The organism is Aeromicrobium sp. Leaf350, assembly GCF_916858655.1.
In the GTDB taxonomy this organism is placed as follows: Bacteria; Actinomycetota; Actinomycetes; order Propionibacteriales; family Nocardioidaceae; genus Aeromicrobium.
Genome location: NZ_CAKASL010000002.1, coordinates 617835 through 671689, shown reverse-complemented (window position 1 = coordinate 671689; position 53855 = coordinate 617835). Strand labels below are relative to the sequence as shown.

Here is a 53855-nt window from a genome sequence, read left to right as displayed (position 1 = left end):
AGAAGCGCCTGGAGGCGACGATGTCTGAGAACGTAACGATCGATTCTCTAGTTGCGGAGATTCTCGACGCCCACAGAATCGCCTTGAACAAGGGCGCCAACTTCGGAGTCACTGAGGGCTCGTCAGTCGTCCTCTACCGCGAAGTTTCTGTGAGCGACCCAGAGACGCTCGAGCAGCTCGGTGTGGTGAAGTTGGTGAAGCTACGTCTGCGAGTGGCCTCCGTGTACGAGAAAATGTCGGTTGCCGTCGTCTCTGATCGGTCCGAAGCAAGCGTCGGCGCGACAATCGGACTGTCCGTGACGGCAGAAAGCCGCACTCTGGTTACCATCAAGGACGCGTCCGAATGGGGCGCCTCGAAGAAGCCGGGCGTTGAGGTTCGCGTTGGTGAGCACGCGGAAATCCGACTGGCGGACCCGCTGGTCTGAGCACCGATTCGATCAGCGCATACCGTCCAGTCTCACGGAATACATCCACATGATGGGCAGGGGCCCGCTCGACTTAGAATTGTTGTATGGCCCTCGAATTGCTTACGCCTGATGCTGCACTTTTGAAGAAGCAGTGGGGCTACTTCTGATGGGAACCCTCCTTCGTCTGGCGACGGCCGGATCGGTCGACGACGGCAAGTCCACCCTCGTGGGTCGGCTGCTGTACGACTCCAAGTCCGTCCTCGCCGACCAGTTCGACGCCGTCGAGCGGGTCAGCCGTGACCGTGGACTCGAGCAGGCTGACCTCGCGCTGCTGACCGACGGTCTGCGCTCCGAGCGCGAGCAGGGCATCACGATCGACGTGGCCTACCGCTACTTCGCGACGGCCGAGCGGTCGTTCATCCTCGCCGACTGCCCCGGGCACGTGCAGTACACGCGCAACACCGTCACCGGCGCGAGCACCGCCGACGTGGTCGTGCTGCTCGTCGACGTGCGCAAGGGTCTCCAGGAGCAGACGCGGCGCCATCTCGCGGTGGCCTCGCTGCTGCGGGTCCCGCACGTCGTGGTCGTGGTCAACAAGATCGACCTGGTCGACTTCGACGGCGCCACGTACGACCGCGTCTCGGCCGAGGTCAACGCCTCGGCCACGGCCCTGGGACTCAGCGACGTCATCACGATCCCGGTCTCGGCCCTGGCCGGCGACAACGTCGTGAACCGCTCCGAGCGCACCCCCTGGTACGACGGCCCGAGCTTCCTCGAGGTCCTCGAGACGCTGTCGCCGGCCGGTGAGCCGCAGTCGGAGCCGCTGCGCTTCCCGGTGCAGCTCGTCATCCGTCCGCAGCAGGCCGCCGGCGAGCGCTTCCGCGACTACCGCGGCTACGCCGGTCAGATCGCGTCCGGTCTCGTCCGCGTCGGCGACCCGGTCACGGTGCTGCCGAGCGGCCGCACGAGTACCGTCGCGGGCATCGACACCGCCGACGGCGAGCTGCAGGAGGCCTACTCCCCGCAGTCCGTCACCCTGCGCCTGACCGACGACGTCGACGTCTCCCGCGGCGACCAGATCGTCACGTCGCGCAGCGTCCCTGCCGTCACGCAGGACGTCGAGGGCACCGTGGCGTGGCTGTCCGACCGCGAGCTGCGCGCCGGCACGAAAGTGCTGCTCAAGCACGGCACGTCGACGGTGCAGGCCATGGTCAAGCAGGTCGGCGGTCGACTCGACCTCGACGCGGCCGAGCTGCAGCCGGCCGACACCCTCGGCCTCAACGACATCGGGCACGTGACCCTGCGGCTGGCCGCGCCGATCGCGGCCGAGGAGTACCTGCACTCCCGGGCCACGGGTGCGTTCCTGCTGATCGACGCTCACGACGGCGCCACGCTCGCCGCCGGCATGGTCGGCGACGCGCTGCTCGCGACCGCCGCGGTCTGACGTGCCCTCCGGCAGCCTTCCCGTCACCGTGCGCCTGACCGGGCGACGAGTGCTGGTGGTCGGCGGCGGACACGTCGCGACCCGGCGCACGCACGCGCTGGTGGAGGCGGGAGCCGACGTCGTCGTCGTCTCGCCCGAGGCCAGCGCGCGCATCGGTGAGCTGGCCGACCTCGGGGTCGTCACGTGGCACCGTCGCGGCTACGAGACCGGTGACCTGACCGGCGCCTGGCTCGTGCAGACCGCCACCGACTCCCCCATCGACGACGTCGTCGCCCGGGACGCCGAGGAGCGTCAGGTCTGGTGCCTCAAGGGCGGCGACCCGGACGCGGCGACCGCCTGGTTCCCGGCGATCGCCGAGGTCGACGACATCACCATCGCGATCAGCGGAGGTGGCGACGCCCGTCGCGCGTCGCAGCTGCGTGACGCGGTGGCCGCGTCGCTCCAGGGCGGCGAGCTCCCGTTGCGGCACCGCACGCACCATCCGGGCGGGTCGGTCGCCCTCGTGGGCGGCGGGCCGGGCGACCCCGGCCTCCTCACGTCGCGTGGTCGCCGGCTGCTGGCCGAGGCGGACGTCGTCGTGGTCGACCGCCTCGGGCCGGTGTCGTTGCTCGACGAGCTGTCGCCCGAGGTCGAGGTCGTCGACGTCGGCAAGCGACCGGACCACCATCCGGTGCCGCAGGACGAGATCAACCGGATCCTGGTCGAGCACGCGCAGGCCGGCAAGGTCGTGGTCCGCCTCAAGGGTGGCGATCCCTACGTGCTCGGACGCGGTGGTGAGGAGCGACTCGCCTGCGAGGCCGCCGGCATCCCGGTCGAGGTCGTGCCGGGCGTCACCAGCGCGATCTCGGTCCCGGCCGCGGCCGGCATCCCCGTGACCCACCGCGGTGTGGCCACGGGGTTCACGGTGCTGACCGGTCACGAGGAGCTGGGTCAGCTGCCGGTCGGCGGCGACCACACGATCGTGATGCTGATGGGCGTGCGACGCCTGGCCACGACCGCCACCGAGCTCGTCGAGGCGGGACACGACCCGCAGACCCCGGTGGCCGTGATCGAGCGCGGCTGGACCGACGAGCAGCGCGTCACGGTCGGCACCCTCGCGACCATCGCGGAGGCGGCAGCGGCAGTCGGAGCGAGGGCACCGGCCGTGACGGTGATCGGCGACGTCGTGCGCCTCTCCCCCGACTGGCCCTGACCACCCACCCCAGCCACCAAGATGTGTGGACTTGCGCCCCGTTTTCTCTGACGAGCTGGGGCGCAAGTCCACACATCTGGCGGGGTGAGCCGTCAGTCACCCTTGACGTTCACCAGCTGCCGGAGGGTGTGCTGGACCTCGACGAGCTGCTCGGCATCGGCCATCACCTGGTCGATGTCCTTGTAGGCCGCCGGGATCTCGTCGACGAACGCCGCCGAGTCCCGGTACTCGATGTCGCCCATCGCGGCCCGCAGGTCGTCGACCGTGAACGTCTTCCGGGCCCGGGTCCGGCTGTACTCCCGGCCCGCACCGTGCGGTGCGGACGCGAGGGACGGCGCGAAGCCCTTGCCCGTCACGACGTAGGACGCCGTGCCCATCGAACCCGGGATGAGCCCCCGCCGCCCGACGTCGGCAGCGATGGCACCCTTCCGGGACACCCAGACCTTCCGGCCGTAGTGCTTCTCCTGGGAGGTGTAGTTGTGGTGGCAGTTGATCTCGTCGAGCCGCTCCAGCTCGTCGACACCCACCCACGCCGCGACGCAGGCCTGGACCCGGTCCATCATCTCGGCCCGGTTCTGCAGTGCGAACTCCTGCGCCCACCGCAGCTCCCGCACGTACGCCCAGAACTCGTCGGACCCCTGGACCAGGTAGGCGAGATCGGGGTCCTCGAGCTCGATCCACCACTGCTTGCAGAGCTTCTGCGCCACCGCGATGTGGTGCTGGGCGATCTTGTTGCCCACGCCCCGCGAACCGGAGTGCAGGAACATCCAGACCCGGTCCTGCTCGTCGAGGCTCAGCTCGATGAAGTGGTTGCCGGAGCCCAGCGTGCCGAGCTGCCGCTCCCAGGACCCGGTGTACCGAGCAGGATCGAAGCCGGCCTTCTCCGCTGCCGCCGCCAGCTCGTCGAGCCGCTCCCGGGTGTGGTCCCGCGTGACGGCATCGTTGTAGCCACCGGCCGAGACGGGGACGACTGCCTCGATCGCCTCCCGGACCGCGGACCGGTCCGACGGCAGGTCGTCGATGGTCAGGGGCGTGCGGACCGCCATCATCCCGCAGCCGATGTCCACCCCGACCGCTGCCGGGATCAGGGCACCGTCCGTGGGGATGACCGAGCCGACCGTCGCGCCCTTGCCCAGGTGGGCATCGGGCATGAGGGCCACGTGCGGGAACACGAACGGCATCCGTCCCGTCCGGGCGGCCTGCTGCTCCGTGTTCTCGTCGAGGATCGACGCCCAGCTGACGAGCGTGGGCGTGAGGTGCTTCATGAATCTTCCTTTCCGTGAGGGCCGGCGCGGGTGCGCCGACATGAAAAAAGCCCCGACCACAGGTGTGGTCGGGGCGTGTGACGAGGCGTCAGTGTGACGCCGGTCCACGACATGACCGACCGCTCCCGCTGCGGCGGGAGTACTCGGGGAACGACACGTGCTGCTTCGCAACCATGGGGCTGGACATGAACGGCGCTCCTCTCGGTCGGTCGAGTGCCGGGACAGCGAGGGACACTAGCGGATCTGTGCCGCTCCTGTCACCCCTCCCCTGTCAGCCCTGCCCCGACTCAGCGACGCTCAGGGGCGGGCCAGCCAGGCGTTCAGGGCGCGCTCGCCGCGGCGCATGACGCGGCGGTGGGCGGCGGCGAACACGGGACGCAGCACCGGCTCGGTCCAGCGCATCCAACGGCGGGTCGTGGCGACGGTCCAGTCGATCCGCACCTGGGTGGCACCCCCGACCTCGCTGAGCTCGACCCGCCCCGACCCGGACAGGTCCCCCACGGCGTCGAACGCGATGACGTGGAGCTCGAAGGTACGCAGGGAGTGCAGCCGGAAGCGCAGTCGGTAGCCGAGCGCGCTCCTGGTCTCGACGTCGATCAGGTCGGACCGGCGCCCACGGACCCGGAGGTCGTCCCACCACTCGAAGGGATCCGGCTGGTCGACGAAGCGCTCGAACACCGTCCAGACCGCGGACGGCGGCGCGTCGACGCGCCAGGTCGAGACCAGGACGTACGGCGCGCGGTCCACGAGTTCATCCCCCGGATCGGCGCCGCGTGTGGCGCACCCACCACAGTCCCACGAAGGGCAGCACCAGAGGCACGAAGCCGTAGCCGGCCCCGAAGTCGCTCCAGACCGTCGCGTCGGGGAAGAGCTCGCCGTCGACGAGGGTCAGCACGCCGACGCCGAGGACACCGGCGAGCTCGAACCCGATCGTCGCGACGGCGAGCTGCCGCCGATCGGTGGCCAGCGCGTACGTGGCGACGACGTAGACGATGCCGGCCACGGCCGACAGCGTGTACGCGACCGGGGCCTCGGACGCCTTCGCGGAGAGCTGGTAGATCGAGCGTGCCGCCGCCGCCAGGGCGAACACGGCGTACAGCGCGACCAACGCACGGCCGAAGCCGCTCGAGGTGGGGGTGCTGCGCGACGACTCAGACATACGCTCCCTGCCAGATACCGAGCACCCGGATGACCAGGACGGCCACCGTCAGCATCGCCACGACCACGACGCCTGAGCCCCAGCGTGACTTCTCGGCGACGCCCCAGAGGATCGCGGCGGGTGGGATGACGAGCGTCGTCACGAGGTAGGAGATGAAGAGCACGCCGTCGACGTCCCGCTCGGTGCCGGCGAGGGCGATCGAGCCGCCGACGAGCAGCGCGATCAGCAGCAGCTCCAGCACCGAGACGACGTAGAACAGGCCGTTCGAGAACGGCGCCTCCCGCCACAGGTGCCACCCGGCGTAGGCCGCGGCGACCAGGGCGTACGCCGTGACGGCGTAGGCGACGGGATCGTTCACACCGGTCCTCTCACGGGGCGCTGACGGTGCCGATCGGCACCGCCGGGCCGCTCACGCGAGGGCCCGGATCTCCGCCACGGAGTCTGTCACAAAGCCGTTCCAGGCCGACACACGGCGGAACATGAAGTGCCCGACACCGCGCAGCGAGGTCCACTCGACGCTCGTCGCCACGGAGCGAGCCCGCTCGGCCCACACCTTGCTCAACGGCGCCGACGTCCACCGGTCGCGCGTTCCGTGGATGATCCGCACGTCGCGGTCGGTCACGCCGGCGATCGGCTCGCCCTCCGGCAGCCACGGCGCCAGTCCCACGACGCCGATCACGCCCTTCTCGTCGGCCACGCGACACGCCGTCCGCCCACCCATCGAGTGCCCGACCAGCACGATCGGCACGCCCGGGTGGCTCTCCCGGATCTCGGCGAGCGCCTGGCGGGCGTCACCCACGGGCGACGGGGCCGCCGGGTCGTTCCAGCCCCGCGCACCGAACCGGATCAGGTACGTCACGACGGTGCCGTCGAAGCCTCCGACGCGCTTGGCCATCGCGTTCATGCGCCACCAGCTGGCGTGCTTCTTCTCGACGGGCTCGAGATTGTTCTGCTGTCCGCCGTGCAGAAACAGGACGACGCATCGCGCATCGGACGTATCGTGGAGTCGGTCGAGGACGTAGGGCACGCCCGACATCGTCACACGGTGGATCGACGTCCGCAGACCGATGATCGCGTGATCCACACCACCGAGAATCCGCGCCGGATCCGACCCATCCACCCTTGCTGCAGCAGCGAAATACCCATGAAGCGTCAAGAAAGGCCCTCCGATGCCCCCCACGTCCGTACCGTCGTCGCCCGACGACAAGCGCCACCTGTCGTCCGTCGACGACGCCCCGGCGCTGGACCTGGACGACCTCCTCGTGCGCACCGCACGCGGCGACGACCAGGCCTTCGCCGCGCTGTACGACGCGCTGGGCTCGTCGGTCCACGGTCTCACCCGCCGGTTGCTGCGCAACCCGGCGCGGGCCGAGGAGGTCACCCAGGAGGTCTTCCTCCAGGTGTGGCGGACGGCCACCCGCTTCGACCCGGAGCGTGGCCGTGCCAAGACGTGGGTGCTCGTGCTGGCCCACCGCCGTGCCGTCGACGCCATCCGCCACGACCAGGCCGCCTCGGACCGCGAGGACAACTACGACTGGGTCGGGGGGCCCGACCACGACGTCGTCAGTGAGGAAGTCATCGTGAACCTGGAGCACGAGCAGGTCCGGCGCTGCATGGACGGCCTCACCGAGCTTCAGCGGGAGTCCGTCAACCTCGCCTACTACGGCGGGTACACCTATCCCGAGGTCGCCGAGCTGCTCGACGCGAACCTCGCGACCGTCAAGACCCGAATGAGGGACGGCCTGATCCGTCTCCGCGACTGCATGGGGGTGACCGCATGACCATCGACCTCCACTCCCTCGTGGGCCCCTACGCCCTTGACGTCCTGGAGCCCGACGAGCGCACGGAGTTCGAGGCTCACCTCGACTCCTGCCCGACCTGCCGCGAGGAGGTCGACGGGTTCATCGCCACGGCCGTGCGCCTCGGCGAGGCCGTCGCCCAGGACCCGCCGGACGCCCTGCGCGCCCGCATCCTCTCGGCCGCCGCCACGACGCCCCAGGAGCGACCCACGGTCGTGCCGATGCGCCGCAAGCGGCCGCTGCGCTCGCGAGCCGTCGGTCTCGTGGCGGCCGCCGCCATGGCCGTGGCTGCCGTCGGTGTCACCGGGTACGTGCTCGAGCACCAGCAGCTGCAGGACTACCAGGCGCAGCAGTCCGACGTGGAGGCCGTCATGACGGCTGCGGACGCCCAGATCGCCGACACCGAGCTCAGCGGCGGTGGCACGATGCGCCTGGTGCACTCCTCGAAGCTGGACGCCGCCGTCGTCACCGTCAGCAGCCTGCCGACGCTGTCGGACCGCGTGTACCAGCTCTGGACGATGCGAGAGGGCGTGCCGACCTCGGCCGGACTGCTCGAGAACTCGGACATGACCTACGTCTCGGACGTCGACGGCGCTGACCAGATGGCGGTGACGGTCGAGCCTGCCGGTGGTTCGGCGAAGCCGACCTCGCTGCCGATCGGCACCGTCGCGCTCTGACAGGATGGGAGACGTGCAGTCCCCCATCGTCCTGATCAGTCCCGCGATGGCCATCGGGTCGCGCTACTACGCTCCCCTGGTCGACGCGTTCGAACGTCGCGGCTGGGACGCCCGGGCCCTGCCGCGGCGCGGCTTCGAGGACGACCTCCCGCGCGCCTCACGGCGCGCGGACTGGTCGTACGCCGACGAGATCGGTGACCTCACTGACGCGATCCGCGCCGCCCGCGGTGAGGTGGCCGACCGTCCCGTCATGGTGCTGGGGCACAGCCTCGGCGGCCAGATCGCTGCGGGTCAGGCGCTCGGCAGCGCCGACGCGGACGACCGCCCCGACCTGTTCGTGGGCATCGGCACGTCGACGCCGTACTTCCGCCGCTACCCGCACGCAGGCATCCCGGTGCTGGCCGCGGGAGCGATGGCGTGGCCGCTGACGGTGGCCTTCGGCTACCTGCCGAAGCCGGCATTCGGTGGCCCGGGCGCGCGCACGCTCATGCGCGAGTGGGGCGCGTGGGCCGTCACGGGTCGCCCGCCCTTCCGGGTCGACGGACGCTTCGACGTCCCGACCCTGATCATCAAGCTGCAGGCCGACCCGTACGCCGTCTCGGCCGCGACCGACGACTTCGTCGACCGCTTCTGCGACCCCGAGCTCACGACGCGCTGGACGTACACGGCCAAGGCCGCCGGGCCGAACGGCACGACCGACCACGTCCGCTGGGTGCGCAGCCCCGAGGTCGTGGTCGACCGCATCGTCGACTTCTGGGCTCAGGCCTCTGCGAAGGCCTCGATCGGCGGGCAGGTGCAGGCCAGGTTCCGGTCGCCGTAGGCCTGGTCGATCCGCGCGACCGGCGGCCAGTACTTGTCGTCGGTGGACCCGGACGGGAAGACGCCGTCGGACACGCTGTAGCCGTGCTTCCACTCCAGCAGCTCACGGGCCGTGTGGGGCGCGTTGACGAGCGGGTTGTCCTGCGCGTCCAGGTCACCACCGGCGACCTGGTCGATCTCCGCGCGGATGGCGAGCATCGCGTCGCAGAAGCGGTCGAGCTCGGCGAGGTCCTCGGACTCCGTCGGCTCGATCATGAGCGTGCCCGCGACAGGGAAGCTCATGGTCGGCGCGTGGAACCCGTAGTCGATGAGGCGCTTGGCGACGTCGTCGACCGTGAGGCCCGCAGCCTTCGTGAGCGGACGCAGGTCGAGGATGCACTCGTGCGCGACGAGGCCGTGGTCGCCGGAGTACAGCACCGGGTACGCCTCCTCGAGGCGCTTCGCCACGTAGTTGGCCGAGAGCACCGCCACCGACGTCGCCTGCGTGAGCCCCTCGGCCCCCATCAGCGCGATGTAGGCGAACGGGATCGGCAGGATGCCGGCCGAGCCGTACGGCGCGGCGCTGATCGGACCGAGTCCCTCGCGGCGCCCCGCGTCGGGGTGCAGCGGGTGCGTCGGCAGGAAGGGAGCGAGGTGCTCGCCCACCGCGACCGGACCGACGCCGGGGCCACCGCCGCCGTGCGGGATGCAGAACGTCTTGTGCAGGTTCAGGTGCGACACGTCGCCGCCGAACTCACCGGGGCGTGCGTGGCCGACCAGCGCGTTCAGGTTGGCGCCGTCGACGTACACCTGGCCGCCGTGCGCGTGCACGACGTCGCAGAGCTCGGTGATGCCGTGCTCGTACACGCCGTGGGTCGAGGGGTAGGTGACCATGATCGCGGCCAGCTCGTCGGCGTGCTTCTCGCACTTGGCACGCAGGTCGTCGAGGTCGACCTCGCCGTCGTCGGTCGAGGAGACGACCACGACCTTCATGCCGGCCATGACGGCGGACGCGGCGTTGGTGCCGTGCGCCGAGCTCGGGATCAGGCAGATCGTGCGCTGCAGGTCGCCCCGGCTGCGGTGGTACGCGCGGATCGCGAGCAGGCCCGCGAGCTCGCCCTGCGATCCGGCGTTCGGCTGGATCGAGACCTGCGCGTAGCCGGTCAGGTCGGCGAGCCAGCCCTCCAGCAGGTCGACGAGCTCGATGAAGCCGGCCGCGTCCTCGGCCGGGACGAACGGGTGCAGCTCGGCGAAGCCGGGGTAGCTGATGGGCTCCATCTCGGCCGTCGCGTTGAGCTTCATGGTGCAGGAGCCGAGCGGGATCATGCCGCGGTCGAGGGCGTAGTCGCGGTCGCTGAGCTTCTTCAGGTAGCGCAGCATCTGCGTCTCGCTGCGGTGCTCGGTGAACACCGGGTGCGTCAGGATCTGGTCGGTGCGCAGCAGGCCGGTCGGCAGTGCGGATCCGGGCGTTCCCGCCTGGGCGTCGACGCCGAAGGCCGTGAGCACCGCGATGACGTGCTCGCTGGTGGTCGCCTCGGAGGTGCTGATGCCCACGTGGTCGGCGTCCAGCGGCCGCAGGTGGACACCCGCGGCCCGGGCCGCGGCGACGATCTCGGCTGAACGACCGGGCACGTGTGCCGTGACGGTGTCGAAGAAGGCGTCGGAGGTGAGCTCGACTCCCCCGGCGCGCAGGCCGCCTGCGATCGTGGCGGCGTGTGCGTGGGTGCGGGTCGCGATCTCCCGGAGGCCGTCCGCGCCGTGGTAGACCGCATACATCGACGCGGCCACGGCCAGGAGCACCTGCGCGGTGCAGATGTTCGACGTGGCCTTCTCGCGACGGATGTGCTGCTCGCGGGTCTGCAGCGCGAGGCGGTAGGCCGGGCGACCTGCGGCATCGACGGAGACGCCGACGAGGCGGCCCGGGAGGTGACGCTCGAGGCCCTCGCGCACGGCCATGAACCCGGCGTGGGGTCCGCCGTAGAACATCGGCACGCCGAAGCGCTGCGCCGAGCCGACGGCCACGTCGGCACCCATCGAGCCGGGCGAGGACAGCAGCACCAGTGCCAGCGGGTCGGTGACCACGACGGCCAGGCCGTTGGCCGCATGCGTGGCCTCGATGACGCCGCGCGGATCGACGATCGCTCCGTCGCTGCGCGGGTAGGCGATGATCGCGCCGGCGCAGTCGTCGACCGGGAGGCCCTGCGAGAGGTCGGCGTGCACGAGCTCGATGCCCATCGCCTCGGCCCGGGTCGCGACGACCGCGATGGTCTGCGGGTGCAGCCCGGTGTCGATGACCACGGGAGCCGTCTCCCGGCCGCGCACGGCGCGGCGCACGAGGGTCATGGCCTCGGCAGCCGCGGTTCCCTCGTCCAGGAGGGAGGAGTTCGCGGTGGGCAGACCGGTCAGGTCGCCGATCAGGGTCTGGTAGTTGAGCAGCGCCTCCAGGCGCCCCTGCGAGATCTCCGGCTGGTACGGCGTGTACGCGGTGTACCAGGACGGGTCCTCGAGCACGTTGCGTCGGATGACCGGCGGCGTCAGCGTCGGGTGGTAGCCCGTGCCGATCATGGCGACGCCGGGGTTGTTGCGCTCCGACAGCTCACGGAGACGGCCCAGCACCTCGTGCTCGCTCTGGCCGATCGTGGCGACGGCGCTGGCCTGCTGCGTGCGGATGCCGGCCGGGACGGCTGCGGCCATCAGGGCGTCGAGCGAGTCGAAGCCGACGCGGCTCACCATCGCCTCGATGTCGGCAGGGCGGGGACCGATGTGGCGGTCGACGAACGAGGTCACAGAACGCTCCAGATGGGGTCGAGGGGCTGAGCTCCCCTCCCCTTCTGTCGGCAGACCTCCAGAATTGCTTCGTCCGTGTGGTCCTGGGTGCCTGAGAGGTTCCGGGGAGGAATTGCCCCTTCGGCGCTGCCCTGGGTGGGTCAGTCTCTCCCACGCGGCGTCATCAGCCAGGCCAGCCTAGCAAGGTGACCCGGCGCCAGGGCGCCGAACGCGCGGGAGGTGCGTCACGCGGGGTGCAGGCACGGCAGGCCAAGGCCCGGGGCGGTACCGGACAAGCAGGCACGGACAACCCAGCGTGGCCCGGGCTCCGGTCATCCAACCGTTCTCCGCCAGATGTGTGCGTTTATCGGGGTCTGGCGGCCTCACGTGCAGATGTGTGCGCTAACCGGCCCCGATCGACCGATGTGAGGTCGTTAAGTGCACACATCGTGCAGGCACCCCGGGAAGGGCTCAGCTGGCGCCGCGGGCGCGTCGACGGGCGGAGAGCTCGTCGGTGGCGGGGGCGTCGGCGGCGGTGCGCTCGCTCGGGAGCTCGTGGAGCGAGCCCTCGATCTCCTTCCAGACACCGCCGATGGCGATGCCGAAGACGCCCTGGCCGCCACGCAGGAGGTCGATGACCTCGTCGGCGGAACGGCACTCGTAGACGCTGGCGCCGTCGCTCATGAGCGTGACCTGGGTGAGGTCGTCGGTGCCGCGCAGGCGGAGGTGGTCGATCGCGGTGCGGATCTGCTGCAGCGAGACACCGGCGTCGAGCAGGCGCTTGATGATCTTGAGCAGGAGGATGTCGCGGAAGGAGTAGAGACGCTGCGTGCCCGAGCCGGTGGCCGAGCGGACCGTGGGCTCGACCAGCTTCGTGCGGGCCCAGTAGTCGAGCTGGCGGTAGGTGATGCCGGCGGCGGAGCACGCCGTGGGGCCGCGGTAACCCGTGTCGACGGGGATGGGGGCCACGTCGTCGTCGAACAGCAGACCTTGGTCACCGGCTGCAGCCGCAGCGGCGTCGTCGCGCCCTGAGGAATCAGGTGCGGCGTCGCGGGGATCGATCATGGCACGGCCCTTCGATGGCGTCGTTACGGGGAAGACTACCCCGGCGTAATGACATCGGGGAGATTTCGACAGCAACCTCAAGTTAAGGGTGAGGGTTAGGGTCGTCAAGGACCGCTGCGGCGTGTCGCGGCTCGACCGCGTCACCGACGACGGTCCCGCTACGCGAAGTCCTCGGGATCGACGTCGTCGAGGAACTCCCGGAAGCGCTCCACCTCTTCCTCCTCCTCCGACTCCGGCACCATCGCCGCCGCGTCGAGGACGTCCTCGGCCACGAGCACCGTCGCCTCGCACCGCAGCGCGAGGGCGATGCCGTCCGACGGCCTCGCCTCCACGACCGCCCCGGAGGCGAAGTGCAGCTCGGCGAAGAAGATGCCGTCGCGCACGTCGACGATCTCGACCCGCTCGAGCTCGTCGCCGAGGGCCGTGACGGTCGCCGCCATGAGCTCGTGCGTCAAGGGCCGGGCCGTGGGCGTGCCCTGCAGCGCGAACGCGATCGCGGAGGCCTCGACCGCACCGATCCAGATGGGGACCACCCGCGTGCCGCCGACCTCGCGCAGCAGCACCAGGGGCTGGTTGGCGGGCATGTCGACCCGGACACCGACGACCTCGACCTCGCGCATGAGGATCAGCCTTGCAGGAGCGACCGAAGCACCAGGGTGTGGAGTCGGATCGAGCCCGCCGCCAGCGCCGCCGCCGTGGCCTGGGCGTCCTCACCGGACCGCGGGCCGACGACCTGGTCGACCAGGTCGGCCTCACGCTGCGCGGCGGTGCGGACCTGCCGCAGGTGACGCGGCTCGACCCCGAGCCGGGCGAGCTCGGCGACCGCGCTCGCGATCGCGAGGTCGTCGCCGTCGTAGTACTGCTGGCGCGCACGACGCACGATGAGTCCGTGGGCCTCGATGTCGACCAGCAGGTCGTCGCCGATGCCGGCCTGCTCGAGCAGGTCCTCGCGCGACAGGCGGGCGCGGCTCGGGCGCTCGCTGAAGGTCTCGGCCGTGGGCAGGCCGTCCTCGGCCAGCGCCAGGTGGCGCCCCGTCTCCTCGCCCGGTGCCCGCCCGTTGTCGAGGTCGTCGAGCACCTGACGGATGTGGCTGAGCGGCCAGAACGCGTCACGCTGCTGCCGCAGGATGAAGCGGAGCCGCTCGACGTCACCGAAGCTGAACTTGCGGTAGCCCGACGGCGTGCGCTCGGGCTCGAGCAGACCCTCGGACTCCAGGTAGCGGATCTTCGTGATGGTCAGGTCGGGGAACTCCTGCTGGAGCTCGTCGAGGACCTTGCCGATACCGAGTCGTTCGAAGGAAGCGGCTCCCCCGCTCATGCGCGACCGGGGGTCGCGCCGTCGAAGAACAGCAGGCGGAACTTGCCGAACTGGACCTCGTCGCCACCGGCGAGCACGATGTCGCGCTCGATGCGGTCGCGGTTGACGTAGGTGCCGTTCAGGCTGCCCTTGTCGGAGACCACGAAGGTCTCGCCCTCGCGGCGGAACGTGGCGTGACGACGCGAGACGCTGATGTCGTCGAGGAAGATGTCGCTCTCGGGGTGACGACCGACCGTGATCTCGTCGGCGTCGAGCAGGAAGCGCGCTCCGGCCTCCGGGCCGCGCTGCACCAGCAGCATGGCCGAGCCGGTCGGCAGCTTCTCGACCGTGGCGAGGTCCTCGGGGGACATCTCCTCGGTGTCGTGGTCGACGTACGGGATGTGGGTCGTGTGCTCGATCGAGTCACGCGGGTCCGGCTCCGGCGCACCGTCTCCTGGCGTCGTCATGTCCAGGGCCCTTCCTGCAGCGAGGTGCACGCGCAGCGCGCGTGCCGTTCGAGAGTCAACCTAACACTCACGGGCGTCACGCCGAGGTGAGTCCGGCGTACTCCTCGGGAGTCAGCAGACCTTCCGTGGCGTCGTCGGCGACCCGGACCCGGAACAGCCAGCCCTCGCCGTACGGATCGGAGTTGATGACCTCCTCACCGCCGTCGAGCGCGTCGTTGCGGGCCACGATCTCGCCCGAGACGGGGCTGAAGATGTCGCTGACCGACTTGGTCGACTCGAGCTCGCCGACCGTCGAGCCGGCCTCCACGGAGTCGCCCACCTGCGGCAGCTCGACGTAGACGATGTCGCCGAGCTGGTCCTGGGCGAAGTCGGTGATGCCGATCGTGACGACGTCGCCGTCGACGCGCACCCACTCGTGCTCTTCGCTGTAGTGCAGGTCCTCGGGAATCACGGGCGCTCCTTCAAGCAGTCCGAAAGCGGGGCAGGTGACTGGGCTGGTGCCGGTCAGGAATCGTTGCGAGCGTACTCGGGCGACACGGCCTCAGCCAGCGCCGTGATGGTGACGACGTCGAGTCGCTCGACGGAGAGTGTGCCACCTCTCGACTCGACGCGGTCGGAGATCCCGCCTCGGAAGTCGATGGCCGGGGCGAGGGTGGCCGGGTCGCCGATCGCCTCGATCACGTAGGGGGCCTCGACCTGCTTGCCGGACACCAGGACCTGGCCGCTCTCGTCGCCGTCGGCGAACCACGTCTGGGCCACCACGCGGGCGTGGCCGTTGATGACGATGGCCTCCGCGCCGGCGTCGCGCAGCTCCTGCACGGCGTCGAGCAGCAGCGAGGCGCCGATCGTGCCGGTCGGGTCGGTGATGGTGAGCCGGACGCCCGGCCCGGTCGCGCCGACGGTGCCCGCGAGGATCGACAGGTCGTCCAGACGACGCTGCGCCTCCTTCTGAGCGGTCTCGGTGGCGTTCGTGGACGAGCGCAGGTCGTCGCGCGTCGCGGTCAGGTCCTCGATCTGCTCGGTCAGGCGCCCGTTGGTGGCGTCGAGGGTCTTCAGGAGCTCGACGAGCTCGACGCTGCGGAGGTTCTGGTAGCTGTCGGCCTCGTCCTGGCCGAGCTGCACCGTCACCGTGAAGGCCAGCAGGGCGAGCAGCACGGCCGACAGGATCTGGCGCGACGGCCGCCGGACCGCCGGCGTCTCGTCGGCGTCCGCGTCGACCTCGTCCGCGTCGACCACCTCGTCGTCCGGCTCGCTCGCCGGATCCGGGCGCTCAGGCATGGAAGACCCTGCGGCGGATGGCGGCGGCGTTGGCGAAGATGCGGATGCCGAGCACGACCAGGACGCCGGTCGAGAGCTGCGAGCCGACGCCCAGCTGGTCGCCGAGGAAGACGATGAACGCGGCGATCACGACGTTGGAGACGAAGGACACCACGAAGACCCGGTCGTCGAACCGCTTCTCCCCCACGGCCCGCAGGGCGCCCACCACCGCGTCGAGCGCGGCGACGATGGCGATCGGCAGGTAGGGCTGGAGCGCGACCGGGACCTCCGGCTGGAGCACGAGCCCCACGGCGACACCGACGACGAGACCGAGGACGGGGATCATGAGGCTCCTTCCTCGGCCGGCACCGGGGTGGCGCGGGTGATGGTCGTGCGGTGGTCGGGGGCTGCGGGCAGCACCTGATCGTCGGCATCGCTGACGTCGTACGTCAACTCGTCCTGGCTCTGGCGCCGCTCCCAGTATCCGTCCTCGCCGCTCGCGTCGAGCCGCTCACGGATCGTGTCGCGGTCCCCGACGACCTCCAGCACGTACGGGGCCCCGATCGAGGTGAAGTTGATCGTGATGGCGCCGCCGGCTGCGCGGAGCGAGGTCAGGGCGCCCCAGCGCTGTCCGTTGACCGCGATCGCCTCCGCTCCACCGATCCAGAGCTCGTTGACCAGGGCCCGCAGCTCGCCGTCACCGATCGCGACGCCCGAGGCCGGGTCGATCGTGATCCGGACGCCGTCTCCCGTGACGCCCGAGGCCCCCGCCGCGAGCTCGTTGCCGAGCTCTTCCGGCGTCTTCTCCTGGACGCCGCGCAGGGCGTCGACCTCGGACTCCAGGGAGGCGACCTGGGCGAGGAGGTCGACCTGCAGGCTCTGGCCCTGCTCGATGTCGGACAGCAGCGCGTCGCGCGTCTCGCTGCGCGAGGGCCGGTCCTGCGCGTACTGCACCGCGGTGATCGTGACCATGAGCATGAACAGGGCGAGCACGAGCGCCGTGGCCGCCGTGTTGATGCCCCGCGAGCGCGAGTACCGCCCCGGGCGGACGACGTAGTAGTCGTCGTCGAGGGCCCGCTCGGCGATCTGGTCGAGCAGGCCCGTGGCCTCGCGGCTGTAGGGCGTGCGCTCGCGCCGGGCCTGGTCCGTCGGGGCCGGCTCCGTCGCGGTGGTGTCGGGCGTGGTGGACGGCATCTCGATCAGCCGCGGGGGCGCTCGCGGCGGGTCGGCCGCTCGTCGGGCTCGAGCCGCTCCGTGGCCGTCATGAGGCGGCGCACCTGGAACGCGTAGAGCACACCGCCCCACCAGTAGAGCCCGACGCCCCAGATCGCGAAGGCCCAGCCGAACACGTTGGCCAGGTCGGCGACCGTGCCGGCGCCGTCGCCGAGCAGCAGCAGCGGGAACGCGTAGAGCAGACCCGCCGTCGCCGCCTTGCCGAGGAAGTGCACCGGCAGCGAGCTGTACCCGCGGGTACGCAGGAACGGGATGAGGCTGAACAGGAAGACGTCGCGCAGCGGGATCGCGACGACGAGCCACCACGGGATGATCTCGCGCAGGCCCAGACCCACGACGACCGCGAGGATGTAGAGGCGGTCGGCCACGGGATCGAGGATCGCCCCGATCTTCGAGGTCTGGCCGAGCGTGCGCGCGAGCTTGCCGTCGAGGTAGTCGGTCACGCCGGAGACGATCAGCACGAGCAGCGCGAGCTCGTCCCACTCGGGTCCGAGGACGAGCCACAGGAACACGGGAACCAGCAGCAGCCGGACGAAGCTGAGTGCGTTCGGCACCGTCAGCACGCGATCCTCGGTGTTCATCACCGCAACCCTAGGCCATGGGCCCGTCGGATCGGTGTTCCACATCGAGAGACACGACGGGGCTCGTGCTGCGTGGTTCGCGGCGAGTGCCAAGATGGAAGAGCACGACATCTGCACACCCAAACTGAACTACCGGGGGGCCTGCCGGCCTTCCCTGAGGAGGACGCGTGGCTGACTACAGCTTGCCCGATCTGTCATACGACTACGGTGCCCTGGACCCGCACATCTCCGGCAAGATCATGGAGCTGCACCACTCCAAGCACCACGCCAACTACGTGGCGGGCCTGAACACGGCCCTCGAGAAGCTCGAGGAGGCGCGCGACTCGGAGAACTTCGGCGCGATCGCCGGCATCGAGAAGAACCTGGCGTTCAACCTCGGTGGCCACATCAACCACTCGATCTTCTGGAAGAACCTCTCCCCCGAGGGCGGCGACAAGCCCACGGGCGACCTGGCCGCCGCGCTCGACGAGAACTTCGGCTCGTTCGACAAGTTCCGGGCGCACTTCGAGCAGACCGCGCTGACGATCCAGGGCTCCGGCTGGGCGATCCTCGCGTGGGACAGCCTCGGTCAGAAGCTCCTCGTCGTGCAGCTGTACGACCAGCAGGCCAACATCCCGGCCACGCTGATCCCCATCACGCAGCTCGACATGTGGGAGCACGCGTTCTACCTCGACTACCTCAACGTCAAGGGCGACTACGTCAAGGCGTTCTGGAACATCGTCAACTGGGCCGACGCCCAGGAGCGCTTCACCGCTGCCACCAGCGGCGGTCAGATCATCTTCTGATCCGACCAGCACCCGAACGGCCCGCACCGAGAGGTGCGGGCCGTTCTGCGGTCCCGCCGAGATGTGTCGACTTCGGCCCCATGCCACCGCGAGAAGTGGGGCCAAAGTCGACACATCTTGAGGGAGGCCTCTCGCTACCGGTCGCGGTCGGCGAGGGCCTTGAAGCGTTCGTTGTAGGCCTTGAGCTCGGCGTCGTCGTCGCGGTCGGCCGCGCGGTCGACGCGCTTCTGCTCGCGCAGGTCGGAGCGGAACCACTGCACGAGCAGCGCGAGCATCACGATGAGCAGCGGCACCTCGCCGAGGGCCCACGAGATGCTGCCGCCGAGGTACTGGTCCTCGAGGAGGTCGGTGCGGAACGGGCGGTCGAGCGCGAGCCAGTACGACTCGCCCGTCGGCACGCTGGCCGACATGATCACGATCGAGAAGAACGCGTGGAACGGCAGCGTCACGAGCAGCAGGCCGAAGCGCGCGAGCGGGACGAGCCGGCGCGGCGACGGGTCGACGCCGATGATGACGTAGTAGAAGAGCGTGCCCACCGCGAGGAAGTGCAGCTCCATGCCGACGTGGCCGAGGATGCTCCGCATCAGGGTGTCGAACAGCGGCGTGAAGTACAGGGCGTAGAGGCTGCCGATGAACAGGACCGGCCCCACGATCGGGTGCGTCAGGAACGTGGCCACCCGCGAGTGCAGGGCCGCGGTCAGCATCCCGCGCGGAGACACCTCTCCGGGCTGGCGCGGACCGGGCAGGGCGCGCAGCGCGAGGGTCACGGGAGCACCGAGCACCAGGAAGATCGGTGCCACCATCGAGAGCAGCATGTGGCTGACCATGTGGGCGCTGAACATCACGTGCGAGTACGTGCCGAGGCCGCCCATCGTGGCCCACGAGACGACGACCATGCCGAGGACCCAGGCGATCGTGCGTCCGACCGGCCAGCTGTCCCCGCGGCGGCGCAGCACGAGGATGCCCGCGACGTAGAGGGCCGTGCCGAGCCCGACCACCGCCATGCCGATGCCGCTCGGGTAGAAGCTCGTCAGCATCCGCTCCAGCGTCGGCGCAGCGGGCATGGGACCACCCAGCAGGTCCTCGGCCGGCGTCAGGAGGACCTCGCCGGCCGGCGGAGGCGTGCGCGAGAGCGCCACGGCGATGCCGATCGTGCCGAGCATCACGAGCAGCTCGGTGCCGGCGAGGCGCGCGAAACCGGATCCGGCGGCGACGATCCGGCGACGTTGCCACCAGCCGAACGCACCCAGCACGACGAAGGCCAGGGCCTTGACCATCACGACGCGCCCGTAGGCCGAGCCGACGAGCTCGTCGATCGACGTCGCGCGGACGGAGGCGTTCAGGACGCCGGAGACGCCGACGACGACGAAGCACCACAGGGCCAGGGTCGAGTACCGCGCGACCGCGGCCTCGAGCCGCCGGCTGCCACGGCGCGCGATCCAGCCGAGGGCCACGAGTCCACCGACCCAGACGGCCACGCCCGCGACGTGCAGGTAGAGGCTGACGGAGGCCAGCGAGTGCGACCCGCCGGACGCGGCGTGTCCCGTCAGCGCGGCCGGCAGCATCACGACGAGCCCGAAGGCGCTCCATCCGGCCAGGGCACGGACCCCGATCGTCCACCGCAGCACGACGGCGAGGACCAGCGCCCCGGCGGCCTGCAGGACGATGCTGCGCCCGATCTCGCTGTCGCGCGTGACCGCCGTGAGCACGTTGCGGTCGAGATCGGTGAGCGGCACGGCGAACAGGTCGGCGGCCGTGGCGAAGTACAGGACGACGGTCGAGACGACCCAGACCCACGCGGCTCGACGCGCCACCCGGACGGCGTCGACGGCGAGACCTTGGGCGTCGTCCTTGGACGAGGGCAGCAGCACCGAAGCCGCGACGAGGAACCCGACCACGGCGATGCCGGCGACGTCCGCCACCAGCGAGGCGCCCGGGACCAGCCAGCCGACGAGCGGTCCTGGGTCCGGCAGGCCCACCGCGGCGGGCTCGGGCGCGGAGCCGCCGAGCACCATCGCGACGACGAGCGCGGTGAAGGCGGTCGTGGCGCCGACCGCGACGGCGAGCCCGGGCCCGGTCGAGGGTCCTCGCTTCTGGTCCTGGGGCTTCTCGACCTCCGTGGCGGTCATGCGTCGACCTTGCGGCGGCGCATGAGCAGCAGTCCGACCAGCGCCAACCACGGCAGCGCGACCAGCCCGACCCACGTCCACGTCGAGGAGGTGACCTTCTCGACCGGGCTCGACTCGACCTCGGCTCCGCTCGTCACGTCGAACTCGAAGGCACCCTCGACCGGGTGGCCGTCGGCGGAGATGGCCCGGTAGTCGACGCGGTACGTGCCCGCGAGGCCCGGGTCGTCGACGGTCTGCACCAGGTCGGCGCCGTCGACCGTCGCCTCTCCCTCGGCCACGATCGCGCCGTCGGGGGCCTTCACCACGACGTACGAGGGACGGTTCATGGTCTCGTTGAACGTCAACCGCACCGCAGACGGCATCGCCTCGACCGAGGACCGCTCACCCGGGTTCGTCGACACGAGGCCGGCGTGGGCCGAGGCCGACGTGGAGCCGGCCATCACGAGGACCGCGACCACGGCGACGAGGGCTGGGAGTGCGGGCAGGAGCCGGCGACGGACGGGGATCATGGCGCTGACGACAGTACCTGTCGCGTCCGAGCCGTCCGGGGCCAGTGTTAGTGTCCGGCGCATGTGGGACCCGGGACGAGGAGGCCTGCGCGCGCTGCGTGCCGGGCTGACCGGTCTCACCGTCTCCGCGGTCGCCGTCACCTCGCACGTGGTGGGCGGCGGCACCCACACCTCCTGGCTCGCGGTCGTGCCCGCGACGGTCGCCGTCACCCTGGTCGCCGCCGTCCTGGGCGGCCGCCGACTCGGACCGGCCACCCTCGTCGGCCTTCTCTCCGGCGCACAGGTCGGTGTCCACGCGCTCTCGCACTACCTCCACGGCCAGGCTGTCTGGCACGACCTCTCGATGGTCGGTGCCCACCTCGTGGGCGTCGCCGTGACCGCCCTGCTCCTGGCGCGGGGCGAGCGGCTGCTGTGGCGTCTCCACGCCTGGCTGCGGCCGAGGCGGCTCGGCACCGTGCCGACGCTCCCCGTGACGGTGAGGTCCCTGCCCGTCGCGATCGTCGTGCCGCGTGACCTCTCCCCCCTGCTCGACGGCGCCGTCTGCCGTCGTGGTCCTCCCCTTCCGGTCGTCTGACGCTCCCGGTCCCGCCGCCATCGGCAGGACCGTCGTCGCTGCGCGCCCGCTCCACGCCGTGGAGCGCGGGTCGGCGACGTCACGACCCACCAATTCTGTGAAGGACCACCCATGAAGACCTCAGCTCTCCCTGCCCGGCTCGCCCTCGGCGGCGCTCTCGGACTCGGTGCCACATTCCTGACGGCCGGCGCCGCGTCGGCCCACGTGACCGTCACCCCGTCCACGACCAGCTCCGGGGCGTACTCCGTGCTGACGTTCAGCAACGGCCACGGCTGCGACGGCTCCCCCACGACGCGGATCAGCATCTCGATCCCGGACGGGATCTACGCCGTCACGCCGACCCGCCACGCCGACTACTCGATCGAGAAGGTCATGGAGACCCTCGACGAGCCGATCGACGACGGGCACGGCGGTGAGTACACCGAGCGCGTCGCGGAGGTCGTCTACACGGCCACCACGCCGCTGCCGGACGGCTACCGGGACGCCTTCGAGCTGCAGCTCAAGCTCCCCGACGGCGAGGCCGGCGACCAGCTGGAGTTCCCGACCATCCAGACGTGCGAGACGGGCGAGACGGCCTGGATCGACGAGACGGTCGAGGGCGAGCCCGAGCCCGACGCCCCGGCCCCGGCGTTCGCGCTGACGGCCGCCGACTCCGGCACGGGTCACGGCTCCGACGAGGCGACCGGCTCCAGCACCGCCGCGGTCTCGACCGACGACGACTCCGGGACCAGCACGGTCACGTGGGTCGCGCTGGCGCTCGGCGCGCTGGGCCTGCTGCTCGGCGGAGCGGCGTTCGTCAGGAGCGGCACGAAGGCGTGACCGTCCTCGCCACGACGATCCGACGGGCACGGCTCATGGCCGTGCCCGTCGGGCTGCTCCTGCTCGCTCCCGTCCTCGCCGCGCAGGTCCTGCTCGCGTCGCCCGCCGCGGCGCACGCCTCCCTGGTCTCGACCTCTCCCGACGACGGTGAGGTCCTGGCCGAGTCGCCGGCCGAGATCGCGCTGACGTTCACCGAGAACGTGCGCCTCACCGACGGCATCGAGCTCCTGGCCGGCGACGGCTCCCCCGTCGAGGCCGAGGTCTCCGGCGCGGACGAGGTCGTCACGATCACGCCGTCCGCGCCCCTGGCCGACGGCACCTACGTCGTGGGCTGGCGGGTCATCTCCGCCGACAGCCACCCGATCGCCGGTGGCTTCAGCTTCTCCGTCGGCGCCCCGTCGGCGACTTCCGTGGACGTGCCGACGGCCGAGACCCCGCGCGACGTCGACCTGCTCCGCAAGTCGGCCGAGGCGCTGCGCTACGGCGGCGTGCTGCTGGCGGCCGGGCTCGTGCCGTTCGCCCTGCTCGTCGCGCCCCGCACCCGCACCTCACCGGCCGCCGCCCGCCGCCTCGTCCGCACCGCCGTCGTCGCGGGGGTCGTCGCGGTCGTCGCGGCGCTGCAGCTGGTTCCCCTCACCGCGCTGTGGCAGGCCGGGTCGCCGCTCAGCGAGCTCGGCACGGTGCTGGCCGACCCCCGGACCTGGCAGGACGACAGCTTCGCGGCGGCCGGGGTCATCTTCCTCGCACTCGTCGTCGCCGGTCTGGCGGCGGCCCGCTCGGCCCCGGCCCTGGCGGTCGCCGCGGCCACGGTGGCCACCTCCTCGCTCGCGATCGTCGGACACACCCGGACGTTCGGTCCCGTCCCCGTGGTGCTGACGGCCGACGTCGCCCACGTGGCGGTCGCCGCGACCTGGGCCGGTGGTCTCGCAGGCCTGGTGGTCCTGTTCACGCTCGGATCCCAGGTCCGAGCCGACGTCGTGCAGCAGGCGGTCCGGCGATTCTCCGCCGTCGCGCTCTGGTCGGTCGTCGTCCTCACGATCTCGGGCGCCGTGCTGTGGTGGCGCATCCCGGCCACCGTGACCGACCTGCCCGACTCGTCGTACGGGGTGCACCTCGTCGTGAAGGTCACGCTGGTCGCGATCATCCTGGTCGTCGCGGCCTTCAACCTGCGACACCTGCGCGGGCGCCGCACGGTCGACCTCAGCGTGCTGCGCCGCACGGTCGGCGCCGAGCTCGTGGTGATCGGCCTGGTCGTCGCCGTGACCGCCGGCATGGTGACGCAGGTGCCTCGCAGCTCCGAGGCCGCGGCGGCCACGGCCCCGGCAGCGGAGGAGCCCGAGGCACTCGAGCTCGACCTGGGCGACGGCACCACTGCCACGCTGGTCCTGACGCCGGGACGGGTGGGCACCAATGCGGCGCAGCTGACCGTGACCGGTGCCGACGGTGCGCCGGTGTCGGCGGTCGAGCCGGTCCAGCTGTCCGTCGGCATCGAGGAGTTCGAGCTCGGACCCTTCCGGCACGAGCTCGTCGAGGTGTCGCCCGGCGCGTACGAGGGCAGCATCGACCTGCCCATCCCCGGAACGTGGCGGATCGAGGTCGGCGTGCGCACGTCGACCTACGAGCGCCCGTCCGACTCCGTCGACGTGGAGGTGGCTGAATGAGGAGCGTTCTCGCTCGAGGATCCGTCCTCGCCGTCGTGCTCGGGATCCTGCTGGGCTGGACGGCAGGTCCCGCGTCGGCCCACGTCCTGCTGGAACGCGCCGTTCCCCTGGGCGACGGGTCGGTGGAGCTCGCGATCACCTTCGACCACAGCTGCGACGCCTCACCCACCGTCGAGCTCGCCGTGGAGGTCCCGGATGGCTCCGAGCTCGTCTCCGGCACCGGCCCCGCGGGGTGGAGCGCGACCGCTGAGGGGTCGCGGATCGTGTTCACGGGTCCGGGTATCGGCAACGGCGAGAACCCTCGCTTCAGCGTGGTCGCGCGTCTCACGGGTTCCGTGGGCGAGACCCTGCTGTTCCCGACCCGGCAGACCTGCGCTGACGGCGGAGGGTACGACTGGGCCGACGCCACGGAGTCCGAGGAACGACCGGCGCCGCGCCTGATCGCGACGGAGGCCGTTCTCGCAGAGGTCACCCAGACCGCACCCGCCGCGGCGCCGGCGTCCGACCTGCCCGACGAGGGTGCGAGCCTGACGCAGGTCGCGGTCGGCATCGCCGCGGCAGCACTGATCGCATTCGCGGCGTCACACCTGGCCCTGCGCCGGTCCGCGCCGGGGCCCGGTGCCAGATCTGGCAGGGGCCGTTAGCGTGGGGCCATGGCCGAGCATCTGACGACCCAGTCCGTGATCGAGCTCGACGACGCGTGGGGGGCGCACAACTACCACCCGCTGCCCGTCGTGATCTCCGAGGCCGAAGGTGCGTGGGTCACCGACGTGGAGGGGCGTCGCTACCTCGACTTCCTCTCCGGGTACTCCGCGCTCAACTTCGGCCACCGCCACCCGGCCCTGCTCGCGGCGGTGCGCGACCAGCTCGACCGGCTCACGCTGACCTCGCGCGCCTTCCACAACGACCGTTTCGGTGCGTTCTGCCGCGATCTGGCCGAGCTGACCGGCACCGAGATGGTGCTGACGATGAACACGGGCGCCGAGGCCGTCGAGTCGGCCATCAAGGTCGCCCGCAAGTGGGCCTACGAGGTCAAGGGCGTCGCGTTCGACTCCGCCGAGATCATCGTGGCCTCCGGCAACTTCCACGGTCGCACGACGACGATCGTGTCGTTCTCCGACGACCCGGTCGCCCACGACAACTACGGGCCGTTCACCCCGGGCTTCGTCACGGTGCCCTACGGCGACGCGCGGGCCGTGCGCGACGCGATCGGGCCGAACACGGCGGCCGTGCTGATGGAGCCGATCCAGGGCGAGGCCGGCGTGGTCGTGCCGCCGGATGGGTTCTGGGCCGACGTCCGCTCCGCGTGCGACGAGAACGACGTGCTCATGATCGCCGACGAGATCCAGTCGGGCCTGGCCCGCACGGGCGAGCTGTTCGCACTCGACCACGAGGGGGTCCGCGCCGACCTGTACACGCTCGGCAAGGCGCTCGGCGGCGGCATCATCCCGGTCTCGGCCGTGGTCGGACGCCGCGACGTGCTGGGCGTGCTGAAGCCGGGCCAGCACGGCTCGACGTTCGGCGGCTACCCCGTGGCGGCCGCCGTGGGCCATGCGGTCGTGGACCTCCTGCGCACCGGTGAGTTCCAGGAGCGGTCCACCGAGCTCGGCGCCCACCTCCACTCCCGCCTCGGGGAGCTCGTCGGCCACGGGGTCGCCGAGGTCCGCGGGCGCGGCCTGTGGGCCGGCGTCGACATCGATCCTGCGGCCAAGACCGGGCGCGAGGTCTCGATGGCCCTGCGCGACCAAGGGGTCCTCTGCAAGGAGACCCACGAGCGCACGCTGCGCATCGCCCCGCCGCTCGTCATCACCCGCGAGGAGATCGACCACGCGGTGGACGCCCTGGGCGCCGCGCTGCAGGCGTAGGGCTGGCAGAACCGGACCGGTGGCGGTTGGAGCCGACAAGCGGCACGGACCAGGGTCAGGACGCCCCGCCCACGGTCATCAGCGGCACGGTCACCAGACGGACGACCGAGCTCCCGGGTTCGCGGTCGCCCCCACTGCCGCAAACCCCGGAACTTCATGGGCTGACGACCAAGGTCGGGGGTTTGTGGTCGTCTCAGCAACCGCAAACCCTTGATCTTCGTCGTCAGTCGGTTCCGCGGAGCATCGGGTGACCGCGTCCGGTCCCTGCCTGCTTGTCACGCGCCACCGGGAGCGGTCGGGTCAGGCGCGGGAGCGGGCGCGCTTGCGGAGGAGGCCGAGCGGGAAGGGCTCCTCCGGCTGGCCGGAATCGATCGCGGCCGCGTAGTGGCCGACGAGCTCGCCGCAGATCGAGGACCAGCGACGGTCCTGCACGGCCCGGCGCGCTGCGGTGCCGAAGGCCCGACGCTTGGACTCGTCGCCGGTCAGGTCCCGCACGTGGTTCGCGAGGGCCGTCAGGTCACCGGGCGCGTAGAGCCAGCCCGTGCGGCTGTGGTCGACCAGGTCGAGCGGACCGCCCTTGGCCACGGCGACGACCGGGACCCCGGCGGCCAGACCCTCCTGGATCACCTGGCAGAACGTCTCGGTCTCGCCCGGGTGCACCATGACGTCCAGGCTCGCGACGTGGCGACCGAGCTCGTCGCCGTGCAGCATGCCCGTGAAGTGAGCGCCCGGCAGAGCCGCCGCCAGCTTGTCGCGGTCAGGTCCGTCACCGACGACCACGATGCGCGTGCCCGGCACGCCCGCGAGGGCCGCGAGGTCGGTGACCTGCTTCTCGGGAGCCAGGCGCCCGACGAAGCCGACCAGACGCTCGCCGTTCGGCGCGAGCTCCCGGCGCAGCGCCTCGTCGCGGTGCGCGGGCGAGAACCGTGCGGAGTCGACGCCGCGACGCCAGATGCGCACGCGCTGCACCCCCTGGGCCTCCAGCGCGGCGACCGAGCTCGTGGACGGGGCCAGCGTCAGGGCAGCCCGGTCATGGATGTCGCAGACCCGACGCCACAGGAGGCGCTCCGCCCACGGCATCCCGTACTCGGCGGCGTACGCCGGCACGTCGGTCTGGTAGATCGCCACGGTCGGCACGCCGAGCTCACGGGCTGCGAGCGTCGCCCGCCAGCCGAGCACGAACGGCGACGCGAGGTGCACCACGTCGGGACGGAACTCCTGCAGGAGCCGCTGGATGCGGACCACGCCACCCGTGGCGACCCGCACGTCCGGGTACATCGGCAGCGACCACGACGGGACGGCGACGACCTCGGCCCCGTGGACCTCGGTCGGCACGTCCCCCGCACCGCTGTCGGGGACGATCACGAGCACGTCGTCACCTCGACGTTCGAGGTGCTGCAGCACGTGCAGCACGGAGGTGACGACCCCGTTCGTCTGGGGGAGGAACGACTCGGCGACGATGGCAATCCTCATGCCTTCACGCTCGCCCCGGTCTCTGACGGGATGCCGACGTCGGGGTGTCGTGTCGCTGAACGTCGGGTGCGCCGACGTGTGACCGTCGCCACGCCCCGCCCAGCGGCGGAGCCTCACGGACGGGCGTCGTAGTCCTTGCTCTGAGCCGGCAGGGGCTGCGCCAGGGTGTCGAGCAGGCTCTCGAGGTCGTCGTCGAAGGTCACCAGCTCGGCGTGGGCGGGCGTCAGGAAGCCGGCCTCGACCATCGAGTCGACCAGGGTGGCCAGCGGGCGCCAGAACCCGGCCACGTCGTAGAACGCGCTGCGCTTGGCGTGGATGCCGAGCTGGGTCCAGGTCCACTGCTCGGTGATCTCCTCGAGCGTGCCCATGCCGCCGGGCAGCGCGAGGAACGCCTCGGCACGGTCGGCCATGATCGCCTTGCGCTCGTGCATCGTCTCGACGACGTGCAGCTCGGACAGCCCTGCGTGGGCGACCTCCCGCTCGTCGAGGGAGCGCGGGATCACGCCCACGACCTCGCCGCCGGCGGCCATCGCCGCGTCCGCGACGGCACCCATTAGGCCCACACGGCCGCCTCCGTAGACCAGCGTGATGCCGCGCTCGGCGAGCGTGCGCCCGACCTCGACGGCAGCCTGCTCGTACGCCGGGTCGGAGCCGAATCGCGACCCGCAGAACACCGCGACCGACGCCAGCGTGCTCATCGGTCCTCCCCCGTCAGTCGCTCGACGATCTCGCGCGTCGCCGTCGGCGGTCCGGCGGCCGACCAGAGCAGTCCTCCGACCTCGCGCTGCACGGCGCTGCAGCCGGCACCGGCCACGATCGCCGCACCCGGGAGCCAGTCCCACGCGGGCGTGCTGTGCTGGAACCAGGCCCCGATGCGCCCGGTCGCGACGCCCACCAGGTCCATCGAGCCGGACCCGAGCATGCGCAGCGTCGCGGCGCCCGAGGCGGCGCGCAGGAACGGCTCGCGCACGTTCTCGTGGCCGATGCCGCTCGGGTGCAGGTAGCTCGCGACGCTGAGCCCGGCCAGCTCGGCGTCCTGACGCCCGTCGAGCGGCTGCCCGTTCGCGGTCGTCGGGAGGTCGGGGCCGCCGACCCACACCGTGCCGGTCGCGTGGTGCGCGACCGCGCCCAGCACCGCGACGTCGCCATCGGTCAGCGCGATCGCGGAGCACCAGTAGTCGGAGCCGGAGGCGAAGTTGTAGGTGCCGTCGACCGGGTCGATGACCCAGCGTCGCCCGGACGTGCCCGCCGCCTCGGTGCCCTCCTCGCCGAGGAGTCCGTCGTCGGGGCGCTCACGCGTCAGGGTCTCGACCACGAGCCGCTCGGCGGCGTGGTCGGCATCCGTGACGACGTCGGAGACCGACGTCTTGCGGGCGACCTCGAGGCCGGTGGTCCGCATCTCGGAGGCGAGCCGAGCCGCCTCGGTGACGAGTCGGGCGGCGAGCTGGGCGTCGTCGATCAGGGTCACGGCCAGACCTTAGCCGGTCGCTCCCTGCACCGACCCGCGTCGGGTCTAGCCTGACCGGATGGTCATCGCCGGTCTGGTCCTCGCGGGGCTCGCCGCCGCGCTCCACGTGTACATCTTCTGGCTCGAGTCCCTCGTGTGGACGGGCCCCCGCGCCCGGGCCACGTTCGGGGTGCGCACGGCCGAGGAGGCCGAGATCACCCGGCCCCTCGCCTTCAACCAGGGCTTCTACAACCTGTTCCTCACGATCGAGATCGTGGTCGGCACGGTCGTGCACGCGTCGGGGAACGAGGCCGTCGGGCTGACCCTCGTGCTGGTCGGCGCGGGGTCGATGGTCGGCGCAGCGCTCGTCCTGCTGCTGTCGTCGCCCGACAAGGCACGGGCAGCCGTGGTCCAAGGCCTGCTCCCCCTGGTCGCGATCGTCCTGCTGGTGCTCGGCTCGCTGTGACCCGTCACGCGCTGACGCGCCGCCACCGGTAGTTCGACTCCTCGACCTGCTCGCGTCGCTCGAAGGTGAGCAACTCACCGGCGCGCACCAGGACGTTCTCGGCAGCCGCAGCGGCGGTCACGCGCTCGCGCAGGTCGTCCCACTCGCGGCGCCCCTGGGGGAACTTCATGTAGTCCCGGAAGGACTCGAGCTGGAGCTGCGCACCCGAACCGGCCGGGACCAGACGCACCTCGACGTCCCCGTGCTCCACGAACTTCGCCGTGTAGGCGCCTCCGCCCAGCGCGCGGTACCGCTTCGGCTTGGTGGCGACCGCCGTCTCGACGACCCGCGCCGCCGTCGACTCGTCCGTCTCGAGCACGAGGGTCTCGCCGAGCGCTGCCAGGGCGCCGGGCAGCTTTCCGTCGGCGTAGGCCTCGCTGGCGCGTGTACCGACCTCGTTGCCCCACCCGCGTGCGCGGCGCCGGATCTTCGGCAGGAACCACACGAACGCCAGAAGCACGGCGGCGAGCACGAAGTACAGGACGTCGTTCATGGATCCTCCGAGAGGCAAGTCTGTGCATCAACTGTGCCTGGAGGCTACCTGCTGTTCATCGACGGCGGCGACCCGCTGCGGGAGCTGCCTCTCCCCCGCTGACCTCGGCCGACCCTCGGCGGCCCGCCGTGATGGCGAACCCGAACGCGGTCGCGAGCACGTACATGAGGATCGAGTAGACCGCGGCGGGGATCGCCACCTCCGTGCTGTCGAGCACGCTCAGCGCGATCGTGAGCGCGATCGTCGTGTTGTGGATGCCGATCTCCATCGAGCTCGCGACGGCCTGGGCGTGATCGAGCCGGAGCACACGCGCACCGAGGTAGCCGAGGCTCAGACTGATCAGGCAGAACAGGCCGGCCACGATGCCCACCTGCTCGACGTAGTCGCCGATGTTCTCGCGCTCCCCCAGGATCGCACCCACGGACACGGCGACGAGCACGACGATCGAGAAGATCCGCACCGGCCGGTCGGCACGGGCCGCGACAGCGGGGTTGCGACTCCGCACCAGCATGCCGATCGCGACCGGCACCAGCACGATCGCGATGACCTGCACGACCTTGCCGAGCTGCAGCCCCAGCTCGCCGTCGGCGTCGAAGTAGCCGATCGCGACGTTCGTGATCAGCGGGATCGTCACCGCCGCCAGCACCGAGTTGACCGCGGTCAGCGTCACGTTCAGCGCGACGTCGCCGCGGAACAGGTGGCTGAAGAGGTTGGCCGTCGTGCCGCCCGGGGACGCGGCGAGCAGCATCACCCCGACCGCGAGGAGCGGGTCGAGGTCGAAGGCCGTGACGAGGCCGAAGGCCACGAACGGCAGCACGAGGATCTGCAGCACGAGCGCCACCACGACCGCCTTGGGCGAGCGCGCGACCCGGACGAAGTCGTCGGTCGTCAGGCTCAGGCCGAGGCCGAACATGATGACGGCCAGCGCGATCGGGAGTCCGGTCGTGATGAGTGCCGAGTCGTTCATCCCGGCAGCCTAGATGAGACGCAGGTCACATCGCGTGACGGCTACTCGGCTCCGAGCCTCATGCGCGATGGGCGACGACTGGCACCGAGCCGTTCGGCGACCGGCAAGGCCGCGCACATGACCCGCAGGACGTTGCCGCCGGCCAGCATCTCGCACTCCTCGTCGGTCCACCCCCGCCCAACCAGCTCGGCGAACAGGGCCGGGTAGCCCGAGACGTCAGGGAGGTCGTCGGGGAAGTCGGGCGTCCCGTCGTAGTCGCCACCGATGCCGACGCCCTCGATGCCGAGGATGCTGCGGGCGTGCTCCAGGTGGTCGGCGACCTGGCTCAGGGTCGTGCGGGGCGGCGGGTCCGACCGGATGAACTCCTGGCGACACTCCTCCCGCGAGCCGCGGGTGCCGCCCGCGAAGCCGCGGTGGCGCAGGTGCTCCTCGAGCCGGACCGACCAGGCGTGGTACTCCGCCGAGACGAACTCGGGGACGAAGCTCACCATGCAGAGCCCGCCGTTGTCCCGCAGCCGGTGCAGGACGTCGTCGGGCACGTTGCGGGGGTGGTCGACGAGCGCACGACAGCAGGAGTGGCTGAAGATCACGGGCGCCTCGGTCACGTCGAGCGCGTCGTTCATGGTCTCGGTCGAGACGTGGGACAGGTCGACCAGCATGCCGATGCGGTTCATCTCCGCGACGATCTCGCGGCCGAAGCGGGTCAGCCCGTGAGCGACGGGCAGGTCGGTCGCGGAGTCGGCCCACGGGACGTTGCGGTCGTGGGTCAGGGTCAGGTAGCGGACACCGAGCATGTGCAGCGTGCGCAGCGCACCCAGCGAGTTGCCGATGGAGTGCCCGCCCTCGGCGCCGATCAGGCACGCGATGCGCCCCTCGGCCTGTGCTCGCTCGACGTCCTCGGCCGACACGGCCAGCGCGAAGTCGCTCGGGTACGCGGCGATCATCTGGTGCACGAAGTCGATCTGCTCCAGCGTCGCGACGAGTGCGCCGTCGTCGGCGAGGTCGGTCGGCACCCACACCGACCAGAACTGGGCACCGACGTGGCCGGCGCGCAGACGCCTCAGGTCGGTGTGGGTCAGGTCGGCCGTGTCGTGGAGGTTCAAGGTCTCCAGGTCGTAGTCGGCCACCTCCCGCGCGACCCACGGCAGGTCGTTGTGCCCGTCGATGATCGGCCGGCGTCGCAGGATCGCCGAGGCCCGGGCGAGGCGCTCGGCGTGGGTGGTCGAGGTCATGCGGCTCCTCCGGTGAGGGGGACGGGGTCGAGGGGGACAGGGTCGATGGCGGGCCTGGTGACCCTGCTGGTGCTGACGAACGGCGACGTCATGGCGCGCACGAGCGCGCTGTAGTCGAGCCGGAAGCTGATCTCGTCGCCGACCGCGACGTCGTGGTCGCCGACGTCGAGCACGAGGTGGTCGCTGCTCGCTGCCAGGACCGTCATGCCGTCCGGGGGTGTCGCCCCGTCCGGGTCGACGTCCTGCCGGCCGATCGCCGCGATGGCCTGACGCACGAGACCCGGCCCGCCCCGCAGCGGGGTGTCCCCGAACGCGTTCTGGCCCGTCGCACCCCACGCCTGGGCCGGCTTCGTCTGCACCTCGATGACCTCCGCGACGAGCGTGAAGGCATCGGTGCGCAGGCCGACGATCGGCTGGCGGTGGAGGGGCTCCGTGCCGAGCAGGATCGACTCCCCCAGGCGGAGCTCGTCGATGCGACCGACGTCGTTCGTGCCGAGGGCCCAGTCCAGGTTGGCCGAGTTGCCGCCGGTGACGATCGTGAGCGGGCGACCGACCCGCGCCTCGACGAGCTCGACGAGGGCCGACAACTGGTCCATCTTGTCCTGGTCGGGGACGATGCCGCTGCGGCAGGCGAGGTTCGTGCCGAGGCCGGCGAGGCGCAGCCCGGGCAGCGCCGCCACGACCCCCGCCAGGTCGACGACGTCGACCGTGGCGATCCCCTCGCGCAGGTCACCGAGCTCGACCATCAGCACGACGTCGTGGGTCACGACCTGGTGCAGGGCCGCGGTGGACAGGGCGGCCAGGACGACGGCCTCGGTGTTGAGGCTGACGTCGGCGGTGCGCACGACCCGCTCGGCCTGGCTCAGCATCGGCGACCGGATCAGGGTCAGGGGTGCCGCCGCACCGGCGGCGCGCAGGCGAGCGAGGTTCTCGATGCGGGAGTCACCGATGCCGCTGGCCCCGCCGAGCACCATCGCCGCGGCGACGTCACGCGATCCGAGCGTCGCCTTCGCGACGCCCGTCACGCGGATGCCGCGCGGCGCGAGCCGGTCGACGAGCGAGCGGGTGTTGTGGGTGACCAGGTCCAGGTCGACGTCGAGCCGCGGCGCGGTCACCGCGCGCCCGGGGCGACGCGCGCCTCGAGCTCCGGGAACGCCTGCAGCACCATGTCGACGAGCTGGTCGAGCGGTCGCGTCAGCGGATCGGTCGCCGGCAGACCGAGCTCACGCTGCAGCGTGTCGATGGCCTCGCCGATCTCGGCGTCGTCGGCCATGCGCTCGTGGTTCACGGTGATGCCGATGACCGTGGTGTCGGCGAACGCCTCGATGAGCCTGGCCTCGCTGGCCGCCGTGGGCATCGCGACCATCGGGAAGTCGCCCAGGACCTCGCGCCGCGGCGCGTGCTGCACGATGACGCCCTGGGGCCGGCTGCCGCGCAGGATGTGGCCGGAGGTCAGGTACGCCGGGTGGCTCAGCGCGCCCTGGCCCTCGACGACGATGACGTCGGGGTCCTCGCCCTCGAACGCCCGCACGACCTGGTGCTCGACCTCGCCCGAGCAGAACTGCGGCACGAGCGCGTCGAGCGCCACCCCGTACTTGCCGCCCTGGATCAGGGTGGTCTGTCCGGTGCCGACCATGACGGCCTTGATGCCGGCCTCGTTGAGCGCCTGCACCAGGAGGGTCGCGGTCGTGCGCTTGCCGATCGCGCCGTCGGTGCCGAGCACCGCGATGCGCGGGCACGTGACGTCGAAGATCCGGCCGGAGAAGAGGTGGAGGTCCTTCTTGTCCTTCGGGCGACGCACGTCCGTGATCGTCACGCCGGCCAGGAGCGCAGCGGCCACGAACTCGGCGTCGTCGTTGAGGAACTCGTGGAGACCGTTGATGACGTGCATGCCGCGCGTGATGCCGTCGAGCAGGACCAGGCGCTGGGCGTCGGACAGCAGGCCGTCGGCCGGGGCCACGCCGCAGATCAGATAGTCCGGCACGAAGCCGGCGTCGGCGATCGCCTCGGCCAGGCTCGCGAGGACGGGGATGCCGTTCCGCGTGCCGTCGAGGAACATCCCGGCATCGGCGCCAGCCTGCCGGCTGTCGATCACGCTGAGGATCTCGTACTTCTCGGAGTGACGGACGAGACCGTTCGCCGTCTTCCCGTCCTGCTCGCCGAACTGGCCCTCGCAGTAGGTGATCGCGGTGGAGCCGACCGGCAGCGAGATCGCGGCGTCGAGCGCGGAGCGCACCAGGTCGTCGACGTCGGCGTTGGGGACAGGGGAAATCACGGGGTCTCCTCGAGAGGGTGATGGTGAACCATCAGAGGAGGCGTCAGAAAACGAGAGAAAGGCCAGAGCTGGCCGGACGGTCGACGAAAGAGTCTTCCCTGAGTGCGGCACGATGCCGACACCCTCAGGGTAGCAGTGCCAGCAGCCCCGAGATGCTGCTCGATCAGGCCGTGGGGACGTCGACGGTCACGACGAGACCGCCGCCGGCGCGGGCCGTCAGCACGAGGTCGGCATGGTGGACGCGGCAGATCGAGGTCACGATCGCCAGCCCCAGGCCGCTCCCCCGGCCGGCGTCGCTCGTGCGCGAGGCCAGGCGGACGAAGGGCTCGGTCAAGGTGCCGACGACGCCGGGCGGGATGTCGGGTCCGGAGTTCTCGACCGTGAGCCGTGCCCGACCGGCCGCCGGCTCCAGCACGACGTCGACGAACCCGGCCGTGGTGCGGTTGTGGATCACCGCGTTGCGCACGAGGTTCGCGACGAGCTGGTGCAGCAGGACGGGATCCCCGGCCACGGTGCTGGGAGCGGTGCGACACGTGAGCGCGATGCCGTCCGGCACCTCGGCCACGGCTGACCGGACGACCGGCTCGAGGTCGACCGGTTGGCTCGCGAGCGTGCCCCGGTCGATGCGGGCCAGGGCCAGCAGCGCCTCGATGATCGCGATGGAGCGCTCGTTCGTCTCGTCGAGACGCGCCAGCGTCGCCTCGTCGACCCCTTCCGGATCGGCCCGGGCGACCTCGAGCATCGCCTTCGTGACGGCCAGGGGCGTGCGCAGCTCGTGGGACGCGTTCGCCGTGAAGCGACGCTGCTCCTCGAAGGAGTCCTCGAGCCGGGCGAGCATCTCGTCGAACCCGTCGGCGAGCCGGCGGAGCTCGTCGTCGGTCCCCGGCAGGTCGATGCGGTGCGACAGGGACCCGCCGGCAGCCGCGCGCACGGCACGATCGATCGGCTCCAGCGGACGCAGCATCCGGCCGGCGAGCACCCAGCCGCCCGCGACGCCGACGACGAGCAGGAAGAGCATGCCCCGGGCGAACCACGGCAGGGTCGCCTCCACGAGGTCCCGGCGGCCGGGCGAGTAGTCGCCGTCGATCGTCTGCAGGTTGCCGGCCGGGAGGTAGTGCAGCACGAGCAGCACGAGCCCGGCCAGCAGCGCACCACCCGCCACCAGCAGGAAGCCGGCATAGCTCAGGGTCAGACGCATCCGCAGGCTCAGGCCGCGAGGACGCGTCGTCACGCGTCGCCCTCCCCGAAGCGGTAGCCCACACCCGGCACGGTCTGGATCACGCCGGGCTCGCCCAGGCGCTTGCGCAGGGTCGAGATGGTGATGCGCACCGCGTTGGTGAACGGGTCCGCGTTCTCGTCCCAGGCGCGCTCGAGCAGGGCCTCGGCACTGACGACGCCGCCGCCCGAGCTCATGAGCACCTCGAGCACGGCGAACTGCTTGCGGGTCACCGCGACGTAGCGCCCGTCGCGGTAGACCTCACGGCGGAACGGGTCGAGGCGCACGCCAGCCGCCTCCATCACCGGGGGCGTCGCCTCGGCCGGTCGTCGGGCGAGGGCCCGCAGGCGCAGCACCAGCTCCCGCAGCTCGAACGGCTTCGTCAGGTAGTCGTCGACCCCGAGCTCGAACCCCGTCTGCTTGTCGTCGAGCCGGTCGGCCGCCGTGACCATGATGATTCGCGTCCCGGCACCGGACCCGACGACCTCGCGCGCGACGTCGTCGCCGTGGACCTGGGGCACGTCGCGGTCGAGGACCAGCGCGTCGTAGGTGTTGACGGCCAGCAGGTCCAGGGCGGACGCGCCGTTGTCGGTGACGTCGGCCGCGATCGACTCACGACGCAGCACGGTGCGGATCGCGTCGGCGAGGTACGGCTCGTCCTCGACCACCAAGACACGCATGCCCGCCATGCTAGGAGTCGCGACCTGTCGTGGGCGTATCGAAATTCGGCGACGCGTCGGCAACACGCGCTGCCGTGTGCTGGGCGCATGACGATCCACGCACCACGCCCCGTCCCCGCTCCCGCCCGGACCGTGCGCCGACGCCGGCCGACGCTCGGCCTGCTCGTGCTGCTCGTGCTGCTCGTGCTCGCCGTGGCCGCAGCCGGCTTGCTCGCCCTCCGCGTCGACGCGACCGGCTCGGTCCTGCCGCACGCAGGGTCGCTCTCGGGCGACGCCGACGGCGACCTCCCCGACGAGGGCGTCTCGCCCACGGACACCGACGTCGTGGGGGTCTCGCGCCTCGACCCGGACCTCCTGGACGCCGTGCAGCGGGCCGCCGTCGACGCGGCGGAGGACGGCATCGAGCTGCGGATCACGAGCGCCTGGCGGAGCGCGGCCTACCAGCAGCAGCTGCTCGACGAGGCGATCGCGTCCTACGGCGATCGCGAGGCACGTCGGATCGTGCAGACGCCCGACCGTTCCCGGCACGTGACGGGCGACGCCGTCGACGTCGGACCGACGGACGCGGCGTTCTGGGTCCTGCGCCACGGCTCGGACTACGGCCTCTGCCAGGTGTACGCCAACGAGGTCTGGCACTACGAGCTGCTGACCGAGCCCGGCGGCACGTGTCCTCCCCTGCAGTCCGACGCGTCGTGACCGGGTCCTCGCGACGTCAGGGGCTCACCACTAGGGTTCTGCCATGGCGCAGCGGCTTCGACACTCGACCTTGATCCTGCCCCTCGACGAGGGCGTCGACAACCAGGCCGTGGACCGCCACATGAAGCTCTGGACCGACGAGGGCTGGTCGTTGCAGCACTTCAGCACGACCGCCGACCCGCGGAACCACTCGTTCCACTTCATCTGGACGCGCCCCGCCTGACCAGCCCCGCCTGATCGTCCGGTCCCGCGTCGCGGTCCGGACTAGGCTCGAACAGGTGACCACTCTCCAGGACTCGACGCCGACGCCGCGGGGTGCTGCGCTCGTCGACTCCTTCGGGCGGGTGCACACCGACCTGCGCATCTCGCTGACCGACCGATGCTCCCTGCGCTGCACGTACTGCATGCCGGAGCAGGGCAACACCTGGCTGACCCGGTCGAGCCTCATGACGCCCGACGAGATCGAGCGCGTCGCGGCCGTCGCGGCCGGGCTCGGAGTCACGTCGATCCGGCTCACGGGCGGTGAACCCCTGCTGCGCCGCGACCTGGTCGACGTCGTGCAGCGGTTGTCGGCCCTGCGCTCCGGTGGGCAGCCGCTCGAGGTCACCCTCACGACGAACGGGATCGGACTGCCGGCCCGCCTCGACGAGCTCTGGGCCGCGGGTCTGTCCCGCGTGAACATCAGCATCGACACCCTGCGGCGCGAACGCTTCCTCGAGCTCACCAAGCGCGACCGGCTCGCCGACGTGCTCGAGGGCATCCATGCGGCCGCGGCGTCCGGCCGCCCCCTGAAGCTCAACGCGGTCGCGATGCGGTGCGTCAACGACGACGAGATCGTCGACCTGGTCGAGCTGGCCACGTCGGTCGGCGCGCAGATGCGCTTCATCGAGCAGATGCCGCTCGATGCCGGGCACGTCTGGGACCGCGACTCGATGCTGACCCGCGAGGAGATCCTCGAGGCCCTGAGCCGGCGGTGGGACCTGACCCCCGTCCCGGGTCGCGGGGCGGAGCCGGCCGAGCGGTGGTGGCTCGACGGCGGGCCGCACGCCGTCGGGGTCATCGCCTCCGTCTCGGCCCCGTTCTGCGGTTCGTGCAACCGGTTGCGGATGACCGCGGACGGCCAGCTCCGCAGCTGCCTGTTCGCCACCGAGGAGCTCGACCTGATGCCCGCGCTGCGCGCGGACGGTCCGGCGCCGTCCGAGGCGTCCGGCGACCTGGCCATCGAGGCGGTGCTGCGCGCGGCGGTGCGGGGGAAGAAGGCCGGGCACGCGATCGACTCCCCCACGTTCCTCCAGCCGATCCGCGGCATGAACGCGATCGGCGGCTGACGTGATCGAGGTCGAGGAGCACCTCGCGCGGGTCCTGGCCGCGACCCCGCGTCTGCCGGCCGAGACGCTCGACGTCCGCGAAGCGACGGGTCGCACGCTGGCCGCGGACGTCGCGGCGGTGCATGACGTGCCCGCGTTCGAGAACTCCTCCATGGACGGCTTCGCCGTGCGGTTCGCCGACGTCGCCTCGGCGACCGAGGAGCGACCAGCCGTCCTCGCGGTCGTCGCCGACGTGCCGGCCGGGTCCGAGCTCGACCCGCCCCTGCTGCCCGGGCAGGCGGTCCGGCTCATGACCGGCTCCGCACTGCCGAGCGACGCCGACACCGTGGTGCCGTTCGAGCACACCGCCGAAGGCCTCACCGCAGAGGTGCCTCGGCACGTCACCGTGGAGTCCGCGCCTCGCGCCGTGGGCGTGTTCGTGCGCCGCCGGGCCGAGGACCTCGCGACCGGCGACGTCGTCATGCGGGCCGGCACCCTGCTCGGGCCCCGCCAGGTCTCCGGCCTGCTGGCGGCCGGAGTGACCCGGGCCGAGGTCGCCCGGGTGCCACGGGTCGCGGTCGTGGCGACCGGCAGCGAGCTCGTCACCGACGGGTCGCCCCTGGGGCGCGGCCAGGTGCCGGAGTCGAACGGGGCGATGGTCGCGGGCCTGAGCCGCGAGGCCGGTGCCGAGGTGGTCCACGTGGGCACCGTCGTCGACGAGGACGCCGCGGTGCTCGAGGTCGTGCGCCGGCTCACCGAGGCCGGGGCCGACGTCGTGGTCCTGACGGGGGGCGTGAGCGCCGGCGCCTACGACGCCGTGAAGTCCGCCCTCGGCGGCAGCGGGGCGATGCAGTTCGACGCCGTGGCGATGCAGCCCGGCAAGCCGCAGGGCTTCGGTGCGTCCCCCGACGGTCCGCTGCTGTTCGGGCTGCCGGGCAACCCCGTCAGTGCCGCCGTGTCGTTCGAGGTGTTCGTCCGCCCCGCCCTCCTGGCGATGCAGGGTCGCCCCTCGACCGTCCGGCGGATGGTGCGGGCCACGGTCTCGGGCGGGTGGCGCTGCCCGCCGGCGAGGCGCCAGTACGTCCCGGTCGTGCTCGACACGTCCGACCCGGCCTCCTGGAGCGTGCGACCCACGTCGTCGGGCCACTCCGGCTCGCACCTCGTCGCGTCCCTGGCGCACGCCGACGGGTATGCCGTGGTTCCCGCGGCGACGACCGAGGTCCGCGTGGGCGACGTCGTCGATGTCATGCTGGTGACATGACGCAGCCCGCCCCTCGAGCCGCGGTCATCACGGTCTCCGACCGCGCGTCCGCCGGCACCGCCGACGACCGCAGCGGCCCTCTGGCGGTCGAGGCCGTCGTCGCCGCGGGGTTCGACTGCGCCGCGGCCGTCGTCGTGCCCGACGGGGCCGAGCAGGTCGAGCACGCGCTCCGCGACGCGATCGCGTCCGGCGCCCGGCTCGTCGTGACCACCGGCGGCACCGGCGTCGGGCCCCGTGACGCGACGCCGGAGGGCACGGCACGGGTGCTGACCCGGCTCGTTCCGGGCATCGTGGAGGAGATCCGCCGCCTGGCCACCCTCGAGACCCCGGGTGGCATGCTCTCGCGCGGTCTCGCCGGCGTGGTCGACGGGCCCGGCGGGTCCTCGGCGCTCGTGGTCAACCTGCCCGGTTCCACCGCGGCCGTGAGGTCGGCGATGCCCGTCCTGCTGTCGGTCGCGTCCCACGTCGTCTCCCAGCTCGACGGCGGCGACCACTGATGCAGGCGGACCAGTGATGCAGACCGGGGTGCTGATGACGTCCGTCTCGGACGCTCCTCTCGACGTCGCCCACCACCTCGCACTCGTGGGCGATCCGGGGGCCGGCGCGGTGGCGACCTTCATCGGTCAGGTGCGCGACCACGACCCCGAGGCCAGCGGCACCGTCGCCCGGCTGGAGTACGAGGCGCACCCCGACGCCGGTGCGACGCTGCGGGCCATCGCCGCACGGGTCGCCGGGACGCACCCGGTCCGCGTGGCCGTCTCCCACCGCGTCGGGGACCTGTCCGTCGGCGACCTCGCGGTCGTCGTCGCGGTCGCCTCCGCACACCGCGACCTGGCGTTCACCGTGTGCCGTGAGGTCATCGAGGCGGTCAAGACCGACCTCCCGATCTGGAAGCGCCAGGTCACCACCGACGGCCACGGCACGTGGACCGGGATCGGCGACGTTCAGCCGCCGGCGAACGGCGGCAGCACGTCGGCCAGCTGAGCCTCGTCGAGCCGGTGGTCGTCGCGCTGACGCGCACCGTCGACGAGCAGCGCGCAGTGGCCCAGGATCGGCCCGAGGGCCGGGTGGTCGCGGACGAGGGCGGCCCGGAGGGCACCGACGGTCGGCTCGTCCCGCGTCTCGGACGCCACACCGGCGGCCTCCCGCGCTGCGGCGAAGTACCTGACCTCGATCACGCGGGCTCCCCCGGCCGGCGCCAGTCGCCGGAGCGTCCGCCGGCCTTCGCGACGATCCGGACGTCCGTCAGGCTCGCCGTGCGGTCCAGACCCTTGACCATGTCGATCACGGCGAGCCCGGCGACGGAGACCGAGGTCAGTGCCTCCATCTCGACACCCGTGCGGTCCGCCGTGCGCACGGTGGCCTCGATCTCGACGCCGTCGGCGGTCACGGTGAGGTCGACCGTCGCGCCATGGACGCCGATGACGTGTGCCAGCGGCAGGAGCGTGGGCGTCGACTTCGCGGCCTGGATGCCGGCGATGCGCGCGACGGCCAGCACGTCTCCCTTCGGCACCGAGCCCGACCGCAGCTGCTCCACGACGTCGGGAGAGCACCGGACCGTGCCCCTGGCCGTGGCCGAACGCACGGTCGGCACCTTGGCCGTCACGTCGACCATCCGCGCGCGACCGGCGTCGTCCAGGTGCGGGAAGTCCATGCCTGCAGTGTCCCAGACAGGGCGACGAGCCGGTCAGGTCCGGCGAGCCGCGTGCACCCGCACCTCCACGGCCTTCACGGCGAGATGCACCCGGGACCCGGGCACGAGGCCGAGCTCGACGACGGCAGCGGGCGTGACCTCGGCGGAGATCGGCAAGTCACCGACCCGCGTCCGCACCCGCACGCGGTCGCCGAGCGGCTCCACGTCGGTGACCAGGGCCGCGAGGGAGTTCCGCGGACTCCCGGTCGGAGCCTCCGCGTGCACCGCCACCGCCGACGGCGAGAAGACGGCCACGACGTCGGCCCCGGCGTCGGGCGAGCGCTCGACCGGCAGCCCGGTGACGGTCGCGTCGGCATGGGTGACGGCGAGCCCGTCCCAGCGTCCGGGAACCAGGTTGAGACCGGCGAGACGGGCGGCGAACGCGCTGCGCGGTCGGGTGAGCACCTCCGACGTCGACCCGGACTCCACGACCCGGCCCTGCTCGAGCACCGCGACCCGATCCGCCAGCAGCAGCGCGTCGAGCGGGTCGTGCGTCACGACCACGACCGAGCGGTCGGCCAGCACGGCGTGCAGGACCTGGCGCACCGCCGGTGCCACGTCGACGTCCAGGGCCGCCATCGGCTCGTCCAGCAGCAGCAGCTCCGGCTCGGCCGCGAGTGCCCGCGCCAGCGCAGCCCGCTGGGCCTGCCCACCGCTCAGGCGGGCCGGACGCCGATCGGCCAGGTCCTCGATCCCGACCCGCACGAGCCACGTCCGTGCGAGGTCGCGCGACGCGGCACGGCCCGCTCCCCTCGACCGCGGGCCGAAGGCGACGTTGTCGAGCACCGACAGGTGCGGGAAGAGCAGGGGTTCCTGCGCGAGCAGCGCCACTCGGCGTCGGTGTGGTGGCACGCCCGTCAGGTCGCGACCCCCGAGCGTCACCCCGCCTCGGCTCGGCGCGACGAGCCCGGCCACGACGTCCAGGACCGTCGACTTCCCGGCGCCGTTCGGTCCCAGGAGCGCGACGGTCTCACCGGGGGCGACCTCGATCCGTGCCGCGACGTCCCGCGTCGCGACCTCGACGTCGCAGACCAGGCCCGCGCGACCCACGGCGCTCACACGGCACCTCGGCCTGGACGCGCCACGGTGATGACGACGACCGCGACCACGACCAGGACCAGCGAGAGCGCGACGGCCGCATCCGGGTCGGTCACCCGCTCGAGGTAGATCTGGGTCGGCAGCGTTGTCGTGGTGCCCTGGAGCGACCCGGCGAACGTGATCGTGGCGCCGAACTCGCCCAGGGAGCGGGCGAAGGCCAGCACCGTGCCGCTCAGGAGCCCCGGCAGCACCAGCGGCAGGCTCACCCGACGGAACACCGTCCGCGGCGGTGCGCCCAGGGTCGCCGCGACGACCTCGTACCGCTGGCCCGCGGTGCGCAGGGCGCCCTCGAGCGAGATGACGAGGAACGGCAGCGCCACGAAGGTCTGGGCCATGACGACGGCCGCGGTCGAGAAGGCCACCTCGATGCCGAGGACCTCCAGCGTCGAGCCGAGCAGACCCCGCCGACCGAACGTGTAGAGCAGGGCGATGCCGCTGACGACCGGCGGTATCACCAACGGCAGCAGGACGAAGGCCCGCACGACGGGCTGCCCCGGAAAGCTCGTCCGGGCCAGGACGAAGGCCATCGGCACGCCCATCAGCACGCACAGGGCGGTGCTGGTCGTGCTCGTGCGGAGGCTGAGCCAGAGGGCGTCGCGTGCCGACGGCGACGAGACGAGCGAGCCGAAGTCGCCCCACTCGACCCGGCTCACCATCGCGACGAGCGGCAGCAGCACGAACACCATCCCCAGCAGCGCCGGGACGTACAGCCAGCGCGGCAGGCCGACGTGCGCGCGCGCCGTCACGGCTTCCCGAAGCCGGCGTCCGCCAGGACCTGCTGGCCGAACGTCGCCAGCACGAGCTCCATGAACTCCTGGGCGAGGTCGGCGTGCTCCGAGCCCTCGACGACGGAGATCGGGTACGTGTTCACGACGGAGTCCGACTCGCGGAACGTGATGCCCTCGACCGCGTCGCTCGCGGCCTTGACGTCGGTCACGTAGACCAGACCCGCGTCGGCCTCACCGGACGCGACCTTCCCGAGCACGTCCGTGACGGACTGCTCCTGGCTGACGGGCGACAGCTCGACACCCGCCTCCTCGGCCACGGCGGCCGTCGCGCTCCCGCACGGCACCTCGACCGCACAGGTCACGAGCTTCACGTCGTCGCCGGCCAGGTCGTCGAAGGAGGAGATGTCTGCCGGGTTTCCCCGCGGCACGACGATCTCGAGGGTGTTCGTCGCGAAGTCCTCGGGACCGACCGCCAGGTCGCCGAGCTTGTCCATGTTCTTGACGTCGGCCGAGGCGAACACGTCGGCCGGCACGCCGGACTGGATCTGCGCGACCAGGTCGGAGGAGCCGCCGACGTTGAGCGTCACGGTCACGGCCTCGTGCTCGGACTCGAACTCCTCGACGATCTCGGTGAACGTCCCCTTCAGCGAGGCGGCGGCGTGCACCGTCAGCGTCACCTGCTCCACCTCGGTGGGCCCGCCCTCGTTCGCTCCGTCCTCGCCGGAGCCACACCCGCCAGCGACGAGCAGCACCGACGCCGCGGCGGCCACCAGCCACCGCCGTTGGGTCATCGTGTCCCCCCGTCCACGGGCGATCCGCAGCCGGACGGGTCGTAGCCGCCGAGCAGACGTGCGCGGCGGACGAGGGCCTCGCTGCTCAGCACCTCGAGCAGAGCGGTCGCGGCCGGGAGGCTCACCCACTCCTCGGCGAGCCAGAGCTCGACCGCGTGGGTCTCGAGCGGGGCGAAGGCGAGCCCGAGTGCCAGTGCGGCCGGTTCCATCAGCACCCCGGCCTCGCCCGCGCCGTGAAGCACGCGTCGGGCGACGTCGACGTGGCCGGTACCGATCGGTCCCGGGAGGTCGACGTCCGCGCCCGTGCCGCGCAGGGCCCGCGCGAACGCCTGCTGCGTCCCTGCGCCGGGATCACGCTGGACGACGACCGGGCGTCGCTCGGCGATCTGCTCGATCGGCGGCACGCTCCCGGCGCCCAGCGCCGCGAGTCCGACCTGCCACTGGGCGACGTGCCAACGGCGCACGGGCAGCGGCGGCTCGGGGAGCTCTCCGGGACGCGCGTGCACCAGCACCCCGTGCACCCGTCCGGCCGCGAGGGCGGCGATCGAGCGACCCGTCGAGGCGTGTGTGCCGAGCACGCGGTGCCCGGCGCGGTCGACCAGCCCGGTCAGCAGCCCCATGACGGGGTCGCAGCCGGCCAGCACCAGGTCGGCCGGTGCTCCGCCGGGCAGCCACGCCACCTCGCGCCCGTCCCAGACGCCGTCGGCCAGCGACCACGACTCGGATCCGTCCGCCCCGTACCCGCGCGGAACCGACACCAGGGTGTCGCCGACGAGGGCTCCGACGACGGCGGTGCCGGGTGGGCGCACCTCGCCCAGGACGTCGACCGCGGCCGAGGCGCGCGGCGCGAACAGGCGCTCCACCGTGGTGTCGAGGGCCCGGGCCAGGCCGAGCGCGGCCGAGACGCCCGGGTCGTGGCGGCCCGACTCGACGGCACCCACGAGCTGGCGGGTCACCCCGGACCGCCGGGCCAGCTCGGCCTGCGACCAGCCGCGAGCCCGTCGCTCGTGCTGTACCCGGCGCGATGCCTGGATCCTGTCACTCATGCCCGGATCGTATCCGCTCAGAAACTTTTTCGACATCGACCCATCCGCTCCCCCGGGGGTGCCGAAACACAGGTGTACGCACGATCAGTCAATCGAAGGACATTCTCATGAGCACCATCCGCACGCACAAGACTCGCAAGGTCATGACGGGCCTGGCGCTCGCCGCCGTCATCTCGCTGCCGCTGGCCGCTTGCTCGTCCACCGACGACAGCGACTCCGGCTCCAGCTCGGACTCGAACTCGGTCGCCGAGCCGGTCGCCCGCATCAACGCCCTCTCGGGTGTCGACACCGGCATCCTCCTGGACGCCGGCTTCGCCGAGGCCCTCACGACCCTGGGCCTGACGCCCGGCACCGTGGGCACCGCGACCCTCGCCGACGGCTCGATCAACTTCCCGATCACCGGCGGCAACGTGACCTACTTCGAGCCCGGCACGGCCAAGCCGTACGTCATCGGCCAGGTCCAGCACGAGGGCTCGGGCCTGTCGCTGACCGCCGGCGACACCGTCGTCGAGCTGACCAACTTCAACGTCGACCCCGGCATCTCGCGGGTCTACGGCGACGTCTCGGTCAACGGCGAGACCGTCGTCACCAGCGCCTTCCTGTTCCAGCTGCGTGGCGCGACGCTGAAGCCGCTCCAGACCGAGGGTGACACCGCCATCCTCGAGGGCACCAAGGTCTTCATCTCGCCCGTCGCTGCCGGTCTCCTCAACGAGACCTTCGGCACCGACGCCGTGACCGACCAGCTCCTCGTGGGCGTCGCGAAGATCACGGTCAACACGACGCCGGCTGCCTGAGCCGACGACTGACTGACCGGTAGCGCCCCGCCTTCCTCACGGAAGTGCGGGGCGCTGCCCTTTCGTGGCACTAGGTTCGGGACCAGCCGGTCGCGAGCTGCAGATCCTGTGGCGTGAGAACGAGGAGGTGCGGTCATGAGGCTCCCGACCGTCGACGACGTCGAACGTTTGATCCCCCGGCCGGACGACTTCACGAGCCGCGCCCGAGGCACGGGCCTGTCGGCCCGCGTGGGCATCGTGCTCGGCGTGGCCTTCGGCATCTGCTTCCTCACCGGGCTCTGGAGCCACGTCCAGTACGACCCGCCCGGCTGGCTGCCCATCGGTCCGCAGCCGACGCAGCTGTACCGCATCACGCAGGGCACCCACGTGATCACCGGCATCGCCTCGATCCCGCTGATCCTCGTCAAGCTCTGGTCGGTCTTCCCCCGACTCTTCATCCGTCCTCCGCGGGGTCCCCGCGCGCTGCTCGTCGAGGCCCTCGAGCGGGCGTCGATCGGTGCCCTGGTGGGCGCCTCGATCTTCATGCTCGCCAGCGGCCTGCTGAACATCGCGCAGTGGTACCCGTGGGACTTCAGCTTCCGCGCGACGCACTACGCCGTCGCCTGGGTCGCGATCGGCTCGCTGCTGGTGCACATCGCGGTGAAGCTGCCGGTCATCCGCCAGGCGCTGGGTGCCCCCCTCGACGAAGGCACCGACGACGGCCCGAACGACTCGCCCGACGAGCGCCCGACGGACGACGACTTGCTCACCCGGCGCACGGTCCTCGGGGGCGCGCTCGTCTCGGCCGGTCTCGCCGCGCTGCTGACCGCCGGCCAGACGGTCCCCTTCCTGCGCAAGATCTCCGTCTTCGCGGTCCGTGACGGCGAGGGTCCGCAGGGTCTGCCGATCAACCGCACCGCGAAGGCCGCCGGCGCCGACGAGACGGCGATGGATCCGAACTTCGTCCTGGAGCTCATCGTCGGCGGCACCACGATGACCTTCGACCGCGAGCAGCTGGCCGCCCTGCCGCAGCAGACCCACCGTCTGCCCATCGCCTGCGTCGAGGGGTGGAGCCGCAACGCGGAGTGGACCGGCGTCTCGGTGCGCGACCTCATCGCGCTGGCCGGAGCCGATCCGCGCTCCGACATCGTCGTGCGGTCGCTGCAGACCAAGGGCGCGTTCGGGGTCTCGGTGCTCCCGAAGCAGTTCGTCGAGGACCCCCGCACGATGCTCGCGCTCGAGCTCAACGGCGAGACGCTGAGCCTCGACCACGGCTACCCCTGCCGCATCATCGCGCCGAACCGTCCGGGCGTGCTCCAGACGAAGTGGGTCCAGCAGCTGGAGGTGCGCTCATGAGGGCCGTCCGTGCTCTCCTCCTCGTCGCCGGCGTCGGGTTCGGGCTGTGGGGCGTCTGGCTCATGCGCGACTTCACGAGCGACCGTCTGCTCTCGACCGGCACCTGGCTGGCCGGCGGCATCCTGGTCCACGACGCCGTGCTCGCCCCCCTCACGGTCGGCCTCGGCATCGTCGCGTCACGCCTGCTCCCCCATCACTTCCGTGCCGTGACGGGCCTCGCGTTCCTGGTGTGGGCGACCCTCACCGTCGTGTTCCTCCCCGTCCTCAGCGGACAGGGCGGCAAGCCCGACAACGACACGATCCTGAACCGTCCGTACCTGCTGAGCTGGCTCGTGCTGACCGGCGTCCTCGCAGGAGCAGCGGTCGTCGCCGGACTGCGTCGTCGGGCCCGTGCAGCCGGACGCACCGCGGCCGACGCCGGATGACATGCTCTGAGACGTGACTGCTCCCAGCGCCGAGGTGGCCGTGATCGGCGGATCCGGCTTCTACACGTTCCTCGAGGACCCGGTCCAGGTCGAGGTCGACACCCCGTACGGCCCCCCGTCCGCGCCGATCTCGATCGGCTCGGTGGACGGCCGCGACGTCGCGTTCCTGCCTCGGCACGGACCGAACCACCAGTTCCCCGCGCACCGGGTGCCGTACCGCGCCAACCTCTGGGCCCTGAGGAGCCTCGGGGTGCGCCAGGTGCTGGCGCCGTGCGCTGTCGGAGGGCTGCGCCCCGAGCTCGGCCCCGGCACGTTCGTCGTGCCCGACCAGCTCGTCGACCGCACGTCGGGCCGCACGCAGACCTACTACGACGAGGGCGCCGTGCACCTGTCGTTCGCCGATCCGTACTGCCCGCGGCTCCGCGGTCACCTCGTGGAGGGCCTGGCCGGCCACGACCCGGTCGACGGCGGCACGATGGTCGTCATCGAGGGTCCCCGGTTCTCCACCCGGGCCGAGTCGCAGTGGTACACCGCGCAGGGCGGCAGCATCATCAACATGACCGGGCACCCGGAGGCGGTCCTCGCGCGCGAGCTCGCGCTCTGCTACGCCACCGTGGCCCTCGTCACCGACCACGACGCCGGCGTCGACTCCGCCTCCTCGGTCAGCATGGACGAGGTCTTCCGCGTCTTCGCCTCGCACACCGACACCCTCAAGGACGCCCTGCGCTCGGTCGTCGGCGGCATCGGTGACCGCACGTGCGACTGCGGGTCGGCCCTCGACGGGATGACGCTGTCGATCGAGCTGCCGTGAGGATCCTGCTCACCGGGGCCGCCGGCTTCATCGGCACCCACATCGCGGAGCAGGCCCGGGCCCGCGACCACGAGGTCGTCGGGCTCGACGCGTACCTGGCGGCCGCCCACGGGCCCGACGTCGCCCCCGATCCCTCGATCGCGCGACGCGACCTGCGGACCGACGACGTCGACGACCTGCTCGCCGGTGTCGACGTCGTCTGCCACCAGGCCGCGATGGTGGGCAACGGTGTCGACGCGCAGGACCTCCCCGCCTATGCGGAGCACAACGACGCGGCGACCGCCCGACTCCTGGCCGCCATGGCGCGGACGGGCGTCGTCGACCTGGTGGTGGCCTCGTCGATGGTCGTCTACGGAGACGGCCGCTACGCGTGCGAGCGCGACGGCGACGTTCCCCCCGCGGTCCGGCGCGACGACGACCTCGAGGCAGGTCGGTTCGATCCGCGGTGCCCGCAGTGCGGCGGCGAGATCACGTGGCGCGAGATCGACGAGTCGACGCCCTTCCTGCCGCGCACGAGCTACGCCGCGTCGAAGGTGGCCCAGGAGCACTACGCGGCCGCCTGGTGCACGCTGCAGGGCGCCCGGGCGATCGCCCTGCGCTACCACAACGTGTACGGCCCGGGGATGCCCGCGGACACGCCGTACTCCGGTGTGGCCGCGATCTTCCGGTCGGCGATCGCCCGCGGCGAGGCCCCCCGCGTCTTCGAGGACGGCCGACAGGTGCGCGACTTCGTGCACGTGCACGACGTCGCCCGCGCGAACGTCCTCGCACTCGAGCAGGTCGGGCAGCACCCGACCGGACTCACCGCCTACAACGTCGCGTCAGGACGCACCTTCACGATCGGCGAGATGGCGGCTACGCTCGCCCGGGCCGCCGGTGGCGACGAGCCGGTCCTGACGGGTGACTTCCGCCGCTTCGACGTGCGCCACGTGGTCGCCTCCCCCGACGCGGCGCGGGAGGGTCTGGGCTTCACGGCCGAGATCGCGCCCGAGGACGGCCTCGCGCGGCTCGCGACCGACCCGCTCCGGACGCGCTGACGCGCCTACCAGCGCGTCAGCAGCAAGTGCTGCACCAGCAGGGCGATGACGACCTGCGAGGCGAGCAGCGGCGGGTGCCAGCGCCGCGGGAGCAGCAGGGGCAGGGCGACGACCCAGATCGTGAACGGCATCCAGATGCGCTCGACCTCGGCCTTGCTCATGCCCGAGAGGGTCGCCGCCAGGATCGTCAGCAGTGCCGCGGCGGCGAGGGCCGCCAGCACCGTGCGGTCGCGCGGGCTCTCCGCGGCGTCGTCGCCCGGGACCACGTCCGAGGTCTCCTCCATGCGCGAGTCCGCGAGGAGGAACCGGGGGCCGACGGCGCCGCGGAGGGCTTGCACGCCTCGCGGGAAGGCGGCCCACACGGCGAGGCCGACGGTGAAGGTCCACGCCGCGACGTCGGCCCACACCCAGTACGAGTAGGCCCGCTCGGAGGCGATGCCGTCGTAGTAGCGCTCCCGCAGCACCGGGTACGCCTCCCACCAGTGGAACCCGGCCGCGGTGAACGCCGCTGCCACCACGAGGGCACCACCGAGCGCCCACGGCAGGGCCCGCCACGAGCGTCCGATCCACAGCACGGCGAGCGCGAGGATTCCCAGCAGCACCAGCCCGTACGACAGGTACACGCAGAACCCGAGCAGCAGACCAGCGCCGATCCCGGCGGCAACACGGTGGCGTGGGACGCGGGTGGCGATCGCGAGCAGGCACAGCCCCCACGCCGCCACCGCGGTGAAGACGGCGTCACCGTTGACGCCCATGTAGACGGCCACCGGAGCCAGCACGATCCACGGAAGGGCCGCGCGCGCGAGCTTCTCCGACGCGAGGACCTTGAGGGTGACCAGCACGGCGACGATCGCGGTGCTCCCGACCGAGACGACGACGACGCCGATCCAGAACGGGTCGGTGATGCCGAGCCGGTCGAGCAGGACGAAGAACAGCAGCGCGCCCGGCGGGTGACCGGCGACGTGGGTCTTCCAGTTGTCCGGGGAGTCCATCGGGATGTGCTCGATGAAGGTCCGGAGCATCGGCAGGATGGCGTCCACGCGTTGGGCGTCGAAGACGTACTCGCCGGGGCGCTCCTCCACGTCGAAGACGCGGGAGAGACCGTCTGGGCCCTCGGTCATCGCGACGGCCATGGTCCAGGCCCAGGTGGCGACGTAGGCCAGCACCAGCGTCCGGCGCCACGACAGGGTGGCGGCCAGGCGTGGCAGCACCAGCACGAGGACGATGCCGATCAGCACCGCCGGGATCGTCAGCAGGCCGATGCGGGGATCCCAGTCGGCGTGCAGGGGCGGCCAGTTGACCTTGACGTCCTCACCGGTCCAGCGAGGCACGTAGACGGCCAGGGCGACGAGCACGGCACCGGCAGCGGCGGAGATCAGGGCAGCCCGGCGGGAGTACAGGCGGTCTCTCACGGACTCCAGCGTAGGGGGGCCACCACCCGGCTGCCGGTCAGGTGGAGGGTGACCAGAATTGTCGCCGCGCGACCAATACGAGGAAGCCGTAGCGTCGAATCATGGGTATGAGGACCTGTGACGTCGTGATCCCGTGTCGTGACGAGGCCCTGGCCCTTCCGACCGTGCTCGCCGACGTCCCCGACGGCTGGCACGTGATCGTCGTCGACAACGGATCGACCGACGGCACGGCCGACGTGGCCCGGTCGCTCGGCGCCACGGTCGTCGAGGAGCCGCGTCCCGGCTACGGGGCCGCAGTGCACGCCGGAGTACTGGCGGCGACCGCGGAGCACGTCGCCGTGATCGACGGCGACGCCTCGATGCGCCTGGCCGACCTGGTCCCGATGCTCGACATCGTGCGCGGAGGTGGCGCGACGATGGCGATCGGTCGCCGACGCCCGATCGAGCGCGGGGTCTGGCCCTGGCACGCCCGCGCCGGGACGCTCGCGCTGGCGACCATGATCCGGCGCCGCAGCGGCTTCGGCATCCACGACCTGGCCCCCATGCGGGTGTGCCGCCGTGAGGACCTCCTGGCGCTCGGCGTCGAGGACCGACGCTTCGGCTACCCCCTCGAGCTCATGCTCAAGGCCGCGGCCGCGGGCTGGACCGTGCACGAGATCGACGTCCCCTACGGCCACCGGGCCGCCGGGACCCGCTCCAAGGTCTCCGGGTCCGTCAAGGGCACGGCGCGCGTGATCCACGACTTCGCCGGGGTGTTGCGATGAACCCGACCCTCCTGGTCGTCGCGAAGGCCCCCGTGGCCGGATTCGCCAAGACCCGTATCGGTCGCGAGCGCGGCCACGCCCAGGCAGCCGAGGTCGCGGCCGCCTCGCTGCTCGACACGCTCGAGACCGCGATCGCCGTCGGCTGGCCCGTCGTCGTCGCAATGACGGGCGACCTCCACGACGCCGCTCGCGGCGACGAGATCGCTGCCGCACTCACCGCCACCCGGGTCGTCCCGCAGCGCGGCGAGACGTTCGGCGAGCGCCTCGCGAACGCGCACCTCGACGCGGACTCCGGCCACGGAGTGGTGCAGGTCGGGATGGACTCCCCCCAGGTCACCGTCGACGACTACGAGCAGGCCGGGGCGGCGGTCCTAGACGGGTCCACCGTGCTGGGCCCCGCGTCCGACGGCGGCTGGTGGCTGCTCGGCGTGCCCCGCGGCCAGGACGCCCACGTGCTGCCGGCCGTCCCGATGTCGCAGGACGACACGGGCGAGCAGACGGCCCGGGCCCTCGGCGGCGACGTGCACCGCCTGCGCACCCTCACCGACCTCGACACCTGGGCCGACGTGCTCACCGTGGCCGACCAGATGCCCGGCTCCCACCTGGCCCGGGCCGTTGCAGCGACGGTGCTTGCATGATCGACACGAGCAGCGCGTTCGACGGGATGTTCACGGCAGGTTCGGGGCGGTTCGTGGGCTCCGACGGCCGCATGGAGCACCTGGCCGTGCGCCAGTGGGCGGGTCGCACTGACCGCGCGGACCGTCAGCTCTTCACCGACCTCTGCGCGGGACCGACGATCGACCTCGGCTGCGGGCCGGGTCGCCTGATGGGCGACCTGGTCGACCGCGGCATCCCGGCCCTCGGGATCGACGTCTCGGCCGAGGCCGTCCGCCAGACGCGGCGCCGTGGTGCGCAGGCGGTCATGCTCGACGTCTTCGACGACGTGCCCGGCACGGGTGGCTGGCGCCATGCGCTCCTGGCCGATGGCAACATCGGCATCGGCGGCGACCCGGTGCGCCTGCTCCGCCGCGCGCGCGACCTCCTGGACGTCGACGGCACCGTGCTCGTCGAGGTCTCGCCGCTCGGCACCGGGCTCGTGCGCGACCACCGCCGCCTCTGGGTCGAGGGCCGTCTCTCACCGCCGTTCGCCTGGGCCGTCGTGGGCCTCGACGCGATCGACAGCGTCGCGCGCGACGCCGGCCTCCTGGTCACCGACGTCCGCACCGCCGCGGGCCGCCACGCCGTGACCCTCACCCCTGCCTGACCGGCACCAGGGCATCCCGCGTCACACGGCGATCACCGCGTCACCCTGGCCCAGCCGGGTACTTCAGGTGCATGAGCCATGACGAGACAGACACATCCGCAGAGGCCCGCCGAGGCCTTCTCGCCAACGTCGCCGGAAAGGCCAAGGAGGTCGCCGGTGCCGTGACGGGCAAGGACGACCTCGTCGAGGAGGGGCAGATCCAGCAGGCCGAGGCGAAGAACCGCAAGGAAGCCGTGGCCGAGGAGGCCCTGGCGGACGCCAAGCGCGACGAGGCGGCTCGCGAGCTGCGCGAGACGACCCACGAGGCCGCCACCACCAAGGAGGCCCAGCACGACCGGGCCGATGCGGCGCAGCGCGCGGTCGAGCGCGAGAAGCAGGCCGAGCACCAGTCCGCCGAGCAGCAGGCAGCGCAGCAGGAAGCCGTGGAGAGCCGCGCTGCGGAGCAGCAGGCCGAGGCCGTCGCGGCGGACCACCGACGCGAGGCCCAGGCGCTCGCCTCCGACGCTGCCACCACCGAGCAGCAGGCCGCCGAGGACCAGGCGCGCCTCGAGCGCGAGGCCGCCGCCGCCGAGCAGCAGGCCGCCCGGCTGCGTGACCAGACCGAGACCCAAGGATGACCATGATCAGCACCCTCATCGCCCTTCCCTACGAGCTGACCCGCCTCCCGCTGGCGGTCGTGGACCGCAGCGTCTCGACCCGTCTGAGCGAGACCTCCACGGTGCGAGTGACGCTCGACCGCGCGATCGGCACGTCCGACCGCATCGCCGGCGGACTGCTGCACAACGCCTCGATCAGGGCCCGCGGCACCGAGCGCCTCGACTGCTCGGCCTCGCTGCTCCGGGCCGAACAGCTCGACGACGAGGCCCGGGCCCGTCGTGAGACGGCGCGCGACGTCGCCGAGGCGGGTCGCCGGGAGGCTGCCGAGAAGCGCAAGGCGGCCACGCAGCAGGCCGCCTCCGCCCCGGCCGAGGCCCGCAGGACCGAGGAGCAGGGCAAGCAGAAGGCCGCGGCGGACGCCGCAGCCACCGCCGCCGAGAAGAAGAAGGCCGCCGACGAGAAGGCCGCCGCGCGTACCGAGACCGTCGAGCGGCGCAAGAAGCGCACGGCTGCCGCGGCCGAGGCCACGAAGGCAGCGGCTCGCCGCGACGCCAAGGAAGGTCTCCAGGACGCCCGCGAGTCCCAGGAGGCCGCTGCCGAGGCTCGTTCCGATGCCGAGGTGCTGAGCGACGTCGCCAAGGCCAAGAAGCAGGAACGCCAGCAGGACTGACGTCCCGACGAGGAGAGGGGCTGCTTCCGCCGCCGGCGGAGACAGCCCCTCTTCTGCGTGTTCATCGGTCGGGCTGACAGGATTTGAAC

At 71.9% G+C, this 53855-nt stretch carries 64 protein-coding genes, 1 tRNA gene and 1 riboswitch (2 of these 66 cut by a window edge); of the genes, 30 read left to right on the top strand and 35 right to left on the bottom strand.

Annotated features, from left to right (window positions below; all coding sequences use genetic code 11):
- The 4 genes from LO931_RS12245 to cobA form a co-directional block, all read left to right on the top strand.
- Nucleotides 1–28: the 3' end of a hypothetical protein gene (locus tag LO931_RS12245; protein ID WP_229053879.1), read on the top strand. The gene continues 704 nt to the left of window position 1, outside the view; only the last 28 of its 732 coding nucleotides appear in the window; its start codon lies off the left edge, out of view; it ends in the stop codon at nucleotides 26–28.
- Complete coding sequence (locus LO931_RS12240) at nucleotides 21–425, top strand: hypothetical protein (protein WP_229053877.1); 405 nt, start codon at nucleotides 21–23, stop codon at nucleotides 423–425. The genes LO931_RS12245 and LO931_RS12240 overlap by 8 nt, the downstream gene beginning before the upstream one ends.
- A gap of 148 nt (nucleotides 426–573) precedes the next feature.
- Nucleotides 574–1851: a sulfate adenylyltransferase subunit 1 gene (locus LO931_RS12235; protein WP_229053875.1), complete on the top strand. Its 1278-nt coding sequence runs from the start codon at nucleotides 574–576 to the stop codon at nucleotides 1849–1851.
- 1 nt (nucleotide 1852) lies between these two features.
- Nucleotides 1853–3043: a uroporphyrinogen-III C-methyltransferase gene (gene cobA, locus LO931_RS12230; protein WP_229053873.1), complete on the top strand. Its 1191-nt coding sequence runs from the start codon at nucleotides 1853–1855 to the stop codon at nucleotides 3041–3043.
- A 92-nt stretch (nucleotides 3044–3135) separates the two neighbouring features.
- On the opposite strand, the gene LO931_RS12225 is transcribed toward cobA, so the two are convergent.
- The 5 genes from LO931_RS12225 to LO931_RS12205 form a co-directional block, all read right to left on the bottom strand.
- The gene (locus tag LO931_RS12225) at nucleotides 3136–4308 is read right to left on the bottom strand and encodes an RtcB family protein (protein WP_229053871.1); all 1173 of its coding nucleotides are present in this window, start codon (nucleotides 4306–4308) and stop codon (nucleotides 3136–3138) included.
- Nucleotides 4309–4605: 297 nt separating this feature from the next.
- Entirely contained in the window at nucleotides 4606–5055 is a 450-nt protein-coding gene (locus LO931_RS12220; protein ID WP_229053869.1) for an SRPBCC family protein, read from the bottom strand.
- Nucleotides 5056–5059: 4 nt separating this feature from the next.
- Complete coding sequence (locus tag LO931_RS12215; RefSeq protein WP_229053868.1) at nucleotides 5060–5467, bottom strand: hypothetical protein; 408 nt, start codon at nucleotides 5465–5467, stop codon at nucleotides 5060–5062.
- Nucleotides 5460–5825, bottom strand: coding sequence for a hypothetical protein (locus LO931_RS12210; protein ID WP_229053867.1), 366 nt, complete (start codon nucleotides 5823–5825; stop codon nucleotides 5460–5462). Before LO931_RS12210 ends, LO931_RS12215 begins: the two co-directional genes overlap by 8 nt.
- 51 nt (nucleotides 5826–5876) lie before the next feature.
- Entirely contained in the window at nucleotides 5877–6551 is a 675-nt protein-coding gene (locus LO931_RS12205; RefSeq protein ID WP_229053866.1) for an alpha/beta fold hydrolase, read from the bottom strand.
- Nucleotides 6552–6636: 85 nt separating this feature from the next.
- Here LO931_RS12205 and sigK point away from each other — a divergent pair, with 85 nt between their 5' ends.
- The 3 genes from sigK to LO931_RS12190 are packed head-to-tail and all read left to right on the top strand — an operon-like array spanning nucleotide 6637 to nucleotide 8763.
- Nucleotides 6637–7248, top strand: coding sequence for an ECF RNA polymerase sigma factor SigK (sigK, locus tag LO931_RS12200; RefSeq protein WP_229053865.1), 612 nt, complete (start codon nucleotides 6637–6639; stop codon nucleotides 7246–7248).
- Entirely contained in the window at nucleotides 7245–7943 is a 699-nt protein-coding gene (locus LO931_RS12195; protein ID WP_229053864.1) for an anti-sigma factor domain-containing protein, read from the top strand. Before sigK ends, LO931_RS12195 begins: the two co-directional genes overlap by 4 nt.
- 13 nt (nucleotides 7944–7956) lie before the next feature.
- Nucleotides 7957–8763, top strand: a complete 807-nt coding sequence (locus tag LO931_RS12190; protein WP_229053863.1) for a serine aminopeptidase domain-containing protein — start codon at nucleotides 7957–7959, stop codon at nucleotides 8761–8763.
- Here the strand turns inward: LO931_RS12190 and gcvP are convergent.
- The 10 genes from gcvP to LO931_RS12140 form a co-directional block, all read right to left on the bottom strand.
- Nucleotides 8703–11528: an aminomethyl-transferring glycine dehydrogenase gene (gene gcvP, locus LO931_RS12185; RefSeq protein ID WP_255657911.1), complete on the bottom strand. Its 2826-nt coding sequence runs from the start codon at nucleotides 11526–11528 to the stop codon at nucleotides 8703–8705. The genes LO931_RS12190 and gcvP overlap by 61 nt on opposite strands.
- 68 nt (nucleotides 11529–11596) lie before the next feature.
- Nucleotides 11597–11691: riboswitch (glycine riboswitch) on the bottom strand.
- 287 nt (nucleotides 11692–11978) lie between these two features.
- Nucleotides 11979–12572, bottom strand: coding sequence for a MerR family transcriptional regulator (locus tag LO931_RS12180; protein ID WP_229053862.1), 594 nt, complete (start codon nucleotides 12570–12572; stop codon nucleotides 11979–11981).
- A 158-nt stretch (nucleotides 12573–12730) separates the two neighbouring features.
- A complete protein-coding gene (locus LO931_RS12175; protein WP_229053861.1) occupies nucleotides 12731–13192 on the bottom strand; it encodes a bifunctional nuclease family protein in 462 nt (153 codons plus the stop codon).
- A gap of 5 nt (nucleotides 13193–13197) precedes the next feature.
- Nucleotides 13198–13890 carry a MerR family transcriptional regulator gene (locus LO931_RS12170; RefSeq protein WP_229053860.1) on the bottom strand — a complete coding sequence of 231 codons (693 nt, stop codon included), beginning with the start codon at nucleotides 13888–13890 and terminating at the stop codon, nucleotides 13198–13200.
- On the bottom strand, nucleotides 13887–14336 hold the full coding sequence (locus tag LO931_RS12165) for an FHA domain-containing protein (RefSeq protein WP_304523509.1): 450 nt from the start codon (nucleotides 14334–14336) through the stop codon (nucleotides 13887–13889). Before LO931_RS12165 ends, LO931_RS12170 begins: the two co-directional genes overlap by 4 nt.
- Before the next feature lie 76 nt (nucleotides 14337–14412).
- Entirely contained in the window at nucleotides 14413–14787 is a 375-nt protein-coding gene (gene gcvH / locus LO931_RS12160) for a glycine cleavage system protein GcvH (protein WP_229053859.1), read from the bottom strand.
- A 53-nt stretch (nucleotides 14788–14840) separates the two neighbouring features.
- Nucleotides 14841–15614: a DUF881 domain-containing protein gene (locus tag LO931_RS12155; RefSeq protein ID WP_229053858.1), complete on the bottom strand. Its 774-nt coding sequence runs from the start codon at nucleotides 15612–15614 to the stop codon at nucleotides 14841–14843.
- Complete coding sequence (locus LO931_RS12150; protein ID WP_229053857.1) at nucleotides 15607–15939, bottom strand: small basic family protein; 333 nt, start codon at nucleotides 15937–15939, stop codon at nucleotides 15607–15609. The genes LO931_RS12155 and LO931_RS12150 overlap by 8 nt, the downstream gene beginning before the upstream one ends.
- Nucleotides 15936–16787 carry a DUF881 domain-containing protein gene (locus LO931_RS12145; protein WP_229053856.1) on the bottom strand — a complete coding sequence of 284 codons (852 nt, stop codon included), beginning with the start codon at nucleotides 16785–16787 and terminating at the stop codon, nucleotides 15936–15938. Before LO931_RS12145 ends, LO931_RS12150 begins: the two co-directional genes overlap by 4 nt.
- Nucleotides 16788–16792: 5 nt before the next feature.
- Entirely contained in the window at nucleotides 16793–17407 is a 615-nt protein-coding gene (locus LO931_RS12140) for a CDP-alcohol phosphatidyltransferase family protein (protein ID WP_229053855.1), read from the bottom strand.
- 167 nt (nucleotides 17408–17574) lie between these two features.
- Between LO931_RS12140 and LO931_RS12135 the strand changes: the two genes are divergently transcribed.
- Nucleotides 17575–18192, top strand: coding sequence for a superoxide dismutase (locus tag LO931_RS12135; RefSeq protein ID WP_229053854.1), 618 nt, complete (start codon nucleotides 17575–17577; stop codon nucleotides 18190–18192).
- A 134-nt stretch (nucleotides 18193–18326) separates the two neighbouring features.
- Here LO931_RS12135 and LO931_RS12130 read toward each other — a convergent pair whose 3' ends face one another.
- Together LO931_RS12130 and LO931_RS12125 are read right to left on the bottom strand one after the other, a co-directional pair.
- Nucleotides 18327–20321, bottom strand: a complete 1995-nt coding sequence (locus tag LO931_RS12130; RefSeq protein ID WP_229053853.1) for a cytochrome c oxidase assembly protein — start codon at nucleotides 20319–20321, stop codon at nucleotides 18327–18329.
- Nucleotides 20318–20830, bottom strand: coding sequence for a copper resistance CopC family protein (locus LO931_RS12125; RefSeq protein ID WP_229053852.1), 513 nt, complete (start codon nucleotides 20828–20830; stop codon nucleotides 20318–20320). The genes LO931_RS12130 and LO931_RS12125 overlap by 4 nt, the downstream gene beginning before the upstream one ends.
- Before the next feature lie 61 nt (nucleotides 20831–20891).
- On the opposite strand from LO931_RS12125, the gene LO931_RS12120 reads away from it, so the two are divergent.
- The 5 genes from LO931_RS12120 (at nucleotide 20892) to rocD (ending at nucleotide 25749) form a co-directional block, all read left to right on the top strand.
- Nucleotides 20892–21404 carry a hypothetical protein gene (locus tag LO931_RS12120; RefSeq protein WP_229053851.1) on the top strand — a complete coding sequence of 171 codons (513 nt, stop codon included), beginning with the start codon at nucleotides 20892–20894 and terminating at the stop codon, nucleotides 21402–21404.
- 111 nt (nucleotides 21405–21515) lie between these two features.
- Nucleotides 21516–22223, top strand: a complete 708-nt coding sequence (locus tag LO931_RS12115; RefSeq protein WP_229053850.1) for a YcnI family protein — start codon at nucleotides 21516–21518, stop codon at nucleotides 22221–22223.
- On the top strand, nucleotides 22220–23884 hold the full coding sequence (locus tag LO931_RS12110; RefSeq protein ID WP_229053849.1) for a copper resistance protein CopC: 1665 nt from the start codon (nucleotides 22220–22222) through the stop codon (nucleotides 23882–23884). Before LO931_RS12115 ends, LO931_RS12110 begins: the two co-directional genes overlap by 4 nt.
- Nucleotides 23881–24528, top strand: a complete 648-nt coding sequence (locus LO931_RS12105; RefSeq protein ID WP_229053848.1) for a DUF1775 domain-containing protein — start codon at nucleotides 23881–23883, stop codon at nucleotides 24526–24528. The genes LO931_RS12110 and LO931_RS12105 overlap by 4 nt, the downstream gene beginning before the upstream one ends.
- 9 nt (nucleotides 24529–24537) lie before the next feature.
- Entirely contained in the window at nucleotides 24538–25749 is a 1212-nt protein-coding gene (gene rocD / locus LO931_RS12100; protein ID WP_229053847.1) for an ornithine--oxo-acid transaminase, read from the top strand.
- A 300-nt stretch (nucleotides 25750–26049) separates the two neighbouring features.
- Here the strand turns inward: rocD and LO931_RS12095 are convergent, their stop codons facing one another.
- The 3 genes from LO931_RS12095 to LO931_RS12085 all read right to left on the bottom strand — a co-directional run bounded on the left by LO931_RS12095 (nucleotide 26050) and on the right by LO931_RS12085 (nucleotide 28690).
- Nucleotides 26050–27222, bottom strand: a complete 1173-nt coding sequence (locus tag LO931_RS12095) for a glycosyltransferase family 1 protein (RefSeq protein WP_229053846.1) — start codon at nucleotides 27220–27222, stop codon at nucleotides 26050–26052.
- 113 nt (nucleotides 27223–27335) lie between these two features.
- On the bottom strand, nucleotides 27336–27920 hold the full coding sequence (locus tag LO931_RS12090) for a TIGR00730 family Rossman fold protein (protein ID WP_229053845.1): 585 nt from the start codon (nucleotides 27918–27920) through the stop codon (nucleotides 27336–27338).
- Complete coding sequence (locus LO931_RS12085; RefSeq protein ID WP_229053844.1) at nucleotides 27917–28690, bottom strand: inositol monophosphatase family protein; 774 nt, start codon at nucleotides 28688–28690, stop codon at nucleotides 27917–27919. Before LO931_RS12085 ends, LO931_RS12090 begins: the two co-directional genes overlap by 4 nt.
- Before the next feature lie 58 nt (nucleotides 28691–28748).
- Here LO931_RS12085 and LO931_RS12080 point away from each other — a divergent pair, with 58 nt between their 5' ends.
- The gene (locus LO931_RS12080) at nucleotides 28749–29135 is read left to right on the top strand and encodes a DUF1304 domain-containing protein (protein WP_229053843.1); all 387 of its coding nucleotides are present in this window, start codon (nucleotides 28749–28751) and stop codon (nucleotides 29133–29135) included.
- Nucleotides 29136–29139: 4 nt separating this feature from the next.
- Here LO931_RS12080 and LO931_RS12075 read toward each other — a convergent pair whose 3' ends face one another.
- The 7 genes from LO931_RS12075 to LO931_RS12045 form a co-directional block, all read right to left on the bottom strand.
- The gene (locus tag LO931_RS12075; protein ID WP_229053842.1) at nucleotides 29140–29667 is read right to left on the bottom strand and encodes a hypothetical protein; all 528 of its coding nucleotides are present in this window, start codon (nucleotides 29665–29667) and stop codon (nucleotides 29140–29142) included.
- Between the two features lie 55 nt (nucleotides 29668–29722).
- Nucleotides 29723–30634: a bile acid:sodium symporter family protein gene (locus tag LO931_RS12070; RefSeq protein WP_229053841.1), complete on the bottom strand. Its 912-nt coding sequence runs from the start codon at nucleotides 30632–30634 to the stop codon at nucleotides 29723–29725.
- Between the two features lie 41 nt (nucleotides 30635–30675).
- Nucleotides 30676–31866 (bottom strand): dipeptidase, encoded by a 1191-nt coding sequence (locus tag LO931_RS12065; protein WP_229053840.1) that lies wholly within the window; start codon nucleotides 31864–31866, stop codon nucleotides 30676–30678.
- Nucleotides 31863–32981: an alanine/ornithine racemase family PLP-dependent enzyme gene (locus LO931_RS12060; RefSeq protein WP_229053839.1), complete on the bottom strand. Its 1119-nt coding sequence runs from the start codon at nucleotides 32979–32981 to the stop codon at nucleotides 31863–31865. Before LO931_RS12060 ends, LO931_RS12065 begins: the two co-directional genes overlap by 4 nt.
- A complete protein-coding gene (locus tag LO931_RS12055) occupies nucleotides 32978–34141 on the bottom strand; it encodes a DUF1611 domain-containing protein (RefSeq protein WP_229053838.1) in 1164 nt (387 codons plus the stop codon). The genes LO931_RS12060 and LO931_RS12055 overlap by 4 nt, the downstream gene beginning before the upstream one ends.
- Nucleotides 34142–34304: 163 nt before the next feature.
- Nucleotides 34305–35372, bottom strand: coding sequence for a HAMP domain-containing sensor histidine kinase (locus LO931_RS12050; RefSeq protein ID WP_229053837.1), 1068 nt, complete (start codon nucleotides 35370–35372; stop codon nucleotides 34305–34307).
- Nucleotides 35369–36037: a response regulator transcription factor gene (locus LO931_RS12045; protein ID WP_229053836.1), complete on the bottom strand. Its 669-nt coding sequence runs from the start codon at nucleotides 36035–36037 to the stop codon at nucleotides 35369–35371. Before LO931_RS12045 ends, LO931_RS12050 begins: the two co-directional genes overlap by 4 nt.
- Nucleotides 36038–36124: 87 nt before the next feature.
- On the opposite strand from LO931_RS12045, the gene LO931_RS12040 reads away from it, so the two are divergent.
- The 6 genes from LO931_RS12040 to LO931_RS12015 are packed head-to-tail and all read left to right on the top strand — an operon-like array spanning nucleotide 36125 to nucleotide 40285.
- A complete protein-coding gene (locus tag LO931_RS12040; protein ID WP_229053835.1) occupies nucleotides 36125–36733 on the top strand; it encodes a M15 family metallopeptidase in 609 nt (202 codons plus the stop codon).
- 43 nt (nucleotides 36734–36776) lie between these two features.
- Complete coding sequence (locus LO931_RS12035) at nucleotides 36777–36956, top strand: hypothetical protein (protein ID WP_229053834.1); 180 nt, start codon at nucleotides 36777–36779, stop codon at nucleotides 36954–36956.
- A gap of 55 nt (nucleotides 36957–37011) precedes the next feature.
- Entirely contained in the window at nucleotides 37012–38061 is a 1050-nt protein-coding gene (moaA, locus tag LO931_RS12030) for a GTP 3',8-cyclase MoaA (protein ID WP_229053833.1), read from the top strand.
- A 1-nt stretch (nucleotide 38062) separates the two neighbouring features.
- Complete coding sequence (glp, locus tag LO931_RS12025; protein WP_229053832.1) at nucleotides 38063–39301, top strand: gephyrin-like molybdotransferase Glp; 1239 nt, start codon at nucleotides 38063–38065, stop codon at nucleotides 39299–39301.
- Nucleotides 39298–39798, top strand: a complete 501-nt coding sequence (locus LO931_RS12020) for a molybdenum cofactor biosynthesis protein B (RefSeq protein ID WP_229053831.1) — start codon at nucleotides 39298–39300, stop codon at nucleotides 39796–39798. The genes glp and LO931_RS12020 overlap by 4 nt, the downstream gene beginning before the upstream one ends.
- 34 nt (nucleotides 39799–39832) lie before the next feature.
- A complete protein-coding gene (locus tag LO931_RS12015; protein WP_229053830.1) occupies nucleotides 39833–40285 on the top strand; it encodes a molybdenum cofactor biosynthesis protein MoaE in 453 nt (150 codons plus the stop codon).
- On the opposite strand, the gene LO931_RS12010 is transcribed toward LO931_RS12015, so the two are convergent.
- Genes LO931_RS12010 through LO931_RS11985 form a run of 6 tightly spaced genes read right to left on the bottom strand, consistent with a single transcriptional unit; the run spans nucleotide 40246 to nucleotide 44657 of the window.
- Nucleotides 40246–40479, bottom strand: a complete 234-nt coding sequence (locus LO931_RS12010) for a MoaD/ThiS family protein (protein WP_229053829.1) — start codon at nucleotides 40477–40479, stop codon at nucleotides 40246–40248. The genes LO931_RS12015 and LO931_RS12010 overlap by 40 nt on opposite strands.
- Nucleotides 40476–40955, bottom strand: a complete 480-nt coding sequence (gene moaC, locus LO931_RS12005; RefSeq protein WP_229053828.1) for a cyclic pyranopterin monophosphate synthase MoaC — start codon at nucleotides 40953–40955, stop codon at nucleotides 40476–40478. The genes LO931_RS12010 and moaC overlap by 4 nt, the downstream gene beginning before the upstream one ends.
- A gap of 33 nt (nucleotides 40956–40988) precedes the next feature.
- Complete coding sequence (locus LO931_RS12000) at nucleotides 40989–42053, bottom strand: sulfate/molybdate ABC transporter ATP-binding protein (RefSeq protein ID WP_229053827.1); 1065 nt, start codon at nucleotides 42051–42053, stop codon at nucleotides 40989–40991.
- Nucleotides 42050–42838: an ABC transporter permease gene (locus tag LO931_RS11995; protein ID WP_370636109.1), complete on the bottom strand. Its 789-nt coding sequence runs from the start codon at nucleotides 42836–42838 to the stop codon at nucleotides 42050–42052. The genes LO931_RS12000 and LO931_RS11995 overlap by 4 nt, the downstream gene beginning before the upstream one ends.
- The gene (gene modA, locus LO931_RS11990; RefSeq protein ID WP_229053826.1) at nucleotides 42835–43611 is read right to left on the bottom strand and encodes a molybdate ABC transporter substrate-binding protein; all 777 of its coding nucleotides are present in this window, start codon (nucleotides 43609–43611) and stop codon (nucleotides 42835–42837) included. The genes LO931_RS11995 and modA overlap by 4 nt, the downstream gene beginning before the upstream one ends.
- Nucleotides 43608–44657 carry a substrate-binding domain-containing protein gene (locus LO931_RS11985; RefSeq protein WP_229053825.1) on the bottom strand — a complete coding sequence of 350 codons (1050 nt, stop codon included), beginning with the start codon at nucleotides 44655–44657 and terminating at the stop codon, nucleotides 43608–43610. Before LO931_RS11985 ends, modA begins: the two co-directional genes overlap by 4 nt.
- Nucleotides 44658–44764: 107 nt before the next feature.
- On the opposite strand from LO931_RS11985, the gene LO931_RS11980 reads away from it, so the two are divergent.
- The 5 genes from LO931_RS11980 (at nucleotide 44765) to LO931_RS11960 (ending at nucleotide 49059) form a co-directional block, all read left to right on the top strand.
- On the top strand, nucleotides 44765–45451 hold the full coding sequence (locus LO931_RS11980) for a hypothetical protein (protein ID WP_229053824.1): 687 nt from the start codon (nucleotides 44765–44767) through the stop codon (nucleotides 45449–45451).
- Nucleotides 45452–45586: 135 nt separating this feature from the next.
- Nucleotides 45587–46786: a molybdopterin-dependent oxidoreductase gene (locus tag LO931_RS11975; protein WP_229053823.1), complete on the top strand. Its 1200-nt coding sequence runs from the start codon at nucleotides 45587–45589 to the stop codon at nucleotides 46784–46786.
- Nucleotides 46783–47211 carry a hypothetical protein gene (locus tag LO931_RS11970; protein ID WP_229053822.1) on the top strand — a complete coding sequence of 143 codons (429 nt, stop codon included), beginning with the start codon at nucleotides 46783–46785 and terminating at the stop codon, nucleotides 47209–47211. The genes LO931_RS11975 and LO931_RS11970 overlap by 4 nt, the downstream gene beginning before the upstream one ends.
- A 13-nt stretch (nucleotides 47212–47224) precedes the next feature.
- Nucleotides 47225–48022 carry an S-methyl-5'-thioadenosine phosphorylase gene (locus LO931_RS11965; RefSeq protein ID WP_229053821.1) on the top strand — a complete coding sequence of 266 codons (798 nt, stop codon included), beginning with the start codon at nucleotides 47225–47227 and terminating at the stop codon, nucleotides 48020–48022.
- Complete coding sequence (locus LO931_RS11960) at nucleotides 48019–49059, top strand: NAD(P)-dependent oxidoreductase (RefSeq protein ID WP_229053820.1); 1041 nt, start codon at nucleotides 48019–48021, stop codon at nucleotides 49057–49059. Before LO931_RS11965 ends, LO931_RS11960 begins: the two co-directional genes overlap by 4 nt.
- A gap of 5 nt (nucleotides 49060–49064) precedes the next feature.
- Here LO931_RS11960 and LO931_RS11955 read toward each other — a convergent pair whose 3' ends face one another.
- Nucleotides 49065–50471, bottom strand: coding sequence for a hypothetical protein (locus LO931_RS11955; protein WP_229053819.1), 1407 nt, complete (start codon nucleotides 50469–50471; stop codon nucleotides 49065–49067).
- A gap of 101 nt (nucleotides 50472–50572) precedes the next feature.
- On the opposite strand from LO931_RS11955, the gene LO931_RS11950 reads away from it, so the two are divergent.
- From LO931_RS11950 to LO931_RS11930, 5 genes are all read left to right on the top strand, one after another.
- Entirely contained in the window at nucleotides 50573–51235 is a 663-nt protein-coding gene (locus tag LO931_RS11950; RefSeq protein WP_229053818.1) for a glycosyltransferase family 2 protein, read from the top strand.
- Entirely contained in the window at nucleotides 51232–51873 is a 642-nt protein-coding gene (locus LO931_RS11945) for a DUF2064 domain-containing protein (protein ID WP_229053817.1), read from the top strand. Before LO931_RS11950 ends, LO931_RS11945 begins: the two co-directional genes overlap by 4 nt.
- Entirely contained in the window at nucleotides 51870–52499 is a 630-nt protein-coding gene (locus tag LO931_RS11940) for a class I SAM-dependent methyltransferase (protein WP_229053816.1), read from the top strand. Before LO931_RS11945 ends, LO931_RS11940 begins: the two co-directional genes overlap by 4 nt.
- A gap of 71 nt (nucleotides 52500–52570) precedes the next feature.
- Nucleotides 52571–53116, top strand: coding sequence for a hypothetical protein (locus LO931_RS11935; protein ID WP_229053815.1), 546 nt, complete (start codon nucleotides 52571–52573; stop codon nucleotides 53114–53116).
- 2 nt (nucleotides 53117–53118) lie between these two features.
- Complete coding sequence (locus LO931_RS11930; protein WP_229053814.1) at nucleotides 53119–53766, top strand: hypothetical protein; 648 nt, start codon at nucleotides 53119–53121, stop codon at nucleotides 53764–53766.
- Nucleotides 53767–53834: 68 nt separating this feature from the next.
- On the opposite strand, the gene LO931_RS11925 is transcribed toward LO931_RS11930, so the two are convergent.
- Nucleotides 53835–53855, bottom strand: a tRNA-Pro gene (locus tag LO931_RS11925); it runs 53 nt beyond the window's last position.

Coding starts and splice junctions, on each gene's coding strand:
- LO931_RS12125 (WP_229053852.1), bottom strand. CDS start 20,830: ATGATCCCCGTCCGTCGCCGGCTCCTGCCCGCACTCCCAGCCCTCGTC.
- LO931_RS11975 (WP_229053823.1), top strand. CDS start 45,587: ATGAGGCTCCCGACCGTCGACGACGTCGAACGTTTGATCCCCCGGCCG.
- LO931_RS12215 (WP_229053868.1), bottom strand. CDS start 5,467: ATGTCTGAGTCGTCGCGCAGCACCCCCACCTCGAGCGGCTTCGGCCGT.
- LO931_RS12170 (WP_229053860.1), bottom strand. CDS start 13,890: ATGAGCGGGGGAGCCGCTTCCTTCGAACGACTCGGTATCGGCAAGGTC.
- LO931_RS12130 (WP_229053853.1), bottom strand. CDS start 20,321: ATGACCGCCACGGAGGTCGAGAAGCCCCAGGACCAGAAGCGAGGACCC.
- LO931_RS12240 (WP_229053877.1), top strand. CDS start 21: ATGTCTGAGAACGTAACGATCGATTCTCTAGTTGCGGAGATTCTCGAC.
- modA (WP_229053826.1), bottom strand. CDS start 43,611: ATGACCCAACGGCGGTGGCTGGTGGCCGCCGCGGCGTCGGTGCTGCTC.
- LO931_RS11945 (WP_229053817.1), top strand. CDS start 51,232: ATGAACCCGACCCTCCTGGTCGTCGCGAAGGCCCCCGTGGCCGGATTC.
- LO931_RS12175 (WP_229053861.1), bottom strand. CDS start 13,192: ATGCGCGAGGTCGAGGTCGTCGGTGTCCGGGTCGACATGCCCGCCAAC.
- LO931_RS12235 (WP_229053875.1), top strand. CDS start 574: ATGGGAACCCTCCTTCGTCTGGCGACGGCCGGATCGGTCGACGACGGC.
- rocD (WP_229053847.1), top strand. CDS start 24,538: ATGGCCGAGCATCTGACGACCCAGTCCGTGATCGAGCTCGACGACGCG.
- LO931_RS11970 (WP_229053822.1), top strand. CDS start 46,783: ATGAGGGCCGTCCGTGCTCTCCTCCTCGTCGCCGGCGTCGGGTTCGGG.
- LO931_RS12090 (WP_229053845.1), bottom strand. CDS start 27,920: ATGAGCACGCTGGCGTCGGTCGCGGTGTTCTGCGGGTCGCGATTCGGC.
- LO931_RS12150 (WP_229053857.1), bottom strand. CDS start 15,939: ATGATCCCCGTCCTCGGTCTCGTCGTCGGTGTCGCCGTGGGGCTCGTG.
- LO931_RS12145 (WP_229053856.1), bottom strand. CDS start 16,787: ATGCCGTCCACCACGCCCGACACCACCGCGACGGAGCCGGCCCCGACG.
- LO931_RS12115 (WP_229053850.1), top strand. CDS start 21,516: ATGAAGACCTCAGCTCTCCCTGCCCGGCTCGCCCTCGGCGGCGCTCTC.
- LO931_RS12120 (WP_229053851.1), top strand. CDS start 20,892: ATGTGGGACCCGGGACGAGGAGGCCTGCGCGCGCTGCGTGCCGGGCTG.
- LO931_RS11940 (WP_229053816.1), top strand. CDS start 51,870: ATGATCGACACGAGCAGCGCGTTCGACGGGATGTTCACGGCAGGTTCG.
- LO931_RS12020 (WP_229053831.1), top strand. CDS start 39,298: ATGACGCAGCCCGCCCCTCGAGCCGCGGTCATCACGGTCTCCGACCGC.
- LO931_RS12180 (WP_229053862.1), bottom strand. CDS start 12,572: ATGATCGATCCCCGCGACGCCGCACCTGATTCCTCAGGGCGCGACGAC.
- LO931_RS12015 (WP_229053830.1), top strand. CDS start 39,833: ATGACGTCCGTCTCGGACGCTCCTCTCGACGTCGCCCACCACCTCGCA.
- LO931_RS12080 (WP_229053843.1), top strand. CDS start 28,749: ATGGTCATCGCCGGTCTGGTCCTCGCGGGGCTCGCCGCCGCGCTCCAC.
- LO931_RS12140 (WP_229053855.1), bottom strand. CDS start 17,407: ATGAACACCGAGGATCGCGTGCTGACGGTGCCGAACGCACTCAGCTTC.
- LO931_RS11930 (WP_229053814.1), top strand. CDS start 53,119: ATGATCAGCACCCTCATCGCCCTTCCCTACGAGCTGACCCGCCTCCCG.
- LO931_RS12065 (WP_229053840.1), bottom strand. CDS start 31,866: ATGACCTCGACCACCCACGCCGAGCGCCTCGCCCGGGCCTCGGCGATC.
- LO931_RS11980 (WP_229053824.1), top strand. CDS start 44,765: ATGAGCACCATCCGCACGCACAAGACTCGCAAGGTCATGACGGGCCTG.
- LO931_RS12155 (WP_229053858.1), bottom strand. CDS start 15,614: ATGCCTGAGCGCCCGGATCCGGCGAGCGAGCCGGACGACGAGGTGGTC.
- LO931_RS12095 (WP_229053846.1), bottom strand. CDS start 27,222: ATGAGGATTGCCATCGTCGCCGAGTCGTTCCTCCCCCAGACGAACGGG.
- moaC (WP_229053828.1), bottom strand. CDS start 40,955: ATGGACTTCCCGCACCTGGACGACGCCGGTCGCGCGCGGATGGTCGAC.
- LO931_RS11950 (WP_229053818.1), top strand. CDS start 50,573: ATGGGTATGAGGACCTGTGACGTCGTGATCCCGTGTCGTGACGAGGCC.
- LO931_RS12045 (WP_229053836.1), bottom strand. CDS start 36,037: ATGCGTGTCTTGGTGGTCGAGGACGAGCCGTACCTCGCCGACGCGATC.
- LO931_RS12035 (WP_229053834.1), top strand. CDS start 36,777: ATGGCGCAGCGGCTTCGACACTCGACCTTGATCCTGCCCCTCGACGAG.
- LO931_RS12040 (WP_229053835.1), top strand. CDS start 36,125: ATGACGATCCACGCACCACGCCCCGTCCCCGCTCCCGCCCGGACCGTG.
- LO931_RS11935 (WP_229053815.1), top strand. CDS start 52,571: ATGAGCCATGACGAGACAGACACATCCGCAGAGGCCCGCCGAGGCCTT.
- LO931_RS12165 (WP_304523509.1), bottom strand. CDS start 14,336: ATGACGACGCCAGGAGACGGTGCGCCGGAGCCGGACCCGCGTGACTCG.
- LO931_RS12195 (WP_229053864.1), top strand. CDS start 7,245: ATGACCATCGACCTCCACTCCCTCGTGGGCCCCTACGCCCTTGACGTC.
- LO931_RS11985 (WP_229053825.1), bottom strand. CDS start 44,657: ATGAGTGACAGGATCCAGGCATCGCGCCGGGTACAGCACGAGCGACGG.
- LO931_RS12225 (WP_229053871.1), bottom strand. CDS start 4,308: ATGAAGCACCTCACGCCCACGCTCGTCAGCTGGGCGTCGATCCTCGAC.
- sigK (WP_229053865.1), top strand. CDS start 6,637: ATGCCCCCCACGTCCGTACCGTCGTCGCCCGACGACAAGCGCCACCTG.
- LO931_RS12070 (WP_229053841.1), bottom strand. CDS start 30,634: ATGAACGACTCGGCACTCATCACGACCGGACTCCCGATCGCGCTGGCC.
- LO931_RS12105 (WP_229053848.1), top strand. CDS start 23,881: ATGAGGAGCGTTCTCGCTCGAGGATCCGTCCTCGCCGTCGTGCTCGGG.
- LO931_RS12075 (WP_229053842.1), bottom strand. CDS start 29,667: ATGAACGACGTCCTGTACTTCGTGCTCGCCGCCGTGCTTCTGGCGTTC.